Annotated in this window: 42 protein-coding genes; 16 read left to right on the plus strand and 26 right to left on the minus strand. The window is 64.5% G+C overall.

The genetic code is table 11. The features are described 5' to 3' along the window. Window positions 1-161: 161 nt before the first annotated feature. The 4 genes from deoC (at window position 162) to AC0L3H_RS06050 (ending at window position 5678) form a co-directional block, all read left to right on the plus strand. A complete protein-coding gene (gene deoC / locus AC0L3H_RS06035; RefSeq protein ID WP_473584818.1) occupies window positions 162-1211 on the plus strand; it encodes a deoxyribose-phosphate aldolase in 1050 nt (349 codons plus the stop codon). 16 nt (window positions 1212-1227) lie between these two features. Next, entirely contained in the window at window positions 1228-3600 is a 2373-nt protein-coding gene (locus AC0L3H_RS06040; protein WP_473584819.1) for an aldehyde dehydrogenase family protein, read from the plus strand. Window positions 3601-4039: 439 nt separating this feature from the next. Continuing rightward, complete coding sequence (locus AC0L3H_RS06045; protein WP_473584820.1) at window positions 4040-4771, plus strand: SDR family oxidoreductase; 732 nt, start codon at window positions 4040-4042, stop codon at window positions 4769-4771. Between the two features lie 61 nt (window positions 4772-4832). Beyond that, window positions 4833-5678: a fumarylacetoacetate hydrolase family protein gene (locus AC0L3H_RS06050; protein WP_473584821.1), complete on the plus strand. Its 846-nt coding sequence runs from the start codon at window positions 4833-4835 to the stop codon at window positions 5676-5678. Between the two features lie 168 nt (window positions 5679-5846). Here AC0L3H_RS06050 and AC0L3H_RS06055 read toward each other — a convergent pair whose 3' ends face one another. From AC0L3H_RS06055 to AC0L3H_RS06085, 7 genes are all read right to left on the minus strand, one after another. Then, window positions 5847-6845, minus strand: coding sequence for an ABC transporter ATP-binding protein (locus AC0L3H_RS06055; RefSeq protein ID WP_473584822.1), 999 nt, complete (start codon window positions 6843-6845; stop codon window positions 5847-5849). A gap of 64 nt (window positions 6846-6909) precedes the next feature. Further along, the gene (locus AC0L3H_RS06060) at window positions 6910-7965 is read right to left on the minus strand and encodes a Gfo/Idh/MocA family protein (protein WP_473584823.1); all 1056 of its coding nucleotides are present in this window, start codon (window positions 7963-7965) and stop codon (window positions 6910-6912) included. A gap of 1 nt (window position 7966) precedes the next feature. Further along, window positions 7967-8434 carry a DUF4304 domain-containing protein gene (locus AC0L3H_RS06065; RefSeq protein ID WP_473584824.1) on the minus strand — a complete coding sequence of 156 codons (468 nt, stop codon included), beginning with the start codon at window positions 8432-8434 and terminating at the stop codon, window positions 7967-7969. Then, window positions 8431-9270, minus strand: coding sequence for a carbohydrate ABC transporter permease (locus AC0L3H_RS06070; protein WP_023801468.1), 840 nt, complete (start codon window positions 9268-9270; stop codon window positions 8431-8433). Before AC0L3H_RS06070 ends, AC0L3H_RS06065 begins: the two co-directional genes overlap by 4 nt. A gap of 8 nt (window positions 9271-9278) precedes the next feature. Then, complete coding sequence (locus AC0L3H_RS06075) at window positions 9279-10202, minus strand: carbohydrate ABC transporter permease (RefSeq protein WP_473481993.1); 924 nt, start codon at window positions 10200-10202, stop codon at window positions 9279-9281. Window positions 10203-10447: 245 nt separating this feature from the next. After that, the gene (locus AC0L3H_RS06080; protein ID WP_473584825.1) at window positions 10448-11707 is read right to left on the minus strand and encodes an ABC transporter substrate-binding protein; all 1260 of its coding nucleotides are present in this window, start codon (window positions 11705-11707) and stop codon (window positions 10448-10450) included. A gap of 2 nt (window positions 11708-11709) precedes the next feature. Further along, window positions 11710-12666, minus strand: coding sequence for an N-acetylmuramic acid 6-phosphate etherase (locus tag AC0L3H_RS06085; protein ID WP_473494617.1), 957 nt, complete (start codon window positions 12664-12666; stop codon window positions 11710-11712). Between the two features lie 200 nt (window positions 12667-12866). Between AC0L3H_RS06085 and AC0L3H_RS06090 the strand changes: the two genes are divergently transcribed. The 4 genes from AC0L3H_RS06090 to nagA are packed head-to-tail and all read left to right on the plus strand — an operon-like array spanning window position 12867 to window position 16745. After that, on the plus strand, window positions 12867-13745 hold the full coding sequence (locus AC0L3H_RS06090) for a glucosamine kinase nucleotide-binding domain-containing protein (protein WP_473584826.1): 879 nt from the start codon (window positions 12867-12869) through the stop codon (window positions 13743-13745). Continuing rightward, complete coding sequence (locus tag AC0L3H_RS06095) at window positions 13745-14527, plus strand: GntR family transcriptional regulator (RefSeq protein WP_128244746.1); 783 nt, start codon at window positions 13745-13747, stop codon at window positions 14525-14527. Before AC0L3H_RS06090 ends, AC0L3H_RS06095 begins: the two co-directional genes overlap by 1 nt. A 32-nt stretch (window positions 14528-14559) precedes the next feature. Next, a complete protein-coding gene (locus AC0L3H_RS06100; RefSeq protein ID WP_473584866.1) occupies window positions 14560-15570 on the plus strand; it encodes an SIS domain-containing protein in 1011 nt (336 codons plus the stop codon). After that, window positions 15567-16745, plus strand: a complete 1179-nt coding sequence (gene nagA, locus AC0L3H_RS06105; protein WP_473584827.1) for an N-acetylglucosamine-6-phosphate deacetylase — start codon at window positions 15567-15569, stop codon at window positions 16743-16745. Before AC0L3H_RS06100 ends, nagA begins: the two co-directional genes overlap by 4 nt. Window positions 16746-16786: 41 nt before the next feature. On the opposite strand, the gene AC0L3H_RS06110 is transcribed toward nagA, so the two are convergent. The 4 genes from AC0L3H_RS06110 to AC0L3H_RS06125 form a co-directional block, all read right to left on the minus strand. Then, on the minus strand, window positions 16787-18166 hold the full coding sequence (locus tag AC0L3H_RS06110; RefSeq protein ID WP_473584828.1) for a malonyl-CoA decarboxylase: 1380 nt from the start codon (window positions 18164-18166) through the stop codon (window positions 16787-16789). Window positions 18167-18398: 232 nt separating this feature from the next. Further along, window positions 18399-19076: a ribulose-phosphate 3-epimerase gene (gene rpe, locus AC0L3H_RS06115; RefSeq protein ID WP_473584829.1), complete on the minus strand. Its 678-nt coding sequence runs from the start codon at window positions 19074-19076 to the stop codon at window positions 18399-18401. A 131-nt stretch (window positions 19077-19207) separates the two neighbouring features. Then, on the minus strand, window positions 19208-21166 hold the full coding sequence (locus AC0L3H_RS06120; RefSeq protein ID WP_473584830.1) for an EB domain-containing protein: 1959 nt from the start codon (window positions 21164-21166) through the stop codon (window positions 19208-19210). Between the two features lie 165 nt (window positions 21167-21331). Beyond that, complete coding sequence (locus tag AC0L3H_RS06125; protein ID WP_473584831.1) at window positions 21332-24730, minus strand: hypothetical protein; 3399 nt, start codon at window positions 24728-24730, stop codon at window positions 21332-21334. A 558-nt stretch (window positions 24731-25288) separates the two neighbouring features. On the opposite strand from AC0L3H_RS06125, the gene dnaK reads away from it, so the two are divergent. The 6 genes from dnaK to AC0L3H_RS06155 all read left to right on the plus strand — a co-directional run bounded on the left by dnaK (window position 25289) and on the right by AC0L3H_RS06155 (window position 31239). Further along, window positions 25289-27205: a molecular chaperone DnaK gene (gene dnaK / locus AC0L3H_RS06130; RefSeq protein ID WP_473584832.1), complete on the plus strand. Its 1917-nt coding sequence runs from the start codon at window positions 25289-25291 to the stop codon at window positions 27203-27205. A 311-nt stretch (window positions 27206-27516) separates the two neighbouring features. Next, window positions 27517-28647, plus strand: a complete 1131-nt coding sequence (dnaJ, locus tag AC0L3H_RS06135; protein WP_023801455.1) for a molecular chaperone DnaJ — start codon at window positions 27517-27519, stop codon at window positions 28645-28647. Between the two features lie 142 nt (window positions 28648-28789). Beyond that, entirely contained in the window at window positions 28790-29395 is a 606-nt protein-coding gene (gene pmtA / locus AC0L3H_RS06140; RefSeq protein ID WP_128174786.1) for a phospholipid N-methyltransferase PmtA, read from the plus strand. Window positions 29396-29633: 238 nt separating this feature from the next. Beyond that, the gene (locus AC0L3H_RS06145) at window positions 29634-30230 is read left to right on the plus strand and encodes an NADPH-dependent FMN reductase (RefSeq protein WP_473584833.1); all 597 of its coding nucleotides are present in this window, start codon (window positions 29634-29636) and stop codon (window positions 30228-30230) included. A 20-nt stretch (window positions 30231-30250) separates the two neighbouring features. Further along, on the plus strand, window positions 30251-30934 hold the full coding sequence (gene pyrF / locus AC0L3H_RS06150) for an orotidine-5'-phosphate decarboxylase (protein WP_473584867.1): 684 nt from the start codon (window positions 30251-30253) through the stop codon (window positions 30932-30934). Window positions 30935-30951: 17 nt separating this feature from the next. Continuing rightward, window positions 30952-31239 carry a DUF1330 domain-containing protein gene (locus tag AC0L3H_RS06155; protein WP_473584834.1) on the plus strand — a complete coding sequence of 96 codons (288 nt, stop codon included), beginning with the start codon at window positions 30952-30954 and terminating at the stop codon, window positions 31237-31239. 48 nt (window positions 31240-31287) lie between these two features. Here AC0L3H_RS06155 and AC0L3H_RS06160 read toward each other — a convergent pair whose 3' ends face one another. From AC0L3H_RS06160 to AC0L3H_RS06215, 12 genes are all read right to left on the minus strand, one after another. Then, window positions 31288-31641, minus strand: coding sequence for a cupin domain-containing protein (locus tag AC0L3H_RS06160; protein ID WP_473584835.1), 354 nt, complete (start codon window positions 31639-31641; stop codon window positions 31288-31290). A 25-nt stretch (window positions 31642-31666) separates the two neighbouring features. Further along, the gene (locus AC0L3H_RS06165; RefSeq protein ID WP_473584836.1) at window positions 31667-33052 is read right to left on the minus strand and encodes an NAD(P)/FAD-dependent oxidoreductase; all 1386 of its coding nucleotides are present in this window, start codon (window positions 33050-33052) and stop codon (window positions 31667-31669) included. 24 nt (window positions 33053-33076) lie between these two features. Further along, window positions 33077-34186, minus strand: a complete 1110-nt coding sequence (locus AC0L3H_RS06170; RefSeq protein WP_473584837.1) for an ABC transporter ATP-binding protein — start codon at window positions 34184-34186, stop codon at window positions 33077-33079. Between the two features lies 1 nt (window position 34187). Beyond that, window positions 34188-34973, minus strand: a complete 786-nt coding sequence (locus AC0L3H_RS06175) for an ABC transporter permease (RefSeq protein ID WP_473584838.1) — start codon at window positions 34971-34973, stop codon at window positions 34188-34190. Next, window positions 34973-35863: an ABC transporter permease gene (locus AC0L3H_RS06180; protein WP_023801446.1), complete on the minus strand. Its 891-nt coding sequence runs from the start codon at window positions 35861-35863 to the stop codon at window positions 34973-34975. Before AC0L3H_RS06180 ends, AC0L3H_RS06175 begins: the two co-directional genes overlap by 1 nt. 10 nt (window positions 35864-35873) lie before the next feature. Then, on the minus strand, window positions 35874-36944 hold the full coding sequence (locus AC0L3H_RS06185; protein ID WP_473584839.1) for an extracellular solute-binding protein: 1071 nt from the start codon (window positions 36942-36944) through the stop codon (window positions 35874-35876). Window positions 36945-36973: 29 nt separating this feature from the next. Further along, on the minus strand, window positions 36974-37642 hold the full coding sequence (locus tag AC0L3H_RS06190; protein WP_287344250.1) for a helix-turn-helix domain-containing protein: 669 nt from the start codon (window positions 37640-37642) through the stop codon (window positions 36974-36976). Window positions 37643-37749: 107 nt separating this feature from the next. Beyond that, window positions 37750-38820: a D-alanine--D-alanine ligase family protein gene (locus AC0L3H_RS06195; RefSeq protein ID WP_473584840.1), complete on the minus strand. Its 1071-nt coding sequence runs from the start codon at window positions 38818-38820 to the stop codon at window positions 37750-37752. A 95-nt stretch (window positions 38821-38915) separates the two neighbouring features. Beyond that, window positions 38916-39797 (minus strand): SMP-30/gluconolactonase/LRE family protein, encoded by an 882-nt coding sequence (locus AC0L3H_RS06200; protein WP_473584841.1) that lies wholly within the window; start codon window positions 39795-39797, stop codon window positions 38916-38918. Next, complete coding sequence (locus tag AC0L3H_RS06205; protein WP_473584842.1) at window positions 39794-40435, minus strand: 2-dehydro-3-deoxy-6-phosphogalactonate aldolase; 642 nt, start codon at window positions 40433-40435, stop codon at window positions 39794-39796. The genes AC0L3H_RS06200 and AC0L3H_RS06205 overlap by 4 nt, the downstream gene beginning before the upstream one ends. Before the next feature lie 22 nt (window positions 40436-40457). Then, window positions 40458-41399: a 2-dehydro-3-deoxygalactonokinase gene (locus AC0L3H_RS06210; RefSeq protein ID WP_473584843.1), complete on the minus strand. Its 942-nt coding sequence runs from the start codon at window positions 41397-41399 to the stop codon at window positions 40458-40460. Further along, window positions 41396-42160 carry an SDR family NAD(P)-dependent oxidoreductase gene (locus AC0L3H_RS06215; protein ID WP_473584844.1) on the minus strand — a complete coding sequence of 255 codons (765 nt, stop codon included), beginning with the start codon at window positions 42158-42160 and terminating at the stop codon, window positions 41396-41398. Before AC0L3H_RS06215 ends, AC0L3H_RS06210 begins: the two co-directional genes overlap by 4 nt. Before the next feature lie 270 nt (window positions 42161-42430). On the opposite strand from AC0L3H_RS06215, the gene gshB reads away from it, so the two are divergent. Both gshB and AC0L3H_RS06225 read left to right on the plus strand, forming a co-directional pair. After that, a complete protein-coding gene (gene gshB / locus AC0L3H_RS06220) occupies window positions 42431-43372 on the plus strand; it encodes a glutathione synthase (RefSeq protein WP_473584845.1) in 942 nt (313 codons plus the stop codon). Window positions 43373-43553: 181 nt separating this feature from the next. Next, window positions 43554-45086 (plus strand): YifB family Mg chelatase-like AAA ATPase, encoded by a 1533-nt coding sequence (locus tag AC0L3H_RS06225; protein ID WP_473584846.1) that lies wholly within the window; start codon window positions 43554-43556, stop codon window positions 45084-45086. Between the two features lie 61 nt (window positions 45087-45147). On the opposite strand, the gene AC0L3H_RS06230 is transcribed toward AC0L3H_RS06225, so the two are convergent. The 3 genes from AC0L3H_RS06230 to AC0L3H_RS06240 all read right to left on the minus strand — a co-directional run bounded on the left by AC0L3H_RS06230 (window position 45148) and on the right by AC0L3H_RS06240 (window position 50219). After that, window positions 45148-45690 carry a hypothetical protein gene (locus AC0L3H_RS06230; RefSeq protein ID WP_473584847.1) on the minus strand — a complete coding sequence of 181 codons (543 nt, stop codon included), beginning with the start codon at window positions 45688-45690 and terminating at the stop codon, window positions 45148-45150. A gap of 141 nt (window positions 45691-45831) precedes the next feature. After that, window positions 45832-48024, minus strand: coding sequence for a malate synthase G (locus tag AC0L3H_RS06235; RefSeq protein WP_473584848.1), 2193 nt, complete (start codon window positions 48022-48024; stop codon window positions 45832-45834). Window positions 48025-48191: 167 nt separating this feature from the next. Then, complete coding sequence (locus tag AC0L3H_RS06240) at window positions 48192-50219, minus strand: hydantoinase/oxoprolinase N-terminal domain-containing protein (protein ID WP_473584849.1); 2028 nt, start codon at window positions 50217-50219, stop codon at window positions 48192-48194. Window positions 50220-50475 lie beyond the last annotated feature (256 nt).

The raw sequence follows: 50475 nt of genomic DNA on the forward strand, positions 1-50475 counted from the left end.
CCGGCAGGACAGAGGGGGGCGCCAAGGATCGCTGCAGATCAGCATTTTATCCTGAGCCGCCGCGCTGTTGGGATTTTTCCGTTATGACCGCCTGAAGGACTCGTGAAGCGCTGCTTCACGGTCTATCTTCGACCGCAAGTCGTCGAACAAAGGGGCAGGAGATGAGCAGCACCAGCCGCGAAGCAGAGCGCGGACCTTCCAAAATCACGCCGCTGCCGGCGCGTACCGCGGCCAATGCGCCGGCGCCGCAAGCGCACGGCATTGCCCGCAATCCCGGCATGACGCTCGATCTCGGCTTCATGGAATCGATGCGCAGCGTCAACCGCTCGGCGCTGGAGCGGCGTGTCGCCAGCCTGACCAAGCGGCGCTCGATCAAGGCCGACAACCAGGCCGCCTGGCTGCTGCGCGCCGTCGCCTGCATGGACCTGACGACGCTGAACTCGAACGATACCGAAGAGCGCGTGCGCCGGCTCTGCGCCAAGGCGGTCAATCCGTTCCGCCGCGACATCGTCGAAGGCCTCGGCATTACTGGCGAGAAGATCCGCCCGGCGGCGGTCTGCGTCTATCATCCCTTCGTCGCCACCGCCGTCGATGCGCTGCGCGGCAGCGGCATCCATGTCGCCGCCGTATCCACCGCGTTCCCGCACGGCCTCACGCCGCTGTCGACGCGGCTGCAGGAGATCGAAGCGTCGGTGAGCGACGGCGCCGACGAGATCGACGTCGTCATTCCACGCGGCCTGGTCTTTGCCGCGAAATGGCAGGAACTCTATAACGAGATCGTTGCGATGCGCGCCGCCTGCGGCGAGGCGCATCTGAAGGTCATCCTCGGCACCGGCGACCTCGCCACGCTGCGCAACGTCATGCTGGCGTCGATGGTGGCGATGATGGCCGGCGCCGATTTCATAAAGACGTCGACCGGCAAGGAAAGCGTCAACGCAACGCTGCCGGTCGGCCTTGCCATGGTGCGCGCCATCCGCGCCTATTTCGAGGAGACCGGCTACCTCATCGGCTTCAAGCCGGCCGGCGGCATTTCGACGGCAAAGGCGTCGCTCGACTGGCTGGTGCTGATGAAGGAAGAGCTGGGCCGGCGGTGGCTGGAGCCGGACCTGTTCCGCTTCGGTGCATCGAGCCTTTTGACCGACATCGAGCGCCAGCTCGAACACCATCTGACCGGTCACTATTCGGCCAATCATCGCCACGCGATGGCGTGACTATCGGGAGCGCCCCATGAACATTCTCGAACGCTATCATGCCATGGACTACGGCCCGGCGCCGGAGGCCCGCAATGAGGCCGATGCCTGGCTTGCGGCGCGGGATTTTTCCAAGGGGCTGTTCATCGGCGGCGACTGGAAGGCGGCCGGCGGCGGCAAGACATTTGATACCAGCGACCCGTCATCGGGAAAATTGCTGGCCAAGGTGTCGGATGCCGGTGCTGCCGATATCGATGCCGCGGTTTCGGCCGCGGCCAAGGCGCTGCCGAAATGGGCCGCAGCCACCGGCTATCAACGCGCCAAAGTGCTCTACGCCATCGGCCGCGCCATGCAGCGCCACCAGCGGCTGTTTGCGGTGCTGGAATCGATCGACAACGGCAAGCCGATCCGCGAAAGCCGCGACATCGATGTGCCGCTGGCCATCCGCCATTTCATCCACCATGCCGGCTGGGCGCAGGCGCTGGACAAGGATTTCCCTGATCAGAAGGGCGTCGGCGTCGTCGGCCAGATCATCCCGTGGAACTTTCCGCTGTTGATGCTGGCCTGGAAGATCGCGCCGGCGCTGGCCGCCGGCTGCACGGTGGTGCTCAAGCCGGCTGAGTTCACGCCGCTTACCGCCATCCTGTTCGCCGAGATTTGTCAGCGCGCCGGCGTGCCGAAGGGCGTCGTCAACATCGTCCAGGGCGGACCCGAAGCGGGCGCGGCAATCGTCAACCATCCCGGCGTCCAAAAAATCGCCTTCACCGGCTCGTCCGAGGTCGGCAAGATCATCCGCAAGGCCACCGCCGGGTCGGGCAAAAAAATATCGCTGGAACTTGGCGGCAAGTCGGCCTTCGTCGTCTTCGAGGATGCCGACCTAGACAGCGCCGTCGAGGGACTGGTCGACGGCATCTGGTTCAACCAGGGCCAGGTCTGCTGCGCCGGCTCGCGGCTTTTGGTGCAGGAAGGCATCACTGAAGCCTTCATCGCCAAGGTCAAGACGCGGATGAGCCGGCTGCGCGTCGGCAGCCCGCTCGACAAGAACACCGATATCGGGCCGCTGGTCGACCTGACCCAGCTCGATCGCGTCAAGGGCCTGGTCGCCCAAGGCGCCAAACAGGGCGCCATCTGCTGGCAACCGGACGTGGCGCTGCCGTCAACCGGCTATTACCATCTGCCGACGCTGGCGACAGGCGTTTCGCCGGCCAACATCCTGGCGCAGGAAGAGGTATTCGGACCGGTGCTGGCGACCATGACCTTCCGCAACACCGAGGAAGCGGTCGAGCTGGCCAACAACACGCGCTACGGCCTGGCCGCTTCGGTGTGGAGCGAGAACGTCAACCTTGCGCTGCACGTCGCGCCGCAATTGAAGGCCGGCGTCGTCTGGGTCAACGGCACCAACATGTTCGATGCCGCCTGCGGCTTTGGCGGTTATCGCGAGAGCGGCTTTGGCCGCGAAGGCGGGCGCGAGGGCATGCTCGAATATTTTTCGGCAAAACTGCCTCTTGGTCCCGCCATCAAGCCGGCAACGGCACCGGCTCCGTCGATCGAGCAGGCCGAAAGCGACGCCATCGACCGCACGGCAAAGCTGTTCATCGGCGGCAAGCAGGTGCGGCCGGACGGCAATTATTCGCTTGCCGTCGCCACTACCAAGGGCAAGCTTGCCGGCGAGGTCGGTCTCGGCAGCCGCAAGGATGTTCGCGATGCCGTCGCGGCTGCACGTGCCTGCAAGGCCTGGCCGGAAGCGACTGCCTACAACCGCAGCCAGGTGCTGTACTATCTGGCCGAGAACCTGTCCGGCCGCGCGGGCGAATTTGCCGCCCGTCTCACCGAGCTTACCGGCGCCACCTCCAAGGCCGCGCGCGACGAGGTCGAGATGTCCATCGAGCGGCTGTTCCTCTATGCCGGCCTGGCCGACAAGTTCGAGGGCCGCGTCCACCAGCCGCCGGCCCGTGCCGTCACTTTGGCGCTGCACGAGCCGGTCGGCGTCGTCGGCATCGTGGCGTCCGACAATGCGCCGCTGCTTGGCCTGATCTCGCTGGTGGCGCCGGCGCTGGCGATGGGCAACACCGTGGTCGCGGTGCCGTCGGAAAAATATCCGCTGCTTGCCACCGATCTCTACCAAATCATCGAATATTCCGACGTTCCGGCCGGCGCCATCAACATCGTCACCGGGCGCAGCGCCGAGCTCGCCGGCGTGCTGGCCAGGCATGACGATGTCGATGGGCTCTGGCTGTTCGCCGATGCCGAGACCTGCGCCAGGGCCGAAGCCGACTCCGTCGGCAATCTCAAGCGCGTCTGGACCGGCAACGGCCGCAGCCTCGACTGGGCGTCGGCCGAGGCTGCCGGCGATGCCTTGCTGCGCCGTGCCGTCGAGGTCAAGAACGTCTGGGTGCCCTACGGCGACTGAGCGTGTGTCGATTGTCGACGTCGGCGCCGCCCCTCATTGGCCGCGACGTTGGCGCGCCCTTCCTGCAACTCTGGTGATTGGCGAAACCATCGATGACAGCGCCCCCTCTCCCCGTCACTATACGGGGAGAGGATGCCGGCAGGCAGGTGAGGGGCAGCGCCGACGCCCGGAATGGGTGAGCCGGTGTGGAGATTGCAATTGTCGACGTCGGCGCCGCCCCTCATTGCCCTGCCGGGCATTTCTCCCCGTATAGTGACGGGGAGAAAGGGCTGGCCGCAGTCTTGGCGCACATTCTGCAACGTTGAGGGGCAGCGCCAATGCCTGGAAAGAGTAGGGAACCTCCGGGCTTGACGGGCTAATAGATGTTCTTTACCGAGAAAAAACATTTGCCGCCCCTAGGCGAATAGCACCCGGGCGGCGACAGAGGGAGAAAAAAGGCATGGCGGATCTGGCAGGCAAGATCGTTGTCGTCACGGCGGCGGCACAAGGCATCGGCCGGGCGAGTGCGCTGGCTTTCGCCAAAGCGGGCGCTGTCGTCCACGCCACCGACATCAACGAGGTGCTGCTCGCCGAACTCGGCAAGACCCCCGGGATCAAGACCCGCAAGCTCGACGTGCTGAACGACGAGGCTGTGACCTCGGCCTTCGCCGAGATCGGCGCTGTCGACGTGCTGTTCAACTGCGCCGGCTTCGTCCACTCCGGCTCGATCCTCGAGATGAAGGACGCCGATCTCGATTTTGCCTATGATCTCAACGTCCGCTCGATGATCCGCACCATCCGCGCCGTGCTGCCCGGCATGCTGGAGCGCGGCGACGGCTCGATTATCAACATGGCGTCGCTGGCCGGCTCGACGAAGGGCGTGCCCAACCGCTTCGTCTATGGGCTGACCAAGGCGGCCGTCATCGGCCTGACCAAATCGGTCGCCGCCGACTATGTCGGCAAGGGCATACGCTGCAACGCCATCTGTCCGGGCACCGTCGAAAGCCCGTCGCTGGAGGACCGCATGCATGCGCAGGGCGACTACGAGGCGGCCCGCGCCGCCTTCATCGCCCGCCAGCCGATGGGCCGCCTCGGCACACCAGAGGAAATCGCCGATCTCGCCGTCTATCTGGCTGGAGCCACCTATACGTCGGGGCAGGCTTATAATATCGACGGTGGCTGGTCGATCTAAGAGGCCATTTGAAAACTCTGAGTTTGCAAACGGCCTCTGCGCCGCAATCAGGAGAAAAAGAATGAAACTGCTGCGCTATGGCGAAGCGGGGAGCGAACGCCCCGGCCTGCTCGATGCGGATGGAACGATCCGCGACCTCTCCGGCCATGTCACCGACATTGCCGGCAAGGCGCTCGACCCGGCATCGCTCGAAAAATTGTCGAAACTCGATCCGCAATCGCTGCCGGCGGTTTCCGGCAATCCGCGCATCGGCGCCTGCGTCGCCGGCACCGGCAAATTCATCTGCATCGGCCTCAACTATTCCGACCACGCCGCCGAGACCGGCGCCACCGTGCCGCCGGAGCCGATCATCTTCATGAAAGCAAGCTCGGCCATCGTCGGGCCTGATGACGACGTGCTGATCCCGCGCGGCTCGGTCAAGACCGACTGGGAAGTCGAGCTTGGCGTGGTCATCGGCAAAACCGCCAAATACGTCACCGAGGCCGAGGCGCTAGATTATGTGGCCGGCTATTGCGTCGCGCACGACGTGTCCGAGCGCGCCTTCCAGGCCGAGCGCCAGGGCCAGTGGACCAAAGGAAAATCCTGCGACACGTTCGGGCCGATCGGCCCATGGCTGGTGACCAAGGACGAGGTCCAGGATCCGCAGAACATCCCGATGTGGCTGAAGGTCAACGGCAAGACGATGCAGAACGGCTCGACCAAAACCATGGTCTATGGCGTCGCCTATCTCGTCTCCTATCTCAGCCAGTTCATGTCGCTGCATCCTGGCGACATCATCTCGACCGGCACGCCGCCCGGCGTTGGGCTGGGCATGAAGCCGCCGGTGTTCCTAAAACCCGGCGACGTCGTCGAGCTCGGCATCGAAGGGCTGGGCATGCAGAAGCAGACGTTCAAGGCGGACGAGTAGGCGCTGTTCCTTCTCCCCTTGTTGTGGGAGAAGGTGGCCGAGCGAAGCTCGGTCGGATGAGGGGTGCTCCAGATTGGCACCGACAGCGCTCCGGCCAGCACCCCTCATCCGTCTCGGCGCTGCGCGCCGATCCACCTTCTCCCACAAGGGGAGAAGGAAAAAGGGGCGCTACTTCAGCACCTTGCCATCCGCTCCAAACCGATAAGTCTTCGCCGGATCCGGCGTCGCGTAGAGCGTCGCTCCCGGTTCGGCGTTGTAGACGCCAAAAATGCGCACGGTGATCAGCCCGGCTTTTTCGCAGTCGAGATAGAGGTTGGTGTCGGCGCCGAGGTGCTCGGCATGGACGACCGTGCCTTTCCAGGCGCCGGATTTCGCATCGACGGTCAGATGCTCGGGACGGACGCCGATGGTCCTGGCCGTCTCGCCAAGCCTGGCGCCGTCGACGAAATTCATCTTCGGCGAGCCGATGAAGCCGGCGACGAACTCATTCGCCGGCGCATTGTAAAGCTCCATCGGTCCGCCGATCTGCTCGATCTTGCCCGCGTTGAGCACGACGATCTTGTCGGCCAGCGTCATCGCCTCGACCTGGTCGTGGGTGACATAGATCATCGTCGCCTTCAGCCGGCGATGCAGCTGCGCGATCTCCAGCCTGGTGTTGACGCGCAGTGCGGCATCGAGGTTGGACAAAGGCTCGTCGAACAGGAAAAGCTTGGGCTCACGCACCACGGCGCGGCCGATGGCGACGCGCTGGCGCTGGCCGCCGGACAGCTCGGCCGGGCGCCTGGCGAGATACGGCTCCAGCGACAGCATCGAGGAGGCGATGCCAATGCGGCGGTCGATCTCGGCCGCCGGCGTGCCCGCCTGCTTGAGGCCAAGGCCCATATTGTTCATCACCGTCAAATGCGGGTAGAGCGCATAGGTCTGGAACACCATGGCGATGCCGCGCTTGGCCGGCGGGGTTGCGGAGACGTCCGCGCCGTCGATGACAACACGGCCCGAGGTCGAATCCTCCAGCCCGGCGATGACCCTGAGCAGCGTCGATTTTCCGCAACCGGAGGGGCCGACGAAGACGACGAATTCGCCATCGGTCACTTCGAGGTTGATGCCCTTCAGCACCTCGACCGGCCCAAACGCCTTCTTCACATTCTCGATATTCAGCGAGCCCACGGCGTTCCTCCGGATTGGAATGTGGGCGCGCCGTAGAGCGCAATCCCTGACGAAAATTCCCCTGTCACAATCGCACCGCCTTTCCGCTGCGGACGCTCTCGTCGGCGGCAAGGCACACCGCGAGCGACTTCACCGCATCGTCCATGTGGCGGGTCAGATCAATATCCTCGCGGATCGCCTTGAGCAGAAAAGCCTGCTCGCGGTCGCAGAGATCCTGATGGCCGGGTTCGCCCTCCATCGACAGCATCTCATCCGCTTTGGCGAACTTGCCGTCCGCGCCGGTCGCCGCGCCGTGCAGGCGGATGGTCGAGGTTTTGGTGTGGGTGTCGATGTCGTCGGATCTGACGCCCTCCTTCATGACGATCGACACGCAGCCGTTCGGCGAGATCACGTCCTTCACGAAAAAGGCGGTTTCCGAGATCATCGGCCCCCAGCCGGCCTCGTACCAGCCGACCGAACCATCGTCGAACAGCACCTGCAGATGACCGTAATTGTACATCGTGGGCGCAATCTCGTCGCTCAGCCGCAGCCCCATGCCGCGCACCTCGACCGGCCTGGCGTCGGTGATCTGCAGCATCACGTCGAGATAATGCACGCCGCAATCGACGATCGGCGACGTCGTCTGCATCAATTGCTTGTGCGTCTGCCAGCTATGGCCGGAGGATTGCTGGTTGAGGTTCATGCGGAACACGTAAGGACCGCCGAGCTTGCGCGCCTCGGCGATCAGCCTGATCCAGGACGGGTGATGGCGCAGGATGTAGCCGATCACCAGTTTTCTGCCGTTGGCCTTGGCTGCCGCAACGACGCGTTTGGCATCGGCCACCGTCGTCGCCAGCGGCTTTTCGACAAAGACATGGCAGCCGGCCTCGAACGCCTTCACCGCATAGTCGGGATGGCTGTCGGAATAGGTGGCGATGCAGGCGATTTCGGGCCTCTCGTCGCGCAGCGCCTCTTCGAAGGAGCGCCTGATGCCGTAGCCGGAAAGCCCGGCCGGCAGCGGGATGTCCGAGCGGTTGACCAGCGCCGCGATCTGGAAGCCGGGGTTGGTATGATAGGCCAGCGCATGGCTGCGGCCCATATTGCCGAGCCCGGCGACGACAACACGAAGAGGTTCTGCCATTTCAATCTGCCTTTTCTTGCCTGCGAGCTGCGAGAGCCACCATTACCTGTGGCTCGCATTCATCTGCGACCCGCATAGCCGCTTCTTCACTGTCGCAGCGGGCCAAAAGTCGGAAGCCATAGGCATCGACTCCTTCCTTGATCAGCGAAAGCCTATGATCGTCAGGCAAGGGATGCTCAAGATTGAGCGCCTGGGTGAACGCCTTCGACTGCTCGTCTTCCATCTGGGAATTGACGCGCCAACGAATATGACAGTTGTATTCCTTCGGCCGGCGGTCCGCCCCGAACCGCGTCAACCGGATGGCAGCGTTGAGATAGAACTGCGGTCCCCAGGAAGACTTCTGAAGGTCCAGCAAGCAGACGGTCTCCGGCCATTCGCGGTAGAAATTCGTGGCGCGCACGCCTCGAAATCCATAGCGGCTCGCTGTCTCGACAAGGGCCTGTACGATAATCTCTCGACCATCACTCACTTGACCGCTCCCGAGGTGATGCCGCGGATCAGCTGTCGCGAGAAGATGACGTAGAGGATCAGCACCGGCATGATCGCCAGCGACAGCGCGGCCAGGATCGCGTTCCAGTTGGTGACGAACTGGCCGAGGAACAGCTGGGCGCCGAGCGTCACCGTCTTGGTTTCCTCCGACGGCGCCAGGATCAGCGGAAACCACAGATCGTTCCAGATCGGGATCATGGTGAAGACGGCGACCGTCGCCATCGACGGCCTGACCAGCGGCAGCACCAGCCGGAAGAAGATGGTGTATTCGGACAGGCCGTCGATGCGTCCGGCATTCTTCAGATCGTCGGACACCTGCTTCATGAATTCCGACAGGATGAAGACGGCGAGCGGCAGGCCTTGCGCCGTATAGACCAGGATCAGCGCCGTCAGCGTGTTTACCAGTCCGCTCGCCACCATCAATTGCAGGATGGCGACGGTGCCGAGGCGGATCGGGATCATGATGCCGAGGGCGAGGTAAAGCCCCATCAGCGAATTGCCGCGAAAACGGTATTCCGACAGCGCAAAGGCGGCCATCGCGCCAAACAGCAGCACGAAGAACAGCGAGGCGACGGTGACGACAAGGCTGTTCTGGAAATAGTGGATGAAATCGCCCTGGCCAATGACGGTGGTGTAGCCGATCAGGTCGAAGGTTTTCGGGGTCGGCGGCGTCAGCGGCGCGCCGAAGATGCCGGCGCGGGATTTGAACGAATTCATGATGACGATGATCACCGGAAACAGCGCGATCACCGTGTAGGTCAACAGCACCGCATGGGCGCCGATGGTGCGGGGCAGGGAGTGGGTTGCCGTGCTCATCTTACGCCTCAGAACTGATAGCGACGCAGGCGCGTCTGGACGAGGAACAGGTAGACGCAGACGCCGCCAAGGATGATCAGGAACATCATCGTGGCGATCGCCGCACCCATGTTGGGATCGCCGACCTGCAGCTGGAAACCGAAGAAGGCGCGGTAGAGGAAGGTGCCGAGAATATCGGTCGAATAGTTCGGCCCGGCCAGCGCGCCTTGCGCGGTGTAGATCAGGTCGAAGGCGTTGAAATTGCCGACGAAGGTGAGGATCGAGATGATGCCGATCGACGGCAGGATCAGCGGCAGCTTGATCTTCCAGAACTGCGACATGCCGGTGATGCCGTCGCATTCGGCGGCTTCGATCACCTCCTCGGGGATCGACAGCAGCGCGGCATAGATCAGCATCATCGGGATGCCGACGAACTGCCACACCGAGATCAGGCTGAGCGTGGTCAGCGCATATTCTTCTTTGCCGAGCCACGGCGTGAACAGGCTTTTGAGGCCGACGAGATCCATCAGGTTCGGCGCCACGCCCCACAGCGGCGACAGGATCAGCTTCCAGGCGAAGCCGACGATGACGAAGGACAGGATTGTCGGCACGAAGATCGCGGTGCGGTAGAAGGCGGAGAACCTCAGCCGCGGGCTGGACAGCAGTGCGGCCAAAAGCACGCCGATCGGATTCTGCACGATCATGTGGATGATGAAGAACCAGACATTGTTGCGTAGCGCGTTCCAGAAATTGACCGACCAGTTGGGATCGCCGAACAGCCTGCGGAAGTTTTCCAGCCCGACGAAGACCTGGGCCTGGTCGATGTTGCGGAACAGCGAAAGCTGCAGCGTGCCGGCCAGCGGCAGGATCATGATCGCCGTATAGACCAGCACCGCCGGCGCCAGGAAGACGACGATATGCCAGCGGAACGGTCGTTTCGGTGCTGCGGCCATGCGTTCGGTCCCCGCCGATCAGGTTCTTGCGATGCTTTCGACGGCAGCGCTGCCCCTCACCCTTACCCTCTCCCCGTGAAGGACGGGAGAGGGGGGCGTCAGCGCCGGAGCTTCTCCCTTCTCCCCGTCACTATACGGGGAGAAGGTGCCGGCAGGCGGATGAGGGGCGGCGCCGTCGGTTGCAGTCGATGCTATCGAAAAAAGCAGAGCCGTCCACTTGCGACGGCCTTGCTCTATCTGCGCTCTTACTTCGCCGGCTTATACCAGCTGTCGAGGCCGTCCTGCAGCTTCTTGGCGGCAGCTTCCGGCGTGACGGTGCCGTTGATGACGTTGGCCGATTCAACCCACGTCTCGTTCTCGAGATTCGGCGTGCCGCGCGACAGGATCTGATAGGTCGAGCGGATGGTCGACTTGCACTTGTCGCGCCAGGAGACGAATTCCTGCGCAATCGGGTCTTCCATCTTCACCGGGGTGTTGTTCAGGCTGAAGAAGCCCGGCAGCGCGTTGGCGTAGATGGTGGCGAAATCCGGCGAGGCGACCCATGTCAGGAAGGTTTTCGCCGCATCGGCATTCTTCGACGCCGCATTGAGGCCCATGCCGATGTCGGTGTGGTCGGAGATGTAGCAGGTGTCGCCGGCCTTCGGCACTGGCGGTGGGAACGCCCCCATCTTGAACTGCGCCTGGGTGTTGAACAGGCCAATCTCCCACGAGCCGGCCGGGTAGATGGCGGCGCGGCCGAGGGTGAACAGGTTCTGGCTGTCCGGATAGGTCTGCGCCTCAAAACCGTCGCCGAGATAGGGCTTCCATTTGGCCAGTTCCTTGAAGGGGTCGACCCACTGCGGATCGGTCAGTTTTTGCTCGCCCTTGATCAGCGCCAGACGGCCTTCCTCGCCCTTCCAGTAGTTCGGGCCGATGTTCTGGTAGCCCATGGTCGCGGCTTCCCAGAGGTCCTTGGTGCCCATCGCCATCGGGATGTAGGTGCCATCGGCCTTGATCTTGTCGAGCGCGGCGTAGAATTCCTCATTGGTCGTCGGCACCTTGATGCCGAGCTGGTCGAAGGCGTCCTTGTTATAGATGAAGCCATGGATGACGGAAGCCATCGGCACGCAGAAGCTCGACTTGCCGTCGTCGGTCTGCCAGGCGGCCTTGGCGACGTCGGAAAAATTCTCCATGCCGGGCAGCGTCGAGATATCGGCGAGATTACCCTTCTTGAACAGCTCCAGCGACTTGTCGAACGGGCGGCAGGTGATCAGGTCGCCGGCCGAGCCGGCGGCGAGCTTGGCGCCCATCGCGGCGTCATATTCGGTCGGCGCCGACGGCGCGAACACCACCTTGATGCCCGGGTTCTTGGCCTCAAAAGCCGGGATCAGCTTGTCCTTCCAGATGGCAAGGTCGTCGCCGCGCCAGCTCTCGATGTTGAGCGTTACGTCCTGGGCATAGGCCATCCCGGCTGAGCCGAGAACGCTGGTGCCGAGAAGAATTGCCGTCAGTAGTTTGGTTGTCATGCTCAGTCTCCCTGTTGACCTTTTTCAGGTTCGGTTTTGAGAACAGAGGCTTTCCGCCCCATGCTCCCCTCGATCGCGGAAAGCGCCGGGCGCAGTTTTTGGCCGGTGCCTTCCAGTAACTTCCGCGCCGCGTCGGCATTTGCCGCGCCGGCGGCGAGCAGAATGGCGGTCTTGACGACGCCGCCGCTGTTTTCGAGCAGACGCGCCGCATCGTCCCTGTCGCGTCCGCTGATCGCGGCGACGATGCGGGCGGCGCGGTCGCGCAGCTTGCTGTTGTCTGCCGTGAGGTTGACCATGTAGCCGTCATGGACATGGCCAAGATGGATGGCGGCCAGCGTCGACAGCATGTTGAGCGCGATCTTCTGCGCGGTGCCGGCGCCCATGCGCGTCGAGCCGGCGATCAGCTCCGGCGGCGTTTCGAGCAATATGGCGATGTCGGCCAGCCGAAGCAGCGGCGCATGCTTGTTGTTGGCGATGGCGATGGTCGCCGCACCGCGGCGCCTGGCGTCCTCGATCGCTCTGACCGCATAGGGTGTCGAGCCGCTGGCCGAGACCGCGATCAGGCAGTCGCCCTCGCCGATGCCGGCAGCGGCAACCGCTGCCGAGGCTTCGTCGGTGTCGTCCTCCGGCCCGCCGGCCAGTGTCTTGAAGGCATCGTCGCCGCCGGCGATCAGGATGGCGATACGGTCGCGCTGAATGCCGAAGGTGCCCGGCAGTTCCAGCGCATCGGCCAGCGCCATCAGGCCCGAGCTGCCGGCCGCCGCGTAAGCGAGCTTGCCGCCGCTGTTCAGCCGGCTGGCGATGATCTCGGCGGCTTTGGCGATGGCGGGAACGGCGCCGCGCACCGCCTTGGCGGCCTCGATCTGCGCGTTGGCCAAACAGGAAAGGATGGCGTCCGGAGCCTGGATGTCCAGCCCCTCGGCATTCTGGTGAAGCGCTTCGGTGCGCGTTTCGGCCATCCGCTTTCCCTCCAATCCGCAAAACAATACCAAAAAAATACCACTTGTCCACACGCATTAGCGATTTCCCTGCCTCGGAACTGGCCCGTCGTCAAAATGCCTAGGCTTTTCAATAAAATACACCTTAATCTTTTTGTAACGAAAATTAATCCTTGGCTATTGGTATTTTATTGGTATTATCCGCCGGGAGGAGAAATCATGTGAAATTCGTGCTTGGCATCGATGGCGGCGGCACCAGCTGCAGGGCGGCTCTTGCAACGGTGGACGGGACTGTCGTCGGCCGCGCCAAGAGCGGTGCGGCCAACATCCGCACCGATCTCACCGGCGCCAGGGCCAACATCGTAGAGGCGGCAAGGCAGGCCTTTGTCGCCGCCGGGCAGGATCCCGAACTGATCCCGCAGACCCCGGCCATCCTCGGCCTCGCCGGCGCCAATGTCGGCACCTACAGGCAGCAGCTCGAAGCGATCCTGCCGTTCAGCCAAAACCGTGTCGAGACCGACGCCGAGATCGCCCTGGAAGGCGCGGTCGGCTCCGGTGACGGCGCCATGGCTATCCTCGGCACCGGCACCGCCTATATGGCGCGCAAAAACGGCAAGTCCCGCGCCATCGGCGGCTGGGGATTCCAGGTTGGCGACCAGGGCAGCGGCGCCCGCATCGGCCGCGACCTGCTCGAGCAGACGCTGCTCGCCTATGACGGCATCCGCCAGGGATCGCCGCTGACGCAGGCCATGCTCGCCGTCTTCCGCGACAATCCCGAGGATTTGGTCGAGTTCACCACCAACGCAAAACCCGGCGATTTCGGCGGCTTCGCGCCCAAGGTCTTCGAGCATGCCGAAAAGGGCGACGCCGTCGCCAACTGGATCCTCGACAAGGCAATCGCCGACGTCGAGGCAGCACTTGGCGTGCTCGATCTCGGCGACGACGATCCGCTCTGCCTGCTTGGCGGGCTGGCGCCGCTCTATGCACGACGCCTGTCGGCGCGCTACCGGGCGCTGCTGAAGCCGCCGCTCGACGATGCGCTGGGCGGCGCCGTGCAGATGGCGGTGCGCGTTTTCTCGGGTGCGACGGAGGCAACGTGATGAGCGAGGCCGCCGATCAGATCTTCGCCACGCTGAAACAGTCGGCGCAAAGCGGCGCGCCGCTCTATCTGCAGCTCAGGAAGAGCATCGAGGACGCGGTCAATCGCGGCCTGATCGGGCCGGGCGACGCGCTGCCGTCCGAGCGCGACATCGCCAGCAAGGCCGACATTTCCCGGGTCACCGTGCGCAAGGCGGTGCAGGATCTGGTCAAGGGCGGCATCCTCGTCCAGCGTCACGGCTCCGGCACCTTCGTCGCGCCGCGGATGGAGCGCGTCGAGCAGTCGCTGTCGCGGCTGACGTCCTTCACCGAGGATATGGCGCGGCGCGGCATGGCGGTGCGTTCGGCCTGGCTCGACCGCGGCCTCTATGCGCCCTCGCCGGACGAGATGATGGTGCTCGGCCTGTCGTCGAACGAACTGGTGGCGCGGGTGGCGCGGCTGCGCATTGCCAACGATACGCCGCTGGCGATCGAGCGCGCGGCACTGTCTGCCAGCGTGCTGCCCGACCCGGCGGCGATCGGTTCGTCGCTCTACGCGGCGCTTGAAACGACCGGCCATCGGCCGGTGCGGGCGGTGCAGCGCATCTCCGCCGCCAATCTCGGCGACGACGACGCGCGCCTGCTCGAAGTGCCGCCTGGCATTGCCGGCCTGCACATCGAGCGTATTTCCTATCTGGCGAGCGGCAAGGTGATCGAATTCACCCGCTCCATCTACAGGGGCGACGCCTATGATTTCGTCGCCGAGCTCCGGCTGAGCGGGCCGGGCGAAGAGGGCCGGCCATGAGCACAGTAAACACCCAAATGGGGATTACCCATATGCGGCGCGAGATCGAGGAGATCCCGGAGGCCACCGCGCGCCTGCTCGACGGTTCGGCGGCGGTACTGACCGAGGCCGGGCGCGGCATTCGCGAGCGCGACCCAAACTTCGTCGTCACCGTGGCGCGCGGCTCCTCCGACCATGCCGCCACCTTCATGAAGTATGCGGTGGAACTGACCGCCGGCCTTGCCGTCGCGTCGGTCGGCCCGTCGATCGCTTCGATCTATGGCGCTAGGCTCAAGCTGGCCGGCTCGGCCTGCCTGGCGATCTCGCAGTCGGGCAAGAGCCCGGATATCGTCGCCATGGCGCAAGCCGCGAGAGCCGGCGGTTCGCTGACCGTCGCCATCACCAACACCGCCGATTCGCCGCTGGCGCGGGCCTGCGATTATGCCATCGACATCTTGGCCGGCCCGGAGCGCAGCGTCGCGGCGACGAAGACCTTCGTCAATTCAGCCGTCGCCGGCCTCGCCTTGATGGCGCATAGCACCGGGGACGACAAGTTGCTGGCGGCGCTCGCCCGTTTGCCGGAACATTTCCGCAAGGCGATCGCCTGCGACTGGATGACGCTGGCCAGCGCCCTTGAGACGCAGAAGTCTCTGTTCATCCTCGGTCGTGGTCCGTCCGCGGCGATCGCCAATGAGGCGGCGCTGAAATTCAAGGAAACCTGCGCCATGCATGCCGAGGCCTATAGCGCTGCCGAAGTCATGCATGGCCCACTGGCGCTGGTCGGGCCTGACTTTCCGGTGCTGGCGCTCGCCGCCCGCGATGCTTCCGAGCCGTCGGTCGCAGAGGCCGCCGACAGCCTGGCGGGCAAGGGCGCGGCGGTCTTCGTGACTTCGGACAAGGCGACAAGCGCTCAGCACCTGCCGCATGTCGCCACCGGCCATCCACTGACCGACCCGCTGGCGCTGATCGTGTCGTTCTATGGCTTCGTCGAGGCCTTTGCCCGCCATCGCGGTCTCGATCCGGACACGCCGCCCAATCTGCGCAAGGTGACGGAAACCATATGAGCGAGCGTTTTGCCCTGACTGGCGCCCGGATTTTTGACGGCGACGACTGGCACAACGACGCTGCTCTTGTCGTGCGAGACGGTCTCGTCGAAGCCATCATTTCTGCTCGAGCCGTTCCGTCCGGCGTCGAGCGTATCGAAACCGGCGGCGGCATGCTTGCACCGGGCTTTGTCGACCTGCAGGTCAATGGCGGCGGCGGCATCATGCTCAACGACCATCCCGATGTTGCTTCGATCGAAACCATCTGCCGGGCGCACGCGCCGTTCGGCACGACGGCGCTGCTGCCGACGCTGATCACCGACACGCCTGAGATCACCGCGTCGGCGGTTGCCGCCGGGGCCGAGGCCGCACGGCAAAAGGTGCCGGGCTTTTTGGGCCTGCATCTCGAAGGCCCGCATCTGTCGGTCGCCCGCAAGGGCGCGCATGACCCGGCGCTGATCCGGCCGATGCTGGATGCCGACCAGGCGATGCTGATTGCGGCGCGGAAAACCCTGCCGGTGCTGCTGACGACTGTAGCGCCGGAATCGGTGGAGCCGGCGAGGGTTTCGGCGCTGGTCGAGGCCGGCATCGTCGTCAGCCTCGGCCATTCCGACACCTCCTATGCCAAGGCGCGCGCGTTTGCCGACGCCGGCGCAACAATTGTCACCCATCTGTTCAACGCCATGAGCCAGATCGGCAACCGCGAGCCGGGTCTGGCGGGTGCCGCCATCGATACCGGCACATTGTTTGCCGGGATCATCGCCGACGGCATCCATGTCGATCCCGCCACCATGGCCATCGCGTTGCGCGCCAAGCAGGGCCCCGCAAAAATTTTCCTGGTCACCGACGCGATGGCGACGATCGGCACCGACATGACCTCGTTCACGCTGAACGGCCGCGCCGTCTACCGCAGGGACGGCAGCCTGCGGCTTGCCGACGGGACGCTGGCCGGCGCCGATCTCGACATGATCGCCGCCGTCCGCTTCGTCCACCGTGTCGTCGGACTGGACCTGTCGGAGGCGCTGCGCATGGCTTCGCTCTATCCGGCGCAGGCGATCGGCCAATCACACCGGCTCGGGCGGTTCGCGAACGGCACCGCCGCCGACATCGTTGCGCTGTCGGACGAATTGGACGTCAAGGGCGTCTGGATAGAAGGCAAGAGGGTTTTCGAGGTCGGCGTAGCAAATGGCGCCTAAGGTATCAGCCGTTCGGCCCGCAGCCTGAAGCGGGTGGTTGTTCAAGTGTCCCTCTTGTCCCCAATCACCTGGGCTGGCGCCGGAAGCCGCGACGCGGCCGGTCTCGCCGGTTTCGGCAGCAGGCGGCGCACGGCCGGCGCGGCCGCCACATCGTTCCTGGCGGCGAACAGCTCGTGGTTCTTCTCGATGTCGTCGAGCTTGTAGCGATAATTGACCATCAGGCCATGCGCCTGACGCAAGGCGCGGGGCGACAGATCGCCGAAAAGATCGATGCGCTCCAGCCGCGCGCCATTGCCGAGATGGAACCGGGCGACCGGGTCGATCACCTTGCCGGAGGCGGTGCGGGACTCGAGAAAATACTGTGCCGCAAGAGGAAGCAGCGCCGGGCCGACGCGGTCGCGAGCGACAGCGTCCGCATGCCAACCCTCGTCGGCGACGAGGTCCAACACTTCGGCGGCGGAGGGGATGGTTTCGGCCTGCTCGGTCAGCCAGCGGGCAAAGCCCGGCACTGGCGACAACGTGACGAAATCGGTCAGGCCGGGAAGGTCGCGGCGCAGATCCTCGACCACCTGCTTGATCAGAAAATTGCCGAAGGAGATGCCGCGCAAGCCCTCCTGGCAGTTGGAGATGGAATAGAACACCGCTGTCGTAGCCTGCCGTGGCGGCACCGGCGGCCGCTCGTCGGCGAGCAGCTCGGCGATCGTCGTCGGCATCGCCCGGGTCAACGCGACCTCGACGAAGATCAGCGGCTCGTCGCCGAGCTGCGGATGAAAGAAAGCATAGCAGAGCCGGTCGGCCGGCTCGATCCGGCGGCGCAGATCGTCCCAGGTGTGGATGGCATGCACCGCCTCGTAGCGGATGATTTTTTCCAGGATGTTGGCCGGCGTCGACCAGTCGATCCGCCGCAGCACCAGGAAGCCGCGGTTGAACCACGACGACAGCAGGTGGGTGAAGTCGGCATCGACGATGGCGAGATCGGGCGATGTGGGCAGCCGGGCGAGCAGATCCTCGCGCATGCGCACCAGCGTCTCGATGCCGCCGGGCGCCAGGTTCAGACGGCGCAGGAGCTCCTGCCTGGCCGGCTCGGCGGCGTCGTGCAGGGCAAGTGCCGAGCGATCGTCCGGCGTGGCGCGATAAGCATCCACCGCAGCGGCAAGCCTGGCGTGATCGGTGCCGAAACGATCGCGCAGCACATGCAGGAAAGCCAGCCTGCCGTCGGCCCCGAGGGTGCGCCAGCGATCGAGTATTTCTCTTGCATAGGCGACGCCCGATGCCTCGCCCTGGCTGGAAAGCAGACGGACGCACAGACGTGCCAGGCTGTCGGCCGAAACCGGCTCGTCACCGCGCACGAGGTTCAGCATCATCCGGCCGCGGTCGGCGATGGTGTTCAGCAGGTCAGCGAAGAAGGGGCTGCGGTTCATCGATCCGACCGTCGAAGAGGAGCCTGCGGGAGGGTCCGGAGAGACATGAGGGTGAGACAGAGAATATGGATGGTAGTTTTGGATATGCCAATAAGATCGCCAAAAATGGACAAGGCCATTTTGGCTGGGGATCGCATGTCACGAGCACAAGCGCACCGGCGTCGGCCAACGAATTCCTGACCTGGCTGGGAGAACAGCGCGTGCCGGTGACGGCTCGCCGGCAGCGGCAGCGTCAGCCGGCCACCTGGTCGGCCGCTGTCCTGATCGCCTCGATGTTCGCCCGATAGGCTTCGACGCTGTCGCCCTTGAAGATAGCCGCACCGGCGACCAGCACGCTGGCGCCGGCGGCTGTGACCAAAGGTGCTGTTTGCGGCGAGATGCCGCCGTCGATCTCGATTCGGATCGGCCGATTGCCGATCAGCGCCTTCACCCGCTTCACCTTGTCGACGACCTCCGGGATGAAGGCCTGGCCGCCAAAACCCGGATTGACGGTCATGATCAGGATCAGATCGAGCCGGTCGAGCACATATTCGATCGCCGTTTCCGGCGTCGCCGGGTTGAGCGACACGCCGGCCTGCTTGCCGAGGTCCCTGATCGTCTGCAGCGAATGGTCGAGATGCGGCCCGGCCTCGGCATGCACCGTCATGCCGTCGCACCCGGCTTCGGCAAACGCCTGCAGATAGGGATCGGCCGGCGCGATCATCAGATGGCAGTCGAAGAAGGTTTTGGTGCGGTTGCGGATCGCCTTGATCACCGGCGGGCCGAAGGTGATGTTGGGCACGAAATGCCCGTCCATGACGTCGAGATGGATCCAATCGGCGCCGGCCGCCACCACCGCCTCGACCTCGTCGCCGAGCTTCGAAAAATCCGACGCCAGCACAGATGGCGCGATCAGGGTCTTTTGAGCCATGTTCGCTTCCCGTTCTTGAGCCCGCCTTCGCCGTAATCGTCTCAGCGCTGCTTGTCGACAGGAATCCGGTGCCTGCGCAAAAGGAGAGAGGCAGCGTTGGCCACCTCTCTCCCTGTTCAAGCGTCGCGATTTCAGTTCACCGGATGCAGCGGCCTGGCCAGTGGTGGCAGCAAGACCTTGCCGCTGCCTTGCTTCACTTTTTGCAGATTGGGCTTCTTCACAGGTTGCCTGGGCACGCAGTGTCCACGCACCAGTTTTTCGGTTGCCCGGCAGGCGGTGATGATCAGCGGGTTCTTAACGCATGCCTTGCCGACCAGATGATAGCCGCGCTTGCAGTCGATAATGATGGAGGGCTTGCGCACACATCTCCCGTCGATGCGCTGTTCGTTGCGCTTGCACCTGTCGGCGATCACCGCATTGCGCACGCATTTCAGCCCCACCCGATGGTAACCGGGCAGGCAGTGGATGCTGACCCCGATGCACTTGCCGTTAACACGCTTTTCGGTGCTGCGGCAGGCAGCCACGAGCGGCCTGTCGACGCATTTGCCACGGATAAGCCTTTGGCTCGGCAGGCATGTGCGGCCGGCATCGATGACGACCGGCGGAAGTTGCGGTTTGCCGGGATTGGGTGGCGTATCGACCGCCAGATCATCGGCATTCGGATCAAAATTGCGCTTGATGCAGGTAAAATCCTCCGTGCTGTTGTCGACGGTGGCGATCGAACCGTTCTGCTTGATCTCCTGCAGGGTCCACTGGATCGAGCGGGTTCTGACGATGCTGAACTCGTGTGCGGCGCTCGCCTTGAACACACCGCCACCATTGAAGGCGGCCGTCGTGTCGGTGAAGAATGCGCCGTTCGAGCAGCTGATGCGGTAGTGAAACGCACCCGGCGCCTCCCGCTCGACGTCGAACGCCACCTGGCCCTTGCGCGGGCAGAGTTTTTTGAAGCCAGCGCTGTCCGAGACAGTGACCTCGCCCTGCCAGTCCGAATGCGCCGGCGGGTTGTCGGGGTTGTCCTGAGGTGCGTCGGTGAAGCCGCCCCCACCCGCGCCGGTGCAATGGACGGTGATGTCCTTCCAGCCGTCGAATGGTTCGAACGGACCGTTGCCGACGATCTCGGTCTTGTACTGGAAATAGGCGGTGGCGCCGACATCCTCCCATTTCTCATAGGTGGCGAAATAGCCATTTTTGGTCGCGTCGTGTGACGCCCACGCCTGCTGCACCTCGGAGGTGATCGGCCCGTCGTTCTTCTGGCGCCAGATGCGCATCGACACGGGCCCGGCCTGGTTGGCCTGCGCCCGGCTCGTGACCTTCAACGACGGGCAGACCGTACCGGGCGTCGAGCCGGTCTGGTGCGACTGGTAGGTGGTCAGGAACAGCTTGACGTTGTCCACGTCGAATTCGCCGAAATCATTGGCGACGTCCTGAACCGGCGGCTTTATGACGGGGTCGCAGACAATCTGGACGTCGAACGTTCCATGCTCGGCATAGTGCGAGTCGTACAGCGGATGGGGCCAGTTGCCGCCCTGGGCCTCGCTGACCGCATTGTCCATGTCGAGCGCCGTGTCGGTCAGTGCCGAGAAGCTTGCATGGAAGCTGTGCGTGAACGAGTAAGACTTTGTCGGCCCATCGGGCTGGAGGTGCTGATTGCACCGGGCAATGATCTGGTCGCCGTAAGGCACGACGGCGATACCGGTGTCCGACGACAGCGGTATTATGGAGGGATCGAAGGAGAAATTTTCCTGATGATCGTAGTCGCGGCTGACAGGTGACGTGCTCCAGATCGGCGGAAACGCGCCGCACTGGCCTGGCCCACAAACGCCGAGCGCCACGCCGACATCCTGCACATAACCTGGCCACCGTGTGTTGAGCTTCATGTGGCCCCAGAACTGGACGTTGCCGCTCTTAAGCGTGTCCCACTTTTGCTTGTCGCTGGAACCGACGTGGATCGTCGTGTTGGCGCTTTCGGTGTTGAACGACATTGACTTGATGTTCGCCTGCTTGGCGAAGGCCGGTGTGGTAGCGAGCGCGGCTGCGATCAGGGCAGCGGTCGCTGCCGTATTGCGGAAAGCATGCTTGGCTGAAGACATTTTCTCTCTCCCTGAAATGTTGCTTCACGGAGTTTGTCGCCGACTGCAGCGATTAGGTTCACGCGGCGGCTGAAACGTCCGACCAACACCAAAACCCCGCCGGGTTGCTCAGGCGAGGTCTTGGTGTCGCGGTCCAAGGTGACGGAATGTTGCGCGCCGTGTCCCCTACTGGAGAGCCCGCGGCCTGCGCCTCGGCTGCTGCAGGATGTTCGGGTTCAGCAGCAGGTTCGGATTGATCTGCAGCGTCGGCGCCCTGCGGATAGGGAGGCAGTCCGGATACTGTCCGACTGTCCCGACCGGGCAGCGCCGCCTGATGATCGGCTGGCACCGGCCGTTGATCAGCCGTGAACCAGGCGCGCACTCCAGCTGCGCCCGGCGGCATGCGCCTCTGATCACCTCGGTCCCGCGCGGGCAGACACAGGCGCCGCGTTTGTTGTGAACCTGGCCGCGGATGGTGCACAGTTCAACCGTCGGTTGCTTGACGATCGGCAAGCAGGCCCTGCCCCTCAGTTCCGTCCGTCTCGGACAGACGCAATCGCCGCTCTTGGTACGGATCTGGCCCTTGAGCAGCACGCAGCGCTCCTTCGGTTTCGGTATGATGACCGTGCCGCCACCCGACGAGCACTGGCCGCTGCGGAAAGTGGTGCCTTGCGGGCAGACGCAGCGGCCGGCGTCGTTCATGACGAGGCCCTGCGAGCACGCCTTCTTCCCCTCATTATTCTTGATGGTGAAGGGATGGCAGGCATAGGCCTTGCCGCGATCGCCCTGCACGCTGGTCAGGTCGCCGGAGAGCATTTTGCCCGCACCTCGCACCGGCGTGTCGGGCGACAGCACGCCGACGCAGTTCTGGCCGCTGACGGCGCCCTGCAGGTCGGCCAGGCGGCCGTCGTCGGGAATGATCGCGGTCACACGGTGAACGTGGCTTTCCCCGGCGCCGAGCGTCAGATTGGCGATGCAGGACGCAGGCAAGGTCGCCGGTTCCGGCGCACAGCCGAAGGGCGGGTCGATCGAGGTGATCGCAACGCCTTCCAGCCGGCCAAGGCCTTCGACACCGATCGCATCACCAATGCGAACCGGACCGGAGAAGGCGTTTTTCCCATCATTCGCGATGGTCAACTCGAACGAGCAGGGCTGGCCGACCCGGCACTCGGCATCGCCGGTTTTCTCGACACGGATGCTCGAGGCGCCGCCACCCTTGGCGCAGGCCCTGCCGATCGGATGGACGATGTCGTCTCCTGGCGCCGGACCGTAGGAACCGCGTGCGCAGTTCTCGAACACGCCATTCGCCGCAAGCGCCACGTCGAAGTGGCGGCTGGTTCCGGGCGTCATGACGGCGCCGGGAATCTGGCACGACAACGCATTGGCCGGAACCGGTCCGCACGTCCATTCCGCGCCGTCGGGTGTGACGGTCTGGATCTGGACGGGCGCGCCGCCAGCCACCAGCGTGGCGGCATCGTTGACCCAAACCGGACCGGTGGGGGCACTGGTGCCGGTGCTGATGACGGTGATGCGGCAGGTGACGGCCGCAGCACCGGCCAGCGCTCCGCTGCACAGTTTGGTGAGGCGCATGGCCGGCTTGCCGCTGTCGGAATGACGGATGCGTTGCCTGGCGCATGCCCTGTTGTTGGTGAGGTCGTTCTCGCCGGGGATGGCTTTCACCTCGGCGCAGTTCTCGACCGTGTTTGGCCGGTAGCCGGCCGGCATCACCGCCTTGACGAAGATTGGCGTGGAAGCGCCCGGCGAGAGCACGATGCCGGCATTGTCGCAACGGAACTGGCCGGGGCCGTTCGGTCCGCATGTCCATGGCGGGATCGGGCCGAAGCTCGACGATGCCGGCACGCCACCCGGATAGGTGTCGGTAACCGTCAGCGGCCCGTCGTAGCGGACGTTGCCGTTGTTGATGATATCGATCACGAAGGTGCAGACACCATCTGCCGTGCAGACCGGGGTGCGGGCACGCTTCTTCAGGATCAGATCGACCTTCTTTTCCACCGGCGGCCGGCAGTCGCGGTCCCGGTCGCCACGCCGGCAGATCGGGATCGAGGCGCCGGCACGGCCTTCGCAGGGATGCCAGACTTCGACGTCGCCGACATGCCCATCTGCCTCAGGGCCTTCTACCTCGGGGTCTTCGAAATAGCCGTCAAAGTCGACGAACCACGCGCCGAAAGGCGGCACGTTGGCCGGCTTGACCAGCGCCGTCGGCGTGATCTGCACACCGTGCACGGCGAGCGGCCCGCCGCCGGCAAGCCGTTCGGCAAGCGCGGGGTTGTCGCGCAACTTGTCTGCGGCCTTGACCAGCGTCTCGGTGCAGACGCTCGCGTCGAGATTGCCGTCGGCGTCATAGCCATATTGCAGGTCGAGGCCGCCAGCCGACTGCCGGTTGTCTTGCGGGAAGCCGACCGCATAGTCCTGCGGCATTTCCACCCAGATTGATTCCGTCGCCGGATCGTCCGGGTTTTCGCGCCAATAGCGGAAGACCTCGCCCGTGCCGGTATCGGCGAACCGGCTGTAGTCGTAGCGGTTTTCCACCGGGCCGCGCTGGGCCAGGTACATGAAGCCGCTGATGTCGAAAGCGATGTCGGTGACGGCGTTGTCGGCCTTGACCGTCAATTCCCAGCGCGGGTCGCCAGCAAAGCTGCCGTCGCGGGCAACGCCCACCGACCAGAGTTCGGCCTTTTCACCGACGGAATAATAGAGGCGGCCGCCGTGATAGGCGACGGACCAGACGCGACGCTCATCCTGCGTATAACCCCAGCTGTCGGGGTCCTCGCTGTCGAAGACAGCGCCCTCGATGTCCATCACCAGGCCATCGTCGGCAAGCGGGGCCAGCCCTTGCGCCGGGCGCCCGGCAACGCCGTGGTCGAACCTGTCGAGCAGTACGCCGTTGGCGTCGATGCGGTGGATGAGACCGGTGTCGAGGTCGCTGGCGAAGAACTGGCGGCGGATAGTGTCGAAGATGACGTCGCCGATGCCAGGGCCGCTGTTGGTGTCGAGGTCGGCGAATTTGCTGACCTGGCCGGTGATGCCGTCGATCTTCCAGATCGTGCCCGGTCCGCCACCGTTCTCGGTGCCGAACTGGCCGTCCATGAAGGTGGCGCCGGCAGCACCGCGACGCTGCCGCTCGGGACGACCGTCCGCATCTTCGTCTGACGTGACGATGCGGACGCCATGCAGCGAGGTGGCGCCGGCATAGAGGTTCGCAATGCCCGAGGGAGCACCGTCGCGTACGCCGTCGTCATAGGTGATGCCGAACACCTGGCCGATCTGCGCGGCCGTCACTTCGAAGGGCGGCGGCGTGAAGACGAGTTGGCCGGAGGCCCGCCCGCCCAGCCTTGAAACGTCAAAGACGCGCAAGGTTGCGCGCGTCGTGTCGATAAAGGTCTCGTCGACCGGGTCGACGCTGGGCGGCAGGCCCTCCTCAAGATCACGAATGACGGTACCGGAAAATCCGGTCACCGCCATCGAGCCTGGATAGATGATCTGCGTTTCCTGCGCTTGGACGGCACCGCCAAGCCACAGGATGGTGGCGAGCGCCAACGCCGGAAAGCCGCTGGCCGCTTGCATCGCACGGCGCAAACGGCCAGCACGAGAGCGCACGAACGCGCCGTGGTCGCAAGACATGGAATTCCCCCCGCGGGCGACGGGAGAAACATCCGACGTTTCCGCGCAAATCAGGGCAAGGCGCGACGTTCCGGCACGTTTTTCCCTGATCGAATTGTCTGCTTTCCTCGTGATCACGATATGCCGGCTCTTACGCATGGTCAACGCAACAAGCGAAACGCCTGGCATATCGACCCCACCCCGAAAGCGGTGGTCGCGCCGAGCCTGGATTGCCAGTCATGGCCTTCCTTTCCAGGGCCGCACCACGCGGCGCATCCGGGTGTCAGTCGCGAACCGACGCGGAAAGGTTCATGGGCCGGAGAACCCTGGCCGGGCCGGGAAAAGGATGTGTTGGATGCCTTGCGCAGAATGCTTGCGCGCCGCGCAGCCTGTTCTTATATACGCGCCAAGCCGTTCGGCGCCGGAATGCCGGTTGCCGAAGCGGAATTTCTTGTGAACAGGGGCTTTCGCCGGAACGCCTGTACGGGTCCTGAGAGCCTGCTTAGCGGAGAGATTAGAAAAATGGCAAAAGTAATCGGTATCGATCTGGGGACCACCAACTCCTGCGTCGCCATCATGGACGGCAAGGAATCGAAGGTCATCGAGAATGCGGAAGGCGCGCGCACGACCCCATCCATCGTCGCCATCAACAGCGACGGCGAGCGCCTCGTCGGCCAGCCGGCCAAGCGCCAGGCGGTCACCAATCCTGAAAACACCATCTTCGCGGTCAAGCGCCTGATCGGCCGCCGCTATGACGATCCGGTTACGGAAAAGGACAAGAAGCTTGTCCCCTACCAGATCGTCAAGGGCGACAATGGCGACGCCTGGGTCGAGGCCGGCGGCAAGAAGCAGTCGCCCAGCCAGATCTCGGCAATGATCCTGCAGAAGATGAAGGAAACGGCGGAAGCCTATCTCGGCGAGAAGGTCGAGAAGGCGGTGATCACCGTTCCGGCCTATTTCAACGACGCCCAGCGCCAGGCCACCAAGGATGCCGGCAAGATCGCCGGCCTGGAAGTGCTGCGCATCATCAACGAGCCGACCGCGGCCGCACTTGCCTACGGCCTCGACAAGAAGGAAGGCAAGACCATTGCCGTCTATGACCTTGGCGGCGGCACGTTCGACATTTCGGTGCTCGAAATCGGCGACGGCGTGTTCGAGGTGAAGTCGACCAATGGCGACACCTTCCTCGGCGGCGAGGATTTCGACATGCGTCTGGTCGAATATCTGGCGGCCGAGTTCAAGAAGGAACAGGGCATCGACCTGCGCAGCGACAAGCTCGCGCTCCAGCGCCTCAAGGAAGCGGCCGAAAAGGCCAAGATCGAGCTGTCGTCGACGACGCAGACCGAGATCAACCTGCCCTTCATCACCGCCGATGCCACCGGCCCCAAGCACCTGACGCTGAAGCTGACGCGGGCGAAGTTCGAGAGCCTGGTCGAGGATCTCGTCCAGCGCACGATCGAACCCTGCAAGGCGGCGCTCAAGGATGCCGGCCTGAAGGCCGGCGAAATCGACGAGGTCGTCCTGGTCGGCGGCATGACCCGCATGCCCAAGATCCAGGAGATCGTGAAGCAGTTCTTCGGCAAGGAGCCACACAAGGGCGTCAATCCGGATGAGGTCGTCGCATTGGGCGCCGCCATCCAGGCCGGCGTGCTGCAGGGCGACGTCAAGGACGTGCTGTTGCTTGACGTGACGCCGCTGTCGCTCGGCATCGAGACGCTGGGTGGTGTGTTCACGCGGCTGATCGAGCGCAACACGACGATCCCGACCAAGAAGAGCCAGGTGTTCTCGACTGCCGAGGATTCACAATCGGCCGTGACCATCCGCGTCTTCCAGGGCGAGCGTGAAATGGCCGCCGACAACAAGGCGCTCGGCCAGTTCGACCTGGTCGGCATTCCGCCGGCGCCGCGTGGCGTGCCGCAGATCGAGGTCACTTTCGACATCGACGCCAACGGTATCGTCAACGTCTCGGCCAAGGACAAGGGCACCGGCAAGGAGCACCAGATCCGCATCCAGGCGTCTGGCGGTCTTTCGGACGCCGACATCGAGAAGATGGTGAAGGACGCCGAAGCCAATGCCGAGGCCGACAAGAAGCGGCGCGCGTTGGTCGAGGCCCGCAACCAGGCCGAGGCGCTGGTGCATTCCTCGGAAAAGTCGCTGAAGGAATATGGCGAGAAGGTTTCCGAGGCCGACCGCACGGCGATCGCCGATGCGATCGCGGCGCTGAAGACCGCTGCCGAAGGCGACGACGCCGCCGAGATCGAAGCCAAGACGCAGGCGCTCGCCGAAACCTCGATGAAGCTCGGCCAGGCCATGTATGAGGCTTCGCAGAAGGAAGCTGCGGAAGTTGACGCCAAGGCGGACGCCGCCAAGGACAGCGACGTGGTCGACGCCGACTTCGAGGAAATCAACGAGGACGACGACAAGAAGAAGTCGGCCTAAGCGGCCTGCCGGCAGGTTTAGGCGCATGACCCCGAAATCGGAATCGATTTCCGGAAAGGATCATGCGCAAAAATCAAAGTGCTATAGCGTCCTTTGCGTGTCCAACAGGACGCGCGGCGCTGTAGTAAAGCCCGGCGTAAAGCCGGGCTTTTTTGCCACTCTGGCCGAAAAAGTGTGTGCCTGATCGAAAAAGTGCGGGCAAGCCCGTGTCAACACTGGCATCCCGGCTCCATCGCACCTAAATCGGAACAGCGTGCCGGCGAACGACGCAAAGTGCTTCAAGACGTTGAATATCCGGACTGCGGGAAAAGATGAAAGCTGATTTCTACGAAACGCTGGGCGTGCAAAAGGGGGCCGACGAGAAGGAGCTCAAGAGCGCTTTCCGCAAGCTGGCAATGCAGTTCCACCCCGATCGCAATCCCGGCGATCATGCCTGCGAGCACAAGTTCAAGGAAATCAACGAAGCCTACGAGACGTTGAAGGATCCGCAGAAGCGGGCGGCCTACGACCGTTTCGGCCACGCCGCCTTCGAACAGGGCGGCATGAACGGCGGCGCACACGGCTTCGGCGCCGGCGGTTTCGCCGACATCTTCGAGGATATTTTCGGCGACATGATGGGCGGGCGTCAGCGCCGTTCGTCAGGCGGACGCGAGCGCGGTGCAGACCTGCGCTACAATATGGAAATCACGCTGGAGGAGGCGTTTGCCGGCAAGACGGCGCAGATCCACGTGCCGGCATCGATCTCCTGCATGGAATGCTCCGGCAGCGGCGCCAAGCCCGGCACCCAGCCCGTCACCTGCTCGATGTGCAACGGCCACGGCAAGGTGCGCGCCACGCAGGGCTTCTTCTCGATCGAGCGCACCTGCCCGCAATGCCAGGGACGTGGCCAGACCATCAAGGAGCCGTGCGCGAAATGCGCCGGCCAGGGCCGCGTCACCGAGGAGCGCTCGCTGTCGGTCAACATCCCGGCCGGCATTGAGGACGGCACCCGCATCCGCCTCGCCAATGAGGGCGAGGCCGGCCTGCGCGGCGGCCCGTCGGGCGATCTCTATATTTTCCTGGCGGTCAAGCCGCACGAATTCTTCCAGCGCGACGGCGCCGATCTCTACTGCAAGGTGCCGATCTCAATGACGACGGCTGCCCTTGGCGGTTCCTTCGAGGTGACGACGCTGGACGGCACCCAGACGAAGGTCAAGGTGCCGGAAGGCACCCAGAACGGCCGTCAGTTCCGCCTCAAGGGCAAGGGCATGCCGGTGCTGCGCCAGCACAATGTCGGCGATCTCTACATCCAGACCGCGGTCGAGACGCCGCAGAACCTGTCCCGCCGCCAGCGCGAGTTGCTGGAGGAGTTCGAGCAGCTTTCCTCGAAGGATAATTCGCCGCAGTCGAGCGGCTTTTTCGCCCGCATGAAGGACTTTTTCGAGACCTTCAGCGAGCGCTGATGGCGACTCTCGCCGATCGGATGTAGAATACAACCGAGCGGAAGCTCCCCTAGCGTCATCAACACCTTATACCGGCGTCCGCCTTGCCTTGAAGCCCGTAGCTGCTAAGTAGCCACTCGGGGGACCGTTCAGGAGAACTTGCATGGCACATGGTCCCGGACTGCGAAAGACGCTGGCAGAGAAGTTCGACGACGAACTGAAGTTCTTCAAGGGCTGGATCGACAAGCCGAAGGCGGTCGGTTCGATCGTGCCGACCAGTTCCATCACGGCCCGCAAGATGGCCTCCGTCGTCAACTCGATGTCGGGCCTGCCGGTGCTCGAAGTCGGGCCCGGCACCGGTGTCATCACACGAGCCATCCTCGCCCACGGCGTAAAGCCTGAAAATCTCTACGCAGTCGAATACTCCCCCGATTTCGTGCGCCATCTGCGCCAGCTCTATCCCGGCGTCAACGTCATCGAGGGCGATGCCTTCAATCTCGATGCGACGCTCGGCGACAAGAGCGGCCTGACCTTCGATTCGGTCATCTCCGGCGTGCCACTGCTCAATTTCCCGGTCGAACAGCGCGTCGCCTACGTCGAAAGCCTTCTCGACCGCATCCCGACAGGCCGCCCGGTCGTGCAGCTGACCTACGGCCCGCTGTCGCCGATCCCGCCCGGCCGCGGCGACTACACGGTCGAGCATTTCCATTTCGTCATCCGCAACATCCCGCCTACGCAGCTTTGGATCTACCGGCGCGGGGCGCATTAGGGTGTGCCGATATTCAGGTGAGACCGGCCTGCAAATGGCAGCTTCCTGCGCTTCCGGTGCTCACGTACTTCAAGTACGCTCCGCTCCGGTTCTCGGAACCAACCATTTTCGGCTCGGCCTGACCTGAATCTCAACACACCCTTCACTCATGTGCCCCCAAGATCCCTTTTCGATTTTTGCGCCGGTGCGTTGATTTGACAGATCCCTGGCTGTACCTGTCCGGGAACAAGGGGGCCCGATGGCAGTGATCGCGAAAATTCTCGTCTTCGCCGGTTCGATTCGCTCTGGCGCCTACAGCGGCAGGACCGCCGATGTGGCGCAGAAGGAACTCGCCCTGCAGGGCGCCGAGGTGACCCGCATCTCGCTTGCCGACTATCCGCTGCCGATCCTCGACGAGGACCTGGAAAAGGAGAAAGGCATTCCCGAGAACGCCACCAAGCTTGCCCGGCAAATCGCGGCCCATGACGGGCTGCTGATCGCGACGCCCGAATATAACGGCTCGATCCCGCCGCTGCTCAAGAATACCATCGATTGGGTGAGCCGGGTGCGCACGGATGACGGGCGGTCGTTCAGGCCGTTCACCGGCAAGCCCGCCGGCCTTTGTTCGTCTTCCAAAGGACATTTCGCCGGGGTACGCTGCATCAACCATCTGCGCGCCGTGCTGGTGCGCTGCCAGATGGAGGTGGTGACGCCGGAGTGCTCTGTCCCGGAGGGCGGCAACGCCTTCGACGAGGACGGGAATTTCAGGGACGAGCGACTGCACAGATCGATGGAGCACCTATGCCGCACGCTGATCGAAACCTCGCGCCTGCTGTCGACGCGGATCGAGGCGTGATTCAGGAGCGCGCCACCACCATGCAAGACAGGCTGATCGTCGGCCTCGACGTGCCGACGCTGAAGGACGCCGAGACGGTGGTGCGCGAGCTCGACGGGGTCGTCTCCTTCTACAAGATCGGCTATCAGCTCGCCTTCGCCCGCGGCCTCGACTTCGCCCGCGAGCTCGCCAGCGGCGGCACCAGGATTTTCCTCGACATGAAGCTGCTCGACATCGACAACACGGTGGCCAAGGGCGTCGAGGCCATTGCCAGGATGGGCATGACCATGCTGACGCTGCACGCCTATCCGAAGACGATGAAGGCAGCGGTCGAGGCCGCCAGGGGCAGCGATCTCTGCCTGCTTGGCGTCACCGTGCTGACCTCGATGGACGAGCAGGACGTGATCGACGCCGGTTATGAGCATGACCCGCATACGCTGGTGCTGAGGCGCTCCGAGCAAGCGCTGCATGCCGGCATGGGCGGCATCGTCTGCTCGGCCGAGGAAGCGGAAGCGGTGCGCCGGATCGTCGGCCCCAACATGGCCGTCGTCACGCCGGGGATACGGCCCAAGGGCAGCGACCATGGCGACCAGAAACGCGTCGTCACGCCGGCGCAGGCGATCCGCAACGGCTCCAGCCATCTCGTCGTCGGCCGGCCGATCGTCAGCGCCGCCGACAGGCGAGCGGTCGCGGAAGCAATTCTTGACGAAATGCGCTCGGCCTAACAATTCGGAGAACAAGCATGCCGAAGGGATACTGGATCGCCCGCGTCGATGTGCGCGATGCGGAAGGCTACAAGGACTATGTCACTGCCGCCAAACCGGCTTTCGATCGTTTCGGCGGGGTTTTCCTGGCACGAGGCGGTGCGCATGAAAAAGCAGAAGGGCCGGGCCGCGACCGCAACGTGATCATCGAGTTTCCGTCATTGGCTGCGGCGCACGATTGCTATCGCTCGCCCGAATACCAGCGCGCCGTCGCGATCCGGCAGAAGGTGGCCGACGGCGAGATCGTGCTGGTCGAAGGGGTCTAGTTTAGTTCAGCGGCCACTGCCGTACCGTCGCGAACGTGCCCGTGGCGTTCAGATCGAATGCAGGATGTAAAGCTTGCGCGTTTTCTCATGGATGGTCCATTCGCCCTCCCAGCCAAGCGGCAAGACGAGCAATTCGCCGGGTCCGACATCTTTGGCTGCGCCACCAGGACCGTGCAGCGTCATGCGGCCGGACACGATGTGGCAAATCTCGGAATTCGTGTCACGGCGCGCGGTGAACCGGCCTTGGGAACATTCCCAGACACCGACTTCGATCTTGCCATCCTCCGACGTCCAAAGCGTGTTGGCTGCTTCCAGCTGATCGCCTTCCAGCGAGGTGGGTTTCGGCTGGGGCTCACCGAGGTCGATATGCGCCAGGTGGGCGAAGGTCTTGAAGTCGATCATTGCTAAATCCTCGAAGTGATGCGGGTCAGTGCCCGGTGATGCGATCGGCCAGGGCGGCCAGCCGCGACGTGCGCGGCAGCCCCTTTGCTTCCCGCTCGTCGGCAATTCGATAGAGCTGATACATCGAATGGACGCCAAGCCAGCGCAGCGGCTCTGGCTCCCACTTGCGCACGGTTCGATTGACCCAGGGAAGCCGCGTCAACTCGGTGTCGTTGCCCAGCAGCAGATCGCGCAGAGTGCGCCCTGAGAGGTTCGAGGTGGAAACGCCGAGGCCGACATAACCGCCGGCCCAGCCTATTCCGGTGTGCCTGTCAAAGCCCACCGTCGTGCACCAGTCGCGCGGCACCCCCAGCGTTCCACACCACGCGTGGTCGAGCTTGAGCCCCTTGGTCTGCGGCAGAAGCGTCGTCAGGATTTTATGCAGCTTGTCGATCGTCGCCTGCTGGGTGACGCCTCGAACGTCGGTCTTCGAGCCGAACCGATAGGGCACCCCGCGCCCGCCCATGGCAATGCGTCCTTCCCGGGTGCGCTGGGCGTAGCAGTAAGTGTGCGCGGCGTCGCCGAGCACCTCGTAGCCATCCCAGCCGATTTCGCTCCACAGCTTGTCGGAAAGCGGCTCGGTGACCACGATGGCGCTGTTGAGCGCCAACCACAGTCTTTCGTGGCCGGCGATTCCCGCGGTAAAGCCCTCGGTCGCCCGCACGATCTTTTCGGCTCGCACGACGCCCCGGTTGGTTGCGACCGTGCCCTTCTCGATCGACAGCACGGTCGTCTGTTCGTAGATCGGGACGCCGAGCCGCTCCACTGCCCTGGCGAGCCCCTGCACCAGCTTTGCGGGCTGAATCCGCGCAACCTTCTTGATGACGAAGGCGCCGCGGGCGTTGTGTACCGCTATGCGCCGACGCATCTCGGCTGCATCGATATACCCGACGCGCTCGTCGGTCAGCGCCCAGGATCTGGCATGGGCATACATCGCCTTGGCGCGCTGCTCCTGCGCCTCGTTGGTTGCGACCAGCAGTTCGTCGGTGCGACGAATGTCGGCGTCGATGCCTTCGGCTTCCGCAACCGATATGACCTCGTTCACCGTGCCCGTCATTGCCGCCTGCATGGCGATGACTCCAGCGCGCGAGGTTGCCTCCTCATATTTTTCGCGCGACCAAGAGAACCCGCCGGACAGCCAGCCGCCATTGCGCCCCGAAGCACCGAAGCCGGCGAACTCCTTCTCGATGACGACAATATTGAGATGCGGGGCTGCGTGCTTCAGATAATAGGCGGTCCAGAGGCCGGTGTAGCCGGCCCCGACGATGCAGACGTCGGCCACGATATCGCCCTGCAGCGGCGGCCGATAGCCGGGCACGCCGCCGATGTCGGCATACCAGAATGAAACGTCGCCGTTCTTCTTCACGTCCATTGTCGCGATTTCCCAGACAGGATTTTAGGTCAGCGTGAAATCGGCGTTTTCGTCGTCGGCCAGCAGCTTCACGTCGCTGCCCGCGAATACGAGGTCGACCTCGTCGCCGATGGCGAAGGTCTCGGCCTCCAGCGCCGAGCGCACGATCGCCTTCGAGGTGTCGGCCAGCACGACCTCGTATTTGGAGCCAGATCCGAGATAGATGGCCTCGCCGATGCGCCCGGGCAGGGTGTTTCGATCTTGTCCGCCCTTTCCCCGCCTGGCGAGGCTCAGCTTCTCCGGCCGCAGCAGCATCACCGGCTTGGCGCCGTCGGCAAGGCGTTTGGCGGCGGCCACTTTCCGTCCGGCTACCTCGATGGCGGTCTCGTTGCCGGAGGTGGAGGCTGCGCCACGCAGTATCGTCGAGTCGCCGACGAACTTTCCGACGAACAACGTCTCGGGCTCGTCGTAGAGTTGGCGACCGGTGCCGATCTGCTCGATGCGTCCCTGGTTGAACACGGCGATGCGGTCAGAGAGGACCAGGGCCTCCTCCTGATCGTGCGTGACGTAGACGAAGGTGGTGCCCAGTTCGCGGTGGATCCGTTTGATCTCGAGCTGCAGCCATTCACGCAGCTTCTTGTCGAGTGCGCCGAGCGGCTCGTCCATCAAGAGCAGCGGCGGGTCGAATACGATGGCACGCGCCAGCGCGACGCGCTGCTGCTGTCCGCCGGAGAGCTCGCTGGGGAAGCGGTGGCCGAAATCGGCCATCCTCACCATGTCCAGCGCCTTGCGCACCCGGGCCGCGCGATCGGGATTGGCGATGCCGCGCAGGGTCAGCGGATATGCGACGTTCCTGCTCACCGTCATATGCGGGAACAGCGCGTAATGCTGGAAGACGACGCCGATATTGCGTTTGTGCGCCGGTACGCCGATGACGCTTTTGCCGCCGACGTCAAGTGAACCCGAGCTGACTTCGGTGAAGCCGGCGATGACGTTGAGTGTGGTCGTCTTGCCCGAACCGCTGGGTCCGAGCAGCGTCATGAACTCCCCCGGCTCGATGCGCAGCGAGACCTTGTCGAGGGCGATGAAGCTGCCATAGTGTTTGCTGACGGATTTGAGATCTATGGCTGCGCCGCGGGTCGATGGTGAGGCCATGTCAACGTTTTCCCTGTCTCGAACCGATCAGCAGCCCCGCCCCGATCACCAGCGACGTCACGATGAAGAGCAGCGTGCCCACTGCCGCAACGGTGGGGTCGGCGTCCCGGGTGATGCTCGAGAATATCTGGACCGGCAGTGTCTTCAGATACGGGCTGGTGATGAACAGCGCGACGATGATCTCGTCGAATGAGGTCACGAACGCAAACAGCAGTCCCGACAGGATGCCCGGCGCGATCAGCTGCAAGGTCACCGTCCTGAACGCCGTCAGCCGGGTCGCGCCGAGGCTGGCCGCAGCAGTCTCAAGCCGTTTGTCGAAGACTTCCAGGCTGGCGGAGACGGCGATGATGACGAAAGGAACGGCGAGCATCGTGTGGGCCAGCACGAAGCCGGTCATGGTGCCGACCAACCGCGTATCGAGATAGACCGCGTAGATTCCGACGGCGAGCACCACCCCCGGCACGACCATTGGCGTGATCAGCAGCGCGCGCAGCACGCCGCTGACGCGACTTTTCATGCGATCGAGGCCGAATGCCGCCAGCGTGCCGATGACGGTGGCGAACAGCGCCGTGACGACGGCAACCTTGAGCGAGCCGACCAGGCTCGCCGACCATTCGGGGTTGGTGAAAAAGTTCTGGTACCACTGCCAGGAAAAGCCGGATGGCGGAAAGGCCAGCGACTTCTTGTCGTTGAACGACATCGGCACGACGACGATTGTCGGTGCGACCAGCCAGACCGCGACCAGCAGGCAGTACAGACCGAGCAGGATTCGACCGGGCTGTTTCATCAGCGTCTCGAGCCCGTCTTGTGCGGTTGACGCGACAGCGGTGCTGCGAGTGCGAGCAGGACGAAGGTGGCGATCAACAGCACCACACCCATCGCACCGCCGCGACCCCAGTTGAGCAGGCTGAGCACCTGGTTCTGGATCAGGGTCGAGAGCATGGTCGACCGCGGACCACCGAGCAGCGCCGGGGTGATGTAGAAGCCGAGTGCAAGAATGAAGACGATGATGGCGCCCGCGTAGACGCCCGGAAGCGAGAGCGGCAGATAGACCTGGGCAAAGGCGCGCGCCGGGCTCGCGCCGAGGCTCCGTGCCGCCTGCATGAGCCGCAGGTCGATCGTCTTCATCACCGAATAGAGCGGCAGGATCATGAACGGCAACAGCACCTGCGCCATGCCGATCACCACGCCTGTCTGCGTGCGGATCAGCTTGACCGGGCTGAGGCCGACTGCCCTGATGACGGAGTTGATCACGCCGGAATCCTGCAGCAGGATGACCCATGCCAGAGTGCGCACCACACCGCTCACCCAGAACGGCACCAGCACGCACAGGATGAGGACGAGCCGCATCCTGGGTCCGACCGCGGTCATCACATAGGCATAGGGATAGCCGGCAATGAGACATACCAGCGTCACCCAGGCGGAGATCGCGAAGGTCCGCTGAAGCACCGTCAGATTGACCGGTGTGCCGAAGAACCAGGCATAGTTCTGCCATCCCCATTGCGGCTCGGAAAAGCTGCGCAAGGTCACGATGGCGAGCGGCAGGCCCAGGCAGATGACGAGCAGCAGCAGCGCCGGCGCGACGAGCCAGAAAGCCTGTCCACGAAACCAGCGCCGCCGGCCGTCTGCCGTGACAGCCGGAACAGTGTCCCGGCTGTCGATTGCTCTCGTTGCCACGGCGGCGGACCTAATTGCCGGCCATCAACCCATTCCACTTTTCGTTCGCCACCTCGAAGTTCTCCACCCAGAACTTGATGTTCTGCTGATAGCCAAGCTTCAGCTTGTCCGGCGTGTTGGTCATGAACGCCGCGGTGATCTCGTCCACTTCGGGCTTCGCGTCCTTGTGGATCGGGGTATACGAGGTGGTTTTTGCAAGCGTCTCCTGCGCGCTCTTGCCGAGATAGGCGTTGATCAGCGCATGCGCCGCGTCGGGGTCCTTGACGCCCATCGGAATGGTCATCTGGTCCATCACCACCAGCCAGTCCTGCCACGCCGGCGTGTACTTCGCGCCGTTCTTGACCGCGGTCATGGCACGTCCGGTCCACATCGCGATCATGTCGGCTTCGCCGGATTCGGCGAGCTGCTGGGAATCGGCGCCGGTCTTCCAGAAGATCGTGTCGGGGCCGAGCGATTTCACCTTCTCGATAGCCTTGTCGATATCGGCCACCGTCATGTTTTCGACCGACCCGCCGGCGGCGAGCAGCGCCTGCTCGATCATGCCGCCGGACAGATCGCCGCTGCCCTCCAGGGCGCGCGAGCCCGGGAATTTCTCGATGTCGAAGAAATCCTTCCAGCTCTTGGGCGGGTTATCCTTGTACTTTTCGGTGTTGTACATCAGCACCACGCCATAGTTCATGGCCGGCACGCTGCATTCGCTGATCTGGCCCTCCGGAATGTTGGACGTATCGATCTTTGAGAAGTCCAGCTTCTGGAACAGCTTGCCGCAATAGACGTAGGGCGGGAAATCGCCGGTATCGACAACGTCCCAGGTAACATTGCCGGACTCGACCTGCGCCTGCAATTTCGAGACCTCGGTTGGCCCGTCGCTGAGCAGCGTCACGCCTGACTTGTCGACGAACTCTTTCAGCGCGGCGATCTGACCATCCTGATAAATGCCCCCATACGAGACGAAGGTGAGCGTCTTGCCCTTCAGCGAGCCCTCTGCTACCTCGCCCGCCACCGGCTTGCTCTGCGCAAGCGCTGCTGTGGTGATCATCAGCAGCCCGAGCGCGGCCACCTGTCCGGTCTTGGTCCTCATGTTTTATCTCCCATTTATGTGCGCCCGCATTAGTTCGGTCCGTCCGGCTGCGAGCCTTGTCCGGGCGTGTATCGATTGAGTTCCGCCGCGCCACTGGTCGGGGGCGCGATGATCCAGAGCACCTGCGCCGGCTTCTTGCCGACATTCTCTGTACGATGCGGCGTCGAGGTGGCGTATTCGATGCTGTCGCCTTCGTTCATGACGAAGCGCTCGTCTGCCAGCGTCAGCTCGACAGTGCCCTTCAGGACGACGAACATCTCGTGCTTGCCGCCATGCGTGTAAGCTTCGTCGCCGGTCGAGCCGCCGACGTCGAACTCCCCCGAATAAACCTCGAATTCATGGATCGGCCGACGCGACAGCAGCGTCTTTCGGCAACCGTGGCTGATCGGCAGCAGGGGGCGGTGGGCTCTGGTAAGCACCTTGTGGAACCCACCTTCAGTCTGCTCGAACAGCTCGTTGATGCCGAGATCCAGGGCTGCCGCGATCCGCATCAGGGTGCTGGCACTGGCGCCGCTCAGATTGCGCTCGAGCTGGCTGATGAAGCTCGCCGTCGTGCCGACCATGTCAGCCAGTTGGCGAAGCGAAATGCGTCGGGCCATGCGAATGGCCTTGATCCGGCCGCCGACATGCTTGGCCTTGCCGGCTTCCGTCGTCGCCAGCGCGGCTACCTCCGGGAATGTCGCAGGGTCGACTTTCACCGAGTGCCTCCTTCACTTAACACCCTATTAAGTGAAATGTCGGAACGCAAGCCGTTTGTCGAGGCACGGTCCTGGCCCGTCGGCGCGGCTGCGTACGCGGGCGCTGCTCATTTCGTGGGCGAGGCGAAAAAACGGCTCGCGGCGGTCGCGGCCATCGCATCGGCGAGGCCCATCTGCCATTGCGTGCGGCAATAGGCGCGGAAATCGAAGCAAGGCAGGCCCGGGCAGACCTCGAACTCGATGAGGTGGATGCTATCGTCGGCTTCGATCCGGAAATCGACGGAAAACACATCCCGCAGGCCAAGCCCGGCGATCAGGCTTTGCGCGATCCGTCGGATCCTTGCATCGGCTCGCGGCTGGCTGGCGGCAACCGGCAGCAGCACCGGCTTGGCATATGTTCCCGCCGCCCTGGCAGCCTCGCCGGTGTCGCCGTAGAGCGCCAGGCTGTCTTCCATTGTCTGGAAATCACTTCCCGACTCGACAAAGACGATGCCGAGCGCTTCGACGCCGGTGTCCGGATTCAGACCGAGAAAACTGGCGCGCGCATTGCGCCCGGTGACGTAGGGCTGCACGACGACATCGTCGCGATAGGCAGCGAAGACGCGCCGGCTAAGCTCAAGCGCGTGGCCGAGATCTCTGCTGCGCGAATCCGGCCAGATGCCAATCTTAGCGCCGAGCCGGCTCGGCTTGACGAACCAGCCGGCTGGCGAAGCCGGTGGCTCGACCAGCCAGCGTCCGTCGCGTGCCAAACCGGATTGCGGCACCGGCAGGCCGAGTGCGCCGAGCACGGCGCCGGAGCGGAACTTGTCCTGGCAGAGCGCAAACAGCGCATCATCGGCGCCGAGCAGCTTCAGGCCGTTCAGCCTTGCCAGCGCCGGCGCCGCACCGCCACGGAAATAGGCGATGCCGTCGGTCAGCGTCCACACCAGCGTCGTCTGCGAATCCTCACCGGCAAGCAGATTTGCGGCATCGTCGAGCGCCACTGGCGCGAAGGACAGGCCGCGCGTCTGGCAGGCTGCGGCCAGCGCGTCGAACTCAGGGGCGATGTCGGTCGATTGCGCCAGATAGGAGGTGATTTCGGCGGCGCGCGCCGGCACGTGGCCATCAGCAACCAGCCGCTCGAAGCAGGCGTTTTCCGGCTCGTAGACTAGGATCAGCTTCGGCCTGCGGCTTGTCATGGCATCAACGATTCCTGGCGATGAACGGGCCTGGCAGCGCGACTGCCTACCATCGCATGGCGGATGTATCAGGCTTTCGCGAAATCGACGTCAGCCTAGCCAATCAGCACGCGCGGCTCGAAGCGGCCGTTGACCGGAATGTCGAGCAGAAACGTCATGCCGGCTTGCGGGTCCAGCAGGCGCTGTTTCTCATCCTTGCCCGACCAGGCGGAGGTGACCGCCAGCCGGTCGGCATTCCTGCCGACAAAGGCCGGGCAGGACGGCTGCGTCACCGGCATCGCGACCGAACGGATGAGCTTGCCGTCAGGCCCGTAGGCTTCAACGACGCTGCCGCCCCAGCACGCGTTCCACAGGACACCGTCGCGATCGAGCACCGAACCGTCGATATAGCCCTTGGCCTTGCGGTGATCGACGAAGATTTTTGGCTCGCCAGCCGGCAGGCCGGTCGCCGGATCGCAGCCGACGCGCATCAACAGGCCGGTGCTGGTATCGGTGTAATGGGCAACGGTTCCATCTTCGGAAAAACAGATCGAGTTCGACACCGTGATGTCTGAATAGAGCCGGCGCAATTCACCCCTGAAGAACCAGTAGATCGAGCCAGCGGCCTTTGCCTCGCCCTTGCCCATCGTGCCGACCCAAAAGGCGCCGCAGGGATGGACGCGCGAATCGTTCGAGCGCGTCGCCGGATTGTCGGCCTCGATGGCCGTATGCAGCGTCATTTTGCCGGTCGCCACGTCGCGGACATGCAGGCCGGTTTCGGTGGCGATCAACTGTCTTTTGTCGTCGACGACGGCGATCGCGCTGGCCATTTGGCCAAGCTCGTGGATTTTGACGGCACCGCCGGACAGGGGCTTTTCCAGAAGCTGGCCGTTGACGATGTCGAACCAGTAGAGCGTTTCGGTGGCGGCGTCATAGCTCGGGCCTTCGCCGAGTTGACAGACATGGTCGGAAAAAACCGAAATGATGGCTTCGCTCATGGCGCTGCTCCAAACGCTGCGTCCCAGGCCGCGACTGCGGCCTGCGCCCGCGTTGCCACCTCGTCGACGCTCATACCAGGCTTGAACAGGCTGGAGCCGAGGCCGAAGACGCTGACACCGGCCGCCTTGTAGCCGGCAAAGTCCTTCTCCGACACGCCGCCGACCGCGCCGACCAGCGTCTCAGCCGGCAAAACGGCGCGCATCGCCGCGATCCCGGCCGCGCCGAGCACGCTGGCTGGGAAGAATTTCAGCGCCGAAGCGCCGAGCCCGATGGCCTGGAAGGCTTCGGTCGGCGTGAATACGCCCGGCATCGTCACCATGCCGTAATTCATGGCGCGACCCATGACCTCGGCATCGATGTTGGGGCTGACCAGCAGCCGCCCGCCGGCCTTGTTCAGTCCGTCGACATCGGCTGCGGTCAACACAGTCCCCGCGCCGACCAATGCCGTCGCCGGCAGCGCCTCAACAATTCTCGCGATGGAGACAAACGGATCCGGCGAATTGAGCGGCACTTCGATCGCTTCGATGCCGGCCTCGAAGATCGCCCGGCCGACGGCCACCGCCTCGTCCGGCTTGAGGCCGCGCAGGATGGCGACAAGCCCGCGCTCGAGCTTCGGAAACGATGCGGTCTCGGTCACGCGGCAACTCCGCTGTTGTCGATCATGTCTGGGCAATCATGCCATTTTCGCGCGCCGCCTCGATGAGGCCGGCACGCACCGCCTCGTCGGCATCGACGGCTCTCACCGCAAGCCCGGCAAGACCGAGCGCCTCAGTGTAGAGGGTGCCGAGCGCGCCGGCTGCGATCAGCACGATCGACGCTGCGCCTTTTCGATAGCGGCGGCTGGCCGAGGCGATCTCGCCGCCGATCAGCAGGCCGGACAGGCAAGCAGCGGCATCGTCGGGTTTCAGGTCCTGCAATAGGCCCGCAGCGCGGATCGAGAACAGCCTCGATGTGACATCGCCGCCCTCGGCCAGCGCGATCTCGCACCAGCGCTGGAAAAACGGATTGCCTGGTGGAACCGGCTTGGGCTGCTCGCCCAGCGAATGGCGCAGGATCGAATGCGCCGCCAGCACCGAAAACAGCTCGCCGGTCGGCCAGGTGCCAAAACCGGCAACGGCGCCGTCCTCGACCAGCACCCATTTGGAGTGGGTGCCGGGCATGCAGACGAGATGGCGGCTTGTTGCCGGCAAACCGGCGCCGGCAAGCTGCGTTTCCTCGCCGCGCATGACGTCAGGCGCGTCGGCCTGGCGCTGGGCAAGGCCCGGCACGATGCGGATATCGCGGCGCTGGCCGGGAACGCGCGCAGCACCGGCAAGGATGGCGCCGATCGGCGCCGGCACGCTGACATAGGGCGCCTCCAGCCAGCCCTGGCGAGAGCCGGCCATGCCGCAGATGATCACGGGCATCGCTTCCTGCGCGCCCATCGCCGCCAGATGTCCTTCGAGGATGGTCGAAAACCCGGCCGCCTGCGCGGTGATCAGCCCGTCGTCGCCGCGACGCTCGGCGAGGACATTTCCGGCCTCATCGACCAGCCAGACCCTGAGACGGGTGGTGCCCCAATCGACGGCGGCCACAGAAGGCACGTTGCTCGCTGAGTTCACAGGAAGCCCCCGTCGACGATCAGCATCTGTGCGGTCAGCATGCGCGAAGCGTCCGACGCCAGGAACAGCACCGTGCCGACGACGTCTTCCGGCTGCATCACCTGCTTGATGCATTGCTTGGCCACGTGGACGGCGAGCGCCTGTTCGGTGACCCAGAGCTGCTTCTGTCGCTCGGTGATCACCCAGCCGGGTGCGATCGCATTGACGCGAATGCCGTCGGCGCCGAGCTTGCCGGCAAGCCCCTTGGTCAGGCCGACGATCCCCGCCTTGGCGGCGGTATAGGCCGGCATGTCGGGGTGATTGATCAGGAACGACGTCGACGTGAAGTTGATGATCGAGCCGCCGCCGGCGCGCTTCATGCCCGGCGCCACCGCCTGGGCGGAGAAGAAATGCGGGCGCAGGTTGATCGCCTGGTTGTTGTCCCAGAACTCCACGGTGACGTCTTCCACCGCGTGGCGATCGTCAAGTGCCGCATTGTTGACCAGCACGGTGACGTCGCCATGCGCCTCTGCCGCCCTGGCGGCCGAAGCCCGCAGCGCCTCGACGTCGCGTATGTCGGTCTTGAGATAGAGGGGGCGGCGGCCGAGATCCTTTTCGATTCGGTCGGCCAGCGCCAGGCTCGGGCCGTCGGCGATGTCGATGAAGGCGACTTTTGCCCCCTGGCGGGCAAAACCCTCGGTCAGCGCCGCGCCGATGCCGGAGCCGCCGCCGGTGATCAGCACCGAAGCACCCTCAAGGTCGGCAAAGCGCGCCGATGGCATCTTTTTTTCTCCCATGCTCAGTCGGCGCGCATCCTAGCCAGCCCGGTCGGGGGAGCAAGTGCGAAAAACCGAATCCCGAGGCTTATGTCAGACAAAAAGACGATCACGCCCCCGCTATGCCGCGGGCCGGCTATGTCCGGCAGGGAAATGCGATCCGATTGCCTTGGCGCGCAAGGCGCCGTCGAAGGCGATCCTCAAAATGTCGCGATTGGCAGATGACCGGGGAGGTTGTAAGGGCAAGCAGCCCATCCGATCCGCCGGAGATCCGCCATGCCTCTGAAAATCGCTGTCCAGATGGACCACATCTCCGCCGTCTCGATTGCCGGCGACACGTCGTTTGCGCTGTCGCTGGAAGCGCAGCGACGCGGCCACCAGCTGTTCCATTATACGCCCGACCGGCTTTCGCTGCGCGACGGCAAGGTGTTTGCCGGCGTCGAGGAAATGCAGGTCCGCGACGAGAAGGGCAGTCACTATTCGCTCGGCGAGAAAGTGCGCACCGACCTGTCGGAGATGGACGTCGTCCTGCTCAGGCAGGACCCGCCTTTCGACATGAACTACATCACCACGACGCATATGCTCGAGCGCATCCATCCCAGGACGCTGGTGGTCAACGACCCGGCCTGGGTGCGCAACAGCCCGGAAAAAATCTTCGTCGCCGAGTTTCCCGACCTGATGCCGGAAACGCTGATCACCAAGGACAGCCAAGAGGTTGCCGCCTTCCGCAAGGAATTCGGCGACATCATCGTCAAGCCGCTCTACGGCAATGGCGGCGCCGGCATCTTCCACCTGCACGAGGCCGATCGCAACCTCGCCTCGCTGCTCGAAATGTTCGGCCAGATGTTCCGCGAGCCCTACATCGTTCAGCGTTATCTGAAGGAGGTGCGAGCCGGCGACAAGCGCATCATCCTGATCGACGGCGAGCCGGTCGGCGCCATCAACCGGGTGCCGGCCGAGACTGATTCCCGCTCCAACATGCATGTCGGCGGCCGCGCCGAAAAAACGGAACTAACGGAGCGCGAACGCGAGATCTGCGCCCGCATCGGCCCGTCGCTGAAGGAGCGCGGTTTTATCCTCGTCGGCATCGACGTGATCGGCGACTACATGACCGAGATCAACGTGACGTCGCCGACCGGCGTGCGCGAGGTAAAACGCTTCGGCGGCGCCGACATCGCCAGCCTGTTCTGGGATGCGGTTGAGGACAAGCGCAAGTAACGTCCCTGCATGCCGGGACGGCGGTGTTCCGGCCCGTAGCCGATGCGACGCCATCAAGGCACAACGTTCGATTGTTCCCGTAATGTTCTTGCCTTTGCGCAAAATCTGTGGTTGTCTCGGATGACGCCGTTCGCGGCATGATCGCATGGGCTTGGGCGAGCCCATGTCCGGGGGCAGAAAAATGGTTGCGCGGGTCCGCACGGTCGCTTTCCAGGGCATCGAGGCCGTGCCGGTCGACGTGCAGGTGATGATCGCGCCGGGCAAGGTCAACATGCACATCGTCGGCCTCGGCGACAAGGCGGTGGCCGAAAGCCGGGAGCGGGTGCAGGCGGCGCTGCACGCATCGGGCCTGTCGATGCCGTCGAAGAAGGTCACCGTCAATCTGGCGCCCGCCGATCTGCCCAAGGAAGGCAGCCATTACGATTTGCCGATCGCGCTTGGCCTGATGGCGGCGCTTGGCGCCATTCCAGGCGACATGCTGGCCGGCTATGTCGTGCTTGGCGAACTGTCGCTCGACGGCACCATCGCCGCGGTGGCCGGCGCGCTGCCGGCTGCGATCGGCGCCAATGCCGAAGGCAAGGGCCTGATCTGCCCTTTCGCCTGCGGCCCGGAAGCGGCGTGGGCCGGCAAGGATTTCGACATCCTGGCGCCGCGCAGCCTGATCGCCATCGCCAATCATTTTCGCGGCACGCAGGTGCTGTCGCGGCCGGAGGCCGGTATTCATGCCTCGGCGCGCGACCTGCCGGATCTTGCCGACATCAAGGGCCAGGAGACCGCCAAGCGGGCACTCGAAGTGGCGGCGGCCGGCGGCCATAACATGTTGATGATCGGTCCGCCAGGATCGGGAAAATCGATGCTGGCGCAGCGGCTGCCGTCGATCCTGCCGCCGCTGGCGCCGAGGGAATTGCTCGAAGTCTCGATGATCGCCTCGGTGGCCGGCGAGCTTGGTGAAGGCAAGCTGACCGACCGGCGGCCGTTCCGCGCGCCGCACCATTCGGCCTCGATGGCGGCGCTGGTCGGCGGCGGCCTGCGCGTGCGGCCGGGCGAGGCCTCGCTGGCCCACCACGGCGTGCTGTTCCTCGACGAGTTTCCCGAATTCTCGCCGCAGGCGCTCGATGCGCTGCGCCAGCCGCTGGAGACCGGCGACTGCATGATCGCCCGCGCCAATCATCGCGTCACCTATCCGGCGCGCATCCAGCTGGTTGCGGCGATGAACCCGTGCCGCTGCGGCATGGCCGGCGAGCCGGGCTATCGCTGCCTGCGCGGCGATCGTTGCCGCACCGACTATCAGGCGCGCATATCAGGCCCGCTGCTCGACCGCATCGATCTCCGGATCGAGGTGCCGGCGGTCTCGGCCAGCGATCTGATCCGGCCGGACCGGGCGGAGAAAAGTGCCGATGTGGCGCTGCGCGTGGCCCGCGCGCGGACAACCCAGCGCCAACGTTTCGAGCGGCTCGGCGCGACCTCCGTCACCACCAACGCGCACTGCTCCCCCTCTGTCATCGAGGAGATCGCGATGCCGGATGCATCAGGCCTGTCGCTGCTCAGGGATGCCAGTGAAAAGCTCGGCTTTTCGGCGCGGGCCTATCACCGGGTGCTGAAGGTGGCGCGGACATTGGCCGATCTCGAGGCCAGCGAGACTGTCGGCCGCATCCATCTGGCCGAGGCGATTTCGTACCGCATGAGTTCGGAGCGAATGGCGCAGGCGGCGTGACGTTCCCCTCCCCCTTGAGGGTCCCTTGAGGGAGGGTGACCGGCCCGGCCCGCCGCGGCAGCTACTTAACCGGGATCATGAGATGTGCGTAGGGAGTGCCCGCCCACATCACATATGGCTTGGACGTGTCAGGTTTGGGGTCAGCCGGATAGCCCTGCATCATGTCCGTTGCGTTGACGATCATCACGTGCGGTCCGGTCTCCACCCAATATTTGCCTTCCTCGGGCTTCGTCGCATAAGGATCGGTGTTGCTGCCATCGGTGCCGCCGGCCAGCATATACATGAAGCCGACCTTGCCCTTGGGCGGTTCCTTTTTTCCAATCCACGCCATCGCCCATTCCATCGCGTTGGCATCGCCACACATTGGATCCGGGCCAGGTGTGGCCGGGTTGTCCGGCATGCACCAGAAGCCGTTTGTGCCCTCGCGCAGTGTGCGCATTGCACCCTTCTCATCCATAGCGTGGATCGCAGCGCCGCTTGATACAGCGGGGGGTGCGGCGGATTCAGCGCTCTTGATCATCGCAGCGTCATCGGCGGCTGCGCCTTGCATCGCAACCAAACTGCCCGCCGCCACAAGGGCAGCGACCGTCAGAAGCCGTTTCATGGCCGTTCTCCGGTTTTGAGTTCTTGTGCATGATGTCGGACGCACGGCCTCCCAGAGCCGTTTGTCGGTGGTTAAATCGTAGCAGATCGCGTGCACCGGGACAACGATGTTTTAGCAATTGCTAATATCTGTCGGGTTATACTAGAACTCTGTGCGCGCTAGCGAGGGTCTTTCCTTCGCCTTCAGCTCCAACCGCCGCGCGTGCAGCACCGGCTCGGTGTAGCCGTTGGGCTGGACCCGGCCCTTGAAGACGAGGTCGCAGGCGGCGAGGAAGGCAATCGACTTGTCGAAGTCAGGGGCCATCGGCCGGTAGAGCGGATCGCCTGCGTTCTGGCGGTCGACGACACCGGCCATGCGCTTCATCGTCTCCATCACCTGGTCTGAGGTGCACACGCCGTGATGCAGCCAGTTGGCGATGTGCTGCGAGGAGATGCGCAGCGTCGCGCGGTCCTCCATCAGGCCTACGTCATTGATGTCAGGCACTTTCGAGCAGCCGACGCCCTGGTCGATCCAACGGACGACATAGCCCAGAATGCCTTGCGCGTTGTTGTCGAGCTCGTTCTGGACCTCCTCCGGCGACCAGTTCGGCCGCACCGCTACCGGCACCGACAAGATGTCGTCGAGCTTTGCCTTGGGGCGGCTCTTCAGCGCCGCCTGCATAGCGTCGACGTCGACCTTGTGGTAATGGGTGGCGTGCAGTGTCGCCGCTGTCGGAGACGGCACCCAGGCGGTGTTGGCGCCGGCCCTGGGATGGGCGATCTTTTCCGCCAGCATCGCCGCCATCAGATCGGGCATCGCCCACATGCCCTTGCCGATCTGGGCGCGGCCGGCCAGCCCGCATTCCAGCCCGGTGTCGACGTTCCAGGCTTCGTAGGCGGCAATCCAGACGGCCTGCTTCATGTCGCCCTTGCGGATCATCGGGCCGGCTTCCGTCGAGGTGTGGATCTCGTCGCCGGTGCGGTCGAGGAAACCGGTGTTGATGAAGACAACGCGATCCTTGGCGGCGCGGATCGCCTCCTTGAGGTTGACGGTGGTGCGCCGCTCCTCGTCCATAATGCCCATCTTGATGGTGTTTTTCGCCATGCCGAGCAGCGCCTCAACACGGTCGAATATCTCGACGGCGAAGGCGACTTCCTCCGGCCCGTGCATCTTGGGCTTTACGACATACATCGAGCCCGCGCGGGAATTGGCGCGTCGTCCGCTCGGGCCGACATCGTGCAGCGCGATCAGCGCCGTCATCGCCGCATCCATGATGCCTTCCGGCACTTCGTTGCCGTCGCGATCCGTTATCGCCGGATTGGTCATGAGGTGGCCGACGTTGCGGATCAGCATCAGCGAGCGGCCGGGCAGGGACAGCGCGCCACCATCAGGCGCGGTGTACGACCGGTCGGGATTGAGTTTACGCGTAAACGTGCTGCCGGCCTTGGTGATCTCCTCGGCAAGGTCGCCCTTCATCAGGCCGAGCCAGTTGCGGTAGACCAAAACCTTGTCCTGCGCATCGACTGCCGCGACCGAATCCTCGCAGTCCTGAATGGTGGTCAGCGCCGATTCCAGCACGATGTCGGCAATGCCTGCCGGATCGGTCTTGCCGATCTGGTTGCTGCGGTCGATCACAATCTCGATATGCAGGCCATTGCGGGTGAGCAGAACGGCTTCGGGATTATCGGCGTCGCCGCGATAGCCGGCAAACTGTTTGGGATCGGCGAGCGTGGTGGCGCCGGCGCCCTCGCCCAGCCGTAGCATGCCGTTGGCCACGGAAAGCCCGTTCACCCCTGCCCATTTGCCGGTCGTCAGCGGGACCGAATCGTCGAGAAAACCCTTCGCCCAGGCAATGACCCTAGCGCCGCGCTCGGGATTGAACCTGGCACCCTTCTCGGCGCCGTCGGTCTCTGGAATGGCGTCGGTGCCGTAGAGCGCATCATAGAGCGAGCCCCAGCGCGCATTGGCGGCATTCAGCGCGTAACGCGCGTTCATCACCGGCACCACCAATTGCGGCCCGGCAACCACCGAGATCTCGGGGTCGACATCGTCCGTCGCGACGGAGAAGGCCGGCCCTTCCGGCGCGAGATAGCCGATTTCCCTCAGGAAATCCTTGTAGGCTTCCATGTCGCTGGGCGCGCCATTGTCGTGATACCAGCGGTCGATCTGGCCTTGCAGCGCGTCGCGCTTTGCGAGCAGAGCCCGGTTCTTCGGCGCCAAATCATCCACGATGGCGGAGAAGCCGGTCCACAAGGCGTCGGCTGCAATGCCGGTGCCCCGCAGCGCCTCGTTCACGACGAAATCATAAAGCCCGCGGGCAATCCGCAATCCGGCGATTTCGACGCGATCGGTCATCGGGGCTTTCTCCAGGCGAAAGGCTTTGGCCGGGCCTTTGACATGTCAAGGTGGCAGGGTCAATTCAGCTTAGGGTGAAGGTAGGGCAATTCGCTTCCATTTCGAATGACGCCTCACCCTTTGCGTTGACGCAGGCTGGTGCGGCTCCCCTTCTCCCACAAGGCGCCCTATACCGCGATCCTTGGCCTGCCCGACGCCACCGCCACCACATGCGCCTCGATGAACATGCGCTGGCCCTCGACGGTCGAAACGCGGAATTCGCTGGCGATCTCGATTTCGGCGCTGTCGGTGCCGGCGTCCCTGGCCCGCCCGGCGGCAATGGCGCGGACATCGGTTTCCGCTGCCGCGATCGCCGCCGCCTCGTCATTGAAGTCGCGCACGTTTTCGCCCGAGGCGACGCGAAACAGCCCTTCCTGGGGCTGGCTGACGCGCGCCTCCGCCGAAACCCTGACCTGGCCGACGACGGCGCCGAGCGCATTGGCGACATCGGTATCTTCGGGCACCACGCAGTCATGGCCGACCAGCGGTGGCAGCCCGGCATAATGCAGCGGCGCCGAGGCGCCGAGGCCGATGACCGGGCGGTCGAGGGCGACGCTCAGCCGTGCGATGCCGGGATGCGCGTCGACGGCGCGCTGCACCAGTGCGTGCGCCACAGTCGCCGCGCCGTCCAGCCCGTCCTCGGCAAAGGCGGTTTCGAGGACGACTTCCGCCGACAGCCGGGTCAGCGTGGTCAGCACCCGTTCCGAGATCGCCTCCGGTGAGGCGGCGATCGCCTGTCCGCGGCCGTCGCGCTTGCGGGCGAACAGCTCGGCACCGAGCCGAGCCGTGGCGGCGTCCCAGTTGGCCTGCTTGCCCAGCACATGGGCGGCGTCCGACGGCGTGAAGCCGGCGACATGCACCAGCCCGCGCGACACCAACCGGTTCAAGGTGGCGTTCTGGGCGTTTGATGTCAAAAGCCTGTCGACGGCGAGCGGGGTCGCGCCGATCAGCTCATAAAGCTTGGCCTCGGCGCCGGTCAGGCCGGCAGCCAGCCGCTCCGGCACGCCAGTCCTGACCGCCAGCCGGCCATCCATGCGGCTGGGGTTGGCCGCGCGGATCTGGCGTTCCAGTTCGACGGTCACCGCTTCGCCATGCATTATGCCGGCCAGCGCCAGCGGCACCAGGCGGCGCGGCCCGAGCAAAATTCTTGGGTTGAGCGCGCCATCCTCCAGCGTCACTTCGGAATCGCCGCCGAGTCCAAAGGTGCGCATGGCGACCGCCTCGACCATGGTGCGGAAGCCGCCGACGGTGGCGCCTTCCGGGTCAAGCCTGGGACGGCCCTGGTCGAGCACGGCAACGTCGGTGGTGGTGCCGCCGATGTCGGAGACGACTGCATTGTCGAGGCCGGTCATGTGGCGAGCGCCGACAAGGCTGGCGGCCGGGCCTGAAAGAATCGTCTCGATCGGCCGCTGGCGGGCGAAGGCGGCCGAAACCAGCGCGCCATCGCCGCGCACCACCATCAGGGGTGCTGCAATGCCGCGCGCGGCGAGGAAACCTTCGGTCGCCGCCACCAGCCGGTCGATCATCGAGATCAGCCGGGCGTTGAGCAACGTCGTCAGCGCCCGGCGCGGGCCGCCGAGCTTGGCCGAAAGCTCGTGGCTGGCGGTGACCGGCAGGCCGGTCTTTTTGCGAATGAGGTCGCGAGCGGCAAGCTCGTGCGCCGGGTTGCGGGTGGCGAAATAGGCGCAGACGGCAAAGCCGGACACCGAGGCGCCGAGTTCCGGCAGCGCAGCCTCCAGCCCGGACAAATCGAGCTTGGCGGCATTGCCATGGACATCATGGCCGCCCGGGCAGAACACCACCGGGTCGGCGCCGAGTGCGGCCTTCAGCCCGTCGCGGGCGAGGTCGCCTTCGGAAAAGCCGATCATCACCAGCGCCACGCGACCGCCCTGGCCCTCGACCAGCGCGTTGGTGGCCAGCGTCGTCGACATCGACACCAATTTTATGGCTGCAGGATCGGTGCCAGCTTTTTGCAGCACCGCGTCGACCGCGCCCGAAATGCCGACCGCGAGGTCGTGGCGCGTCGTCAGCGCCTTGGCCTTGGCGTGCACTTTGCCGCTTGGCCCGCCGGCTTCCGACCACAGCACGGCGTCGGTATAGGTGCCGCCGGTGTCGATGCCGAGGAACAGGGGGGAGGATTTGGTCTTGGCGGTCATATTCTGGCAGCGGTCCGGCGAATTTCGTCTCCGCCCCTTAGCCGATACGGAACGGCGGATAAAGCCGCGAGCGCTGGGCCACGGCGCCTAATCTCCCCTCTTGAGGGGGAGATGTCGCCGAAGGCGACAGATGGGGTCGTGGGGGGGGGGGGGGGGGGGGGGGGGGGGGGGGGGGGGGGGGGGGGGGGGGGGGGGGGGGGGGCGCCCCCCCCCCGGGGGGGGGGGGCCCCCCCCGCGGCCCCGCGGCGGGGGGGGG

It is taken from the genome of Mesorhizobium sp. WSM4816 (genome assembly GCF_055811535.1).

Coding starts and splice junctions, on each gene's coding strand:
- AC0L3H_RS06085 (WP_473494617.1), bottom strand. CDS start 12,666: ATGGCCGAAACGCGCACCGAAGCGCTTCACCAGAATGCCGAGGGGCTG.
- deoC (WP_473584818.1), top strand. CDS start 162: ATGAGCAGCACCAGCCGCGAAGCAGAGCGCGGACCTTCCAAAATCACG.
- AC0L3H_RS06160 (WP_473584835.1), bottom strand. CDS start 31,641: ATGATCGACTTCAAGACCTTCGCCCACCTGGCGCATATCGACCTCGGT.
- AC0L3H_RS06110 (WP_473584828.1), bottom strand. CDS start 18,166: ATGAACCGCAGCCCCTTCTTCGCTGACCTGCTGAACACCATCGCCGAC.
- dnaJ (WP_023801455.1), top strand. CDS start 27,517: ATGAAAGCTGATTTCTACGAAACGCTGGGCGTGCAAAAGGGGGCCGAC.
- AC0L3H_RS06050 (WP_473584821.1), top strand. CDS start 4,833: ATGAAACTGCTGCGCTATGGCGAAGCGGGGAGCGAACGCCCCGGCCTG.
- pyrF (WP_473584867.1), top strand. CDS start 30,251: ATGCAAGACAGGCTGATCGTCGGCCTCGACGTGCCGACGCTGAAGGAC.
- AC0L3H_RS06095 (WP_128244746.1), top strand. CDS start 13,745: ATGAGCGAGGCCGCCGATCAGATCTTCGCCACGCTGAAACAGTCGGCG.
- AC0L3H_RS06185 (WP_473584839.1), bottom strand. CDS start 36,944: ATGAGGACCAAGACCGGACAGGTGGCCGCGCTCGGGCTGCTGATGATC.
- AC0L3H_RS06170 (WP_473584837.1), bottom strand. CDS start 34,186: ATGGCCTCACCATCGACCCGCGGCGCAGCCATAGATCTCAAATCCGTC.
- nagA (WP_473584827.1), top strand. CDS start 15,567: ATGAGCGAGCGTTTTGCCCTGACTGGCGCCCGGATTTTTGACGGCGAC.
- AC0L3H_RS06045 (WP_473584820.1), top strand. CDS start 4,040: ATGGCGGATCTGGCAGGCAAGATCGTTGTCGTCACGGCGGCGGCACAA.
- AC0L3H_RS06070 (WP_023801468.1), bottom strand. CDS start 9,270: ATGAGCACGGCAACCCACTCCCTGCCCCGCACCATCGGCGCCCATGCG.
- AC0L3H_RS06120 (WP_473584830.1), bottom strand. CDS start 21,166: ATGTCTTCAGCCAAGCATGCTTTCCGCAATACGGCAGCGACCGCTGCC.
- rpe (WP_473584829.1), bottom strand. CDS start 19,076: ATGGCTCAAAAGACCCTGATCGCGCCATCTGTGCTGGCGTCGGATTTT.
- gshB (WP_473584845.1), top strand. CDS start 42,431: ATGCCTCTGAAAATCGCTGTCCAGATGGACCACATCTCCGCCGTCTCG.
- dnaK (WP_473584832.1), top strand. CDS start 25,289: ATGGCAAAAGTAATCGGTATCGATCTGGGGACCACCAACTCCTGCGTC.
- AC0L3H_RS06215 (WP_473584844.1), bottom strand. CDS start 42,160: ATGCCATCGGCGCGCTTTGCCGACCTTGAGGGTGCTTCGGTGCTGATC.
- AC0L3H_RS06125 (WP_473584831.1), bottom strand. CDS start 24,730: ATGCAAGCGGCCAGCGGCTTTCCGGCGTTGGCGCTCGCCACCATCCTG.
- AC0L3H_RS06225 (WP_473584846.1), top strand. CDS start 43,554: ATGGTTGCGCGGGTCCGCACGGTCGCTTTCCAGGGCATCGAGGCCGTG.
- AC0L3H_RS06165 (WP_473584836.1), bottom strand. CDS start 33,052: ATGGACGTGAAGAAGAACGGCGACGTTTCATTCTGGTATGCCGACATC.
- AC0L3H_RS06235 (WP_473584848.1), bottom strand. CDS start 48,024: ATGACCGATCGCGTCGAAATCGCCGGATTGCGGATTGCCCGCGGGCTT.
- AC0L3H_RS06195 (WP_473584840.1), bottom strand. CDS start 38,820: ATGACAAGCCGCAGGCCGAAGCTGATCCTAGTCTACGAGCCGGAAAAC.
- AC0L3H_RS06240 (WP_473584849.1), bottom strand. CDS start 50,219: ATGACCGCCAAGACCAAATCCTCCCCCCTGTTCCTCGGCATCGACACC.
- pmtA (WP_128174786.1), top strand. CDS start 28,790: ATGGCACATGGTCCCGGACTGCGAAAGACGCTGGCAGAGAAGTTCGAC.
- AC0L3H_RS06100 (WP_473584866.1), top strand. CDS start 14,560: ATGCGGCGCGAGATCGAGGAGATCCCGGAGGCCACCGCGCGCCTGCTC.
- AC0L3H_RS06230 (WP_473584847.1), bottom strand. CDS start 45,690: ATGAAACGGCTTCTGACGGTCGCTGCCCTTGTGGCGGCGGGCAGTTTG.
- AC0L3H_RS06145 (WP_473584833.1), top strand. CDS start 29,634: ATGGCAGTGATCGCGAAAATTCTCGTCTTCGCCGGTTCGATTCGCTCT.
- AC0L3H_RS06175 (WP_473584838.1), bottom strand. CDS start 34,973: ATGAAACAGCCCGGTCGAATCCTGCTCGGTCTGTACTGCCTGCTGGTC.
- AC0L3H_RS06080 (WP_473584825.1), bottom strand. CDS start 11,707: ATGACAACCAAACTACTGACGGCAATTCTTCTCGGCACCAGCGTTCTC.
- AC0L3H_RS06040 (WP_473584819.1), top strand. CDS start 1,228: ATGAACATTCTCGAACGCTATCATGCCATGGACTACGGCCCGGCGCCG.
- AC0L3H_RS06060 (WP_473584823.1), bottom strand. CDS start 7,965: ATGGCAGAACCTCTTCGTGTTGTCGTCGCCGGGCTCGGCAATATGGGC.
- AC0L3H_RS06075 (WP_473481993.1), bottom strand. CDS start 10,202: ATGGCCGCAGCACCGAAACGACCGTTCCGCTGGCATATCGTCGTCTTC.
- AC0L3H_RS06200 (WP_473584841.1), bottom strand. CDS start 39,797: ATGAGCGAAGCCATCATTTCGGTTTTTTCCGACCATGTCTGTCAACTC.
- AC0L3H_RS06155 (WP_473584834.1), top strand. CDS start 30,952: ATGCCGAAGGGATACTGGATCGCCCGCGTCGATGTGCGCGATGCGGAA.